Here is a 57,671-nt window from a genome sequence, read left to right as displayed (position 1 = left end):
GCCGACCCGCGGTGTCGACGTCGGCGCCATCGTCGAGATCCACCAGTTCATCAATAGCCTGGCTGACGACGGTCTCGCCGTGGTCGTGATCTCCTCCTACCTGCCCGAGGTCCTGGCACTCTCGGACCGCATCCTGGTCGCAAAGCGGGGCAAGATCGTCGAAGAGATCAAGACAGCCGAGGCAACCGAGCAGCAGATCATGTACGCCGCCGTCCACTAGACGGCCTGCCACAGCATATGCCGGCTGTCCCAACACGATCATGTGGGGCACGACACCCGCGACCGGACATGCAAGAGATGAACGAGGTCACCGTGACGAGGGTCGGAATTATCGGCGTGGGCCTGATGGGCCACGGCATCGCGAAGAACGTCCTGGCGCGGGGCCGCTTCCCCCTGGCGTTTCTCGATCACCCGGGCAACCAGCCCGTCGACGATCTCGTCGGACTCGGTGCCACAGCCTGCAAGACTCCTGCTGACGTAGCGGAAGCATCGGACATCATCATCCTCTGCGTCACCGGTTCGCCCCAGGTCGAGGCGGTTCTCACCGGTGACGCGGGCGTCTTGTCCCGGCTGCGCAAGGGAACCATCATCGTCGATTGTTCGACCGCATTGCCGGAATCGACATTGCGGATGGCCGCGGCCGTCCGCGCCGCCGGCGGGGCCTTCCTCGATGCGCCCATGACCCGCACGGCAAAGCATGCGGAAGATGGGGCGCTGAACCTTCTGGTTGGAGGCGACGAAACAGATTTTCAGAATGCCTGCGCGGTCCTCGCATCCTTCACCGAGCGGGTCGAAAGAGTTGGGCCGGTGAGCTTTGGTCATCGGCTCAAGCTGCTCCACAACTATGTGTCGATCGGGTTCATGGCGCTGCTCAGCGAAGCCGCCGCACAGGCGGCCGATGCGGGCGTCGATCCCGCGGTTTTCGTCGATGTCCTCGCCAAAGGAGGTGGGGCCGGCGCTGCGCTACAGCGTATGACGCCAGCCATCGTGACGGACGACGTCGGCACGGTCCCGTTCTTCATCGGCAATGCGTTGAAAGACATCGATTATTACCGGACCATGGCAAGCGCATCCGGCGCATCCAGGACGATCGCGGACGGCGTTGCCGGCGCGATCGCGGCAGTGGTCGAGAGCGGTCACGGCGAGGCGTACATACCGGAATTGGCGCGCTTCCTGCGGAAGCCGCACCCGGCCGCCTAGAGGCTCTGCCCGAGTCGAAGAATCACCGCTATGAAAGCGCGAAATCAGACAACGGCGAGGCATCCGTCCATCGCCTCTGTTGAGACAGGAGTACTACGATGACGAAAGCTGAGATCCGATTTCCGCTCGACGGCCGAGCCCGAAAGATGTTCGTCGATGGCGCGTGGGTGGAAGCCCGCTCGGGCAAGGTCTTCGAGACGCGCAATCCTGCGACCGGCGAAGTGATCGGTCGTGTACCGCGCGGCGAGGCGGCCGACATCAGCGTGGCGGTCGCTGCGGCCCGACGCGCTTTCGTAGGACCGTGGAGCCGTTTCAAGCCTTTCGAGCGGCAGGCGCTGCTCCTGCGTATCGCCGACCTGTTCGAGAAGAACTGGGAGGAGATCAGCCAATCCGATACGGCCGATATGGGAATGCCGATCGCCCGGACGCGCGCAAACAAGCTTCGCGTGATCGGCATGCTGCGATACTACGCCGGCATGGCGACCGCGCTCCATGGGCAGACGGTAGATAATTCGCTTCCGGGGGACATCGTCTCGTTCACCCGGAAGGAGCCCGTCGGCGTGGTTGGCGCCATCATCCCGTGGAATGCGCCGACGGCCGCATCGGTCTGGAAGATCGGGCCCGCGCTCGCGACCGGCTGCACGATCGTGCTCAAGCCGTCGGAAGAGGCGCCGCTGACGCCGCTGCTGATCGCGGATCTGATGAACGAGGCCGGCGTGCCGCCCGGCGTCGTCAACGTGGTGACCGGAACCGGGGTGGAGGCCGGCGCGCCTCTAGCCGAGCATCCCGATGTCGACAAGATCGTCTTCACCGGCTCCACCGCGACCGGCCAGGCGATCATCCGGGCTTCGGCCGGCAACCTCAAGCGGGTGTCTCTCGAGCTTGGCGGAAAGTCACCGGTCATCGTCTGTGCCGACGCTGATCTCGACAAGGCCGTACCGATCGCCGCGATGGCCGCATTCGCCAATTCGGGCCAGATCTGCATCGCCGGCTCGCGCCTGTTCGTGGAGCGTAAAATCCATGATGAATTGGTCGAGCGGCTCGGGAAGTTCGCCTCGGCCCTGAAGATCGGCGATGGCGCGGATCCGACGACGGAGATCGGACCTCTCGTTTCCCAGCGACAGCTCGACAAGGTCGAGGGCTTCCTGCAAAGCGGGCGCGAGGAGGGCGCGAAGGTGGTGGCCGGCGGCCGGCGCGTGAGGGAGGGGAATCTTGCGAAGGGTAACTTCGTCGAGCCGACCGTGTTCGCCGGCGTCTCCGATGATATGCAGATCGCCCGTGACGAAATCTTCGGCCCGGTCATTTCCGCACTGCCGTTCGACACCCTCGACGAGGCAGTGGAAAGAGCCAATGCGACGCCGTACGGGCTCGCGGCAGGTGTCTTCACGCGCGACGTGAGCAAGGCCCACGTCATCTCTCGCAGCCTCCGCGCAGGGTCGGTGTGGGTGAACACCTATCACGCGCTGGATCCCGCAATGCCATTCGGCGGCTACAAGATGAGCGGATATGGCCGCGAGGGCGGCACCGAGCATCTCGACGAATATCTGCACACGAAGGGTGTCTGGATCAAGCTGGACTGACCTTGAGACGATGCGATCGCATGCGTGCCTGCCGTGCGCAATCTGAGGCAACCACAGATGCAATTCACCGAGCGAGTATCATGAAAGACACTTACACAATTGCTGTCGTGCATGGCGACGGCATCGGCCCTGAAGTGGCGCGTGCGGCGGTCGCGGTGCTGCAGGCCGGCGTCCAGGCCGGCACGCTGCGGTTCGTGGACTATCCCGCGGGCGCCGATCATTTCCTGAAGACGGGGGACTCGTTCCCGGCAGCCTCGTTCGAGGGCTGCAGGACGGCCGACGCCATTCTGCACGGTGCGGCCGGCATTCCCGGCGTGGTCCATCCTGACGGGACCGAAGCCGGGCTCGACTTCACGTTGACGCTCCGCTTCAAGCTCGACCTTTTTGCCAATGTACGGCCGATCAAACTCTACAAGGGCGTTCCGTCGCCCCTGGGGCGGCCGGGTCCGATCGATTACGTCATCGTCAGGGAGAACAGCGAAGGACTCTATGCCGCGCGCGGCGCGGGTGCGCTACTGAGGGAAGAAGTGGCTGTCGATACCCTCGTCCAGACCCGGAAGGGCGTCGAGCGCATCGTACGATTCGCGTTCGAGCTGGCCAGAACGCGCAACGGTTCGCCGAAGGACGGACGGCGCCGCGTGACCTGCTGCGACAAGGCCAATGTGCTGCGGACCTACGCGTTCTTCCGTGCCGTGTTCGACGAGGTGGCGAAGGATTATCCCGACATCGAGGCCGAGCACGTCCTTGTTGACGCGATGACGGTTCATCTCGTCAACAAGCCCTCTCATTTCGACGTCATCGTTACCGAGAACATGTTCGGCGACATCATTTCCGATCTCGGTGCGGCGACGGTCGGCGGCATGGGCATGGCTCCATCGGAAGAGGTCGGTGACGGGATCGGTTTCTTCCAGGCCTCGCACGGCTCGGCGCCCGACATCGCGGGAAAGGGACTCGCCAATCCCTATGGAACCATCCTGGCATCGATCCTGATGCTGAGGCGTCTGGATCAGCGCCATCGCGATAGCCGGCTGAGGCTTGGGGCCGACAGGATCGAAGCTGCGGTGTGCGCCGGGCTGGAGGCCCCCGCATTGAGGACCCGCGACATCGGCGGCGTCGCGCCGACCAATCAGGTCGTGGATGCTCTGCTGAAACGGCTTTGATGCGCCGGGTTCAGCGGAGCTGGGCAAGGCTGGTTCGTATCAAGGTAATCAGCCGTTCGGTGTTGGGGCGGAGGATCGGCCCGCGCGCGGTGATCAGGCCGACCTGACGGAGCCCGACATGGTTGGAGATCGGCACCATGCGAAATTGCTGCACTCCGGCCTGCACCAGCGCGACCCGGGGCACGATTGCAATGCCGAGCCCGGACGCCGCAAGGGCCATTGCCGTCGTGGCCTGCTGGACCTCGAACGGGACATCGAGATGGATTCCGAGTGTCTCCAGCGTGTCATCGATCAATCCCCGGACAGCAGTCGATTTCGACAGCATGATCGTGGGCTTGTCGACGAGGTCGGCAAAGCAGACGCTCGACTGTCCCTCGTCGAAGACGGGCGGCACGCAAGCATAGAGCGGATCCTCGAGGATCGGCTCGAACTCGAAATCCTCCATGCCATGAATCTGCGGACCAACTCCGAATTCGACATCCCGCCGTCGCAGCAGTTCAAGCATGGGCCCGGTCGGCAACTCCATGAGTTGCACCTGGGTGTTCGGATGACGGATCTTGAAAGTCGCCAGGATGTTCGGAAGCCAGCCAGTCGCAAGCGTCGGGACGCAGGCCATCTGAATGTGGCGGCTGCGCGACTGAGCTGCTTCCGTCAGCAAATCGAGCCCTGACTGGACCTCCTGCAGCGCACGCTTGGCCTGTTCGAACAGGATCCGGCCCTCGGGCGTCAGCAGGACCTTCTGCGGCGTTCTGCGAAAGAGCTGGACGCCGATCTGCTCCTCCAGCCCGCGGACCTGCATGCTCACCGCGGACGGAGACCGGTTCGATTCCTGTGCGGCTTTCCGGAAGCTTTCGTGCTCCGCCGCGAGCAGGAAGGTATGGAGAAGCTTGAGATTGATGTTCCACAACGGCTGCTACCTTGTTCGGCGTCTATGCGGCTTATCGCAGGAGGACGAGGGTTCCTCTCTTTGCCCGGAATGGGGCCACCCGCAATATCCAGTGCTGATTGGCAGGCACGCGCACGAAGAAATCTGCAGCCAAGTTGCGGTGCAGCAAGACCCCGGCCGGCCAGGCAAAAGCAGCGTTGTGAACGCGCGGCAGACGCCCATTTTCGGCCGGATAAGCTCCAGTCTGAGGCCGGCAAGCCATTGATTGCTCTCAACCCGTCGCAATCTCTTAATCAGCGGGTCCGAGGTTCGAGCCCTGGTGCGCCCACCAAATCGGCGGCTTAACGGGGGGAACCGTTTGAGCAGCTGATTTCTCGGACGGTCTTTTCCGATATCGGGCCCTGACGATGTGTAAGGCGACCCCGCGCTATAGCTTGAGGTCCTGCATCAAAGTGACTGCGCTGGCGGTGACGTGATCTTACCGCGCGGACGATTTCACCCGCCGGAGAGGGCGATCCGGACCTTGACGGACTGGAGCGAGAGTCCCCGTTTTTCAATCGGTAAGAAGGCAGGTGATCTTCAAGTCCATACCGGAGACGCCATCCATCAATCCGACCGTGGATGGTCGGTTCGCGCATCAATCGCGACCACATAGTCTGCGTGAAGAGTAAGCGGAGCCTTCGATCCGTCGAGAACCACACGGAGACTCTTCGGATAGTATCCAACGCCAATTACGCTCCCGGTCTTTCCAGCCAGGCGAGGGCCAGCCGTGGGCTTTACCTGAATACGCGACCCCGATGGAAATCTGGGGTTGGTTTGGGCCGGTCCTGACATGGTTGGCCTACGGCTTGACGTAGGTCCAGCCCATCTCCTGCAATTCCATCACGCGCACGACGCCCGACTTCACGACCTCCGCCTGCCGAACAATCGGTATGTCCTTGCTCTCGGCCTTCTGCATTTTCTCCTGGGTGTTGCCGCAGGCCTTGAACGAAACCTCGGGCGTGCTCAGGGCCATCTCCTCGATGCGCGTCTTTACCGGCGAGGTGTCTTCACGCAGCATGTGCAGGCCGGGCCCGAACGTGACGACCTCGATCTTCACCTTCTCGCCAGCGTCCTTGTAGTATTGCGCCACATTGGTCGCGTTGTTGAGCGCGAGATTCATCGCTGCGGGGTCGTTGGCATTCACCTGCAGGATCAAATGATGTTCTCTTTTCTTTGCTGCGGCCGAATCCTCCATGCGGGCAAACGCGGATTGCTTCCGCGTCGCCGTCGCCGTCGTCGGCTTCGCCACGTGTTGCCTCGCATGGCCCGCCTTGTGCGGGACGGGTTGCCCGTCCGCCGGCGTCCAGTACTTTCCGCCCTGCTCCGCGGCCGAAAACGATGCGGAAACCAGAACGGCGATCGCTGCCATCACAACCGACTTGGCGATATGTTGAAATCTGATCATTATCCGCCTCCATCGAAGAAAATCATATGCACACCATCAACGATTTGGTGTCGCGATCGCGCGCGGCCATTTGCACGCCGCGGCGATCTTCGCACGCGCCGCATCCAGCCCGGCGAGGGAGAACGTCCCGTCACGGGCAGCGCCGCCCCGTGGTGAGAGCAGGACAATAAGGTCCCCGCTGCCTGGAAGCGACTGCAGTAAGCGAACAACGTCCCCGGTGAACGCGACGCCGGGACCGAATGCCGGGACGGCTGCCGCAACCTGCACCGCCGGATTGTCATTGACGCGATAGGAAATTGCATCGTCACCGCCTCCGCGGGAGATGCCGGGTCCCGCGAGTGCCAGCTCCGTCCGGCCGCCGCGGCAGCGGATCGATAATTGCATCGCGGACTCGCCGGTCCCGCTGCGCGACGATGTCGTAGCGGTCGCGATCGGTGAATAGTCGATGGGGGAGGTTGTCTGGCTGACGATCCAGTCGTCTTCGGGCGTCGGGCGATTCTGAGGCGCGATGGTACGCGTCATCTTATTCAGACACGCCAGGCGCTCCGCGTGGTCCTTCTGAAGGCAGGAACGGAGCTGCGTCATGGGATCCTGGGCCAACGCAATGCCGCCTGTAGCCCCGAGCACAATAAGAAGAAGGACCGCGGCGCGTTTCATTGCGATGCTTGTGTTGCGCGGGGCTGGCGATCCAGCCACAGCTGCGCCGCAGGGACGCGCGTGAGACCCGGAACCGTCGCAGCAAGGTTGATGGACTTCCACTTCGGATCGAAGCCTGGCCCCTGCAATCTGTCGATCCGGGAGAACAGGTGATCGATGAAGCGTGCGACGCGCTCAGAGCGGTTCGACTTGGCCGGCCAATTGAAGGCGACCAGAGCGGTCGGCACGGCGATCGTCGAAACCCGTTCGCCCGGCTTGATCAGATTGGGATAGTCGGTCGCGTCGAGAGAGGCGGGAAGATAGTAATCCTCGAACTTGCTCTCGTACGGAACTGGCAGGAACTTGAAACCTGGCTCCCACCGGCCCTTCACGAAAGCATCCACCGGCTTCGATGTAATGAAGACAACGGCTGCCATTTCGCCTTTGCGCATCTGCTCGAGCGCCACCTGGTGCGGAATGAACGTCTTCTCCACCTCGATATTGAGGCGGCTGAAGATCATCGGCCCTGAATAGGCCGCAGCAGTGCCCTGGTTGTTGAAGTTGACCTTCTTGCCGGCGAGGTCGTTCAAACTCTGAATCTCCGGTCGAACGAAGATCTGCAGCTCGGACGGGAACAGATTCAGGACATATGCAATTCGTCGCTGGATGTCCGGCACCTGACTCTTGTATTCTTCAAGCGCGTCGGAATTGATGATCGCCGCGTCGATGCCGCGCAGATAGAGCAGGGAATTCAGGTTCTCGGTGGCCCCGCGTGTAACGACCGGCAGAACATGCAGATTGTCCCCATCGTCGACCACGCGCGCGATCTCAGCTGCGAGGCGGATCGGCGCGCCCTCGAGGAGACCTCCGGCCAGGCCGACAGTCCAGGCGTTCATGGAAGTCACTTCAGGCCTCGGCTGCGGCGTCTCGGGCCGTGTCAGACGAACCTTGTGAGGCCGACTATCCTGCGGCCGCGCAGCTGCCCAGGGTTGAATGGGCAGGAGCAATGGTGCAAACGCGGCGAGTAAGAGCAGCTGACGCAATCCGATAAGCCTTTTCATCGACCAACTCCTCTACTGCATCCGTGTCGGCGCTTTCGATCCTTGACTGCGCATTGCTGACTTGGAACATCTCCGCACAAGACAGTGCTATCGACGCAGCGCTTCGAATCGTGCCTTCGCCTCCTTGATTCCTCCAGCTTCGGCCCGCGCGTAAAGAGTTCGCGCTTTAGTGAGATCGCCTTGCGTTCCATACGTTCCAAAATTTGGAAGGATCAGCGGATCGTAGGTTTCCGCGAGCGCGAAGCTTGCTTGCGCGCTGCCCATCTCAACGGCGCGCTCCAGCACGATCCGCGCTGCGCTGATGTTTCCCTGTTCAAGCAGTACGCTCGCGCGCGAGATCAATTTCGCCGCTTGCACCCCTTCGTTAGGATTGCCCGGAGCATCGCCCTGGCTGCGCGCCGCTATGGCCTGATCTTGGACCGGCTTGTCTGGGGCACCACGCTGGCTTTGGATTGGCCGTGCCGGCGCTGACAGCGGCTCCTCGCGCGCGGCCTTGCCAGTGGCAGCCAGCCCAGTGGAAGCCAGCGGAGGCGCAGCAGGGGCGATTTTTGCCAGAAGCGCGGCTTTGTCTTGACGTGCTAATGCGAGATCCCTCTCCAGTCCCTCGGCCCGCTCGCGTTCACGCAGCAACAGGCTGCGCAGTTCGGCCGAGTCTCGCTCTCTGGCCTGCTTGACCCGTGCGACTTCCTCGCTTGCCTTGGACGCGCGCTCGGTCTGCGCGTCGAGCTCACGTTTTGCTTTCGCAAGATCGCGTGCCAGCTGCTCAGCCCGCTCGCGATCGCGTTGCTGCGCCTGCCCCAACGAGGCGGTATCGCTCGCCTGCTGTTTGAGCTGTGCCGCTTCTTCGCTGGCTTTGGCCGCTTGAGCTTCGTATGCGTAGATCTTGGTGCGTGCCATCGAGAGATCTTGCGCCAGCGCATCGGCTCTCTCGTGCTCCTTCTGCATCAATCGTTGCTCCGGGGCGTCAGCTTTTGCTGTCTGCGTCAGCCTGGCGACCTCGTCGCTCGCCTTTGCCGCTAGCGCCGTCTGGGCATCGATATCTCGTCGCGCGACCGCAAGCGCCTGCTCCAGCTGACCGGTCCGATCCCGCTCCTGTTGCAGGGATTTCTGCAACTCCGCGACGCTGCCTTTCGCCAAGAGTGCCGTTTGCGCTTGGTATGCATAAATAGCGCTTCGCGTCAGGGAGAGTTCCTGCGCAAGCGTGTCGGCCCTTTCGCGCTCCTTCTGCATCGATTGCCTCAAGTCCGCGGCACTGGCTTCCGCCGCCCGACTTCGCTGCGAAACTTCCTCGTTTGCCTTTGCCGCCATCGCGGCCTGGGTTTCGACATCGCGGCGGGCGGCTGCGAGATCCTGCTCCAGCCGCGCCGACCGCTCGCGCTCCTGCTTCAGCGTCTCCTGCAGCTCCGCGGCGCCACTCTCGCCCGCCTGTTTCAGCCGGGACGTTTCCTCACCTGCTTTCGTCGCCATCGCAGCCTGGGTTTCGACATCGCGTCGGGCGGCTGCGAGATCCTGCTCCAGCCGCGCCGACCGCTCGCGCTCCTGCTTCAGCGTCTCCTGCAGCTCCGCGGCGCCGCTCTCGCCCGCCTGTTTCAGCCGGGACGTTTCCTCACCTGCTTTCGTCGCCATCGCAGTCTGGATTTTGACATCGCGGCGCGCGGCTGCGAGATCCTGCTCCAGCCGTGCCGACCGCTCACGCTCCTCCTGCAGCTCAGCGGCGCCACTCTTGCCCGATTGATTCAGCCGGGAAGCTTCCTTCAGTCGGGAGGCTTCCTCGACGGCCTTCGCTGCCAACCCCTTTTGGGTTTCGATCTCTCGCCGCGCGGCGTCAAGACCCTGCACCAGCCACTCGGCCCGATCGTGTTCCTGCTCGAGATGTTGCAGCAACTCGATGTCTCGCCTTGCAAGGGCGAGTTCGCAGGACAGTGACTCTGCCCAGTCGCGTTGCTGTTCCGGAGGCTGCTGCAGGGCTCCTGTGTCGCGGGTTGTCGTTTGCGCGACCTGTATCGATTTGTCGCTGCCGCCTGGGCGCGGCAGTAACGTCTCGAACTCGTCAGATCCGAGATTGCGGGCAGTCGTCGCCTGTTGCTCGTCTGCGAGGTGCCGCACCTGATCCGGGGAAGCCGCACTTTCCGATGCCCATGTCATGGCGAGCACAGCCGCCGCCAACCACAGTGGCGTGCACCGTCCCTGCGTGGGCAGGCGGCTCATTGCCTGCAGCGCAAACGGTGCCTTGTCCGAATCGTTGACCGACATGCGTACGATGTCGCAGGACTTCACTTCCCCATTGAGCATGACCGTGCGACCCATCTGTAGTCATCACTGTCGCATGGCGACACGACCTGCTTCAGATGTGTCATTATGCCCTCGATCTCTGCGCGAATTCTATTGCTCGTATGGAGGACCCACCCACCCCTTTTGGGTTAGGCTACGAATGAACTGATCGCCTACGGCCTATATGCAGCCGCATCCGTCCTCTCAGCCAGAGACAGTTGGAGAACTCGTGCGGAATGCTCCTGTGTCTGACTTTGCACCCAATTTGTTTCTTGTTTCGCTTCCAGCTCGCGCGGCCGACGAAAAAGTCATCAAGGAATTCTCGGCTTCAATCAACCGTGCTGGAAATATCGCTTTTGCTCCTTGAAGAATGGCAGCAACTTCTCGAAGATCTCATCCCGATGCTGGTCGATCTCCCAGATGAGTGCGTCACTGAAGCCATGCGCATGCGCGTGGATCGTTTCACGATCTGCTGAGACTTTCGTCGGCGTTCCGTCGAGGTCCACCCAGCCGCTCAGGGCGTTGCCGTCCCATTCAATGGTCTGCGAGCGACTATTCGACAAGCTGGCCTCCGAGTAGCGCCTTCCTGGATCGTCAGCGCATTGCCCTCAACCCCGAGGGGAGCAGAAGCTTGCCAAGAAAAGGCGCTTTAGAAAACTGCCATGGATGGGTACTCCCTATGCGGGTCAGCCGATACCAACGCTATGTGAAAATTATGCGTCGAGCGTGCAGTGATGTTTCGCACCTAGTCGGTCGTGTGCCGATCCACGGCAAGCGCGTAAGCCCGTAGCGTCGAGGCGTTGCAGGAGGGCCACATCCGGAGTTTTGCACAGTGTCCGATCCCTTTGGAGTCTCTCGTTTCGTCCATGTACATCAAGCAATCCTGCACGCATGTGTGAAGAGGGGGTGGTAACTTTCACCTCGTGTTTCATCATTAGTCGGGGCCATGAATTTGGTCGAAGGGGTTTCCGCAGCAGGAGATCGGGATTGTTCCAGAGCGACCGGCGCCGCTACCTAGACCAACGCCAGCGCATACGCACACGGCCTACCCAGTCTCGTAAGCTCAGCATGGAATCTGGCGGGCCGATCTGGCTCAAGCTGGAAGCGCTCCAGTCGACTGGATCGTTCAAGGTTCGCGGCCTCGGGCAGCGTACGAAGAGCATTTGCTGAAGGGTTACGAGTATTGATGTTGCCGTTTGCGGGGGGAGGGAACATGCCCTTGAAATCGAGTCTCAGAAATGGGGAGCCCCAGCTGGGGCAACCCATCGAGGCGCTTTAGTGGCTATTACCACTCTTCTTCGGCTCGTTGCGTGGCTCCTCGCTCGCGAACACTTCGCCAAAAGACACCGCGCCTTTCTCCTTCGGCACGATGTCGGTGCGGATACCGCCGGGATTGGATGACGGCGCCGCAGTCCTTCGCGTCCTTCGTCGCCGCCAACTGCGCATCGGCGATGACGTCGCCGAGCGCACTCTCGCCGGTGTCGTTCGGCAGGCGCGACAGCGTCTGCGCTACCGATCCCGCCGGACGGTTGGCGATGGGGGAAGCGAGCTTGTCGTGGGCGTCGATCAGCGCGGTCTGCTCTGTATCATTGGCGAGCGAGGCATTGGCGACGATGACGTTCTCGGCTTTCGCGCTGACGATGTCGCGCGTCGCGGAATCGAGGGTGAGTCGATCTCGGTCACCAGCGTGCCGTACTTGTCGCCGCTGGTGACGAGACGGCGGTCAATTTGGCAAACGTAGGCACGATGAGTGTGGCCGCTCACGACGACGTCCACCGCACGGTCGAACTTCTTGACGATGTCGACGATCGACCCTGAGATGTCCGGGCATTCGTTGTAGTCGCAGGTCGGCTCGCCGCCTTCGTGGATCAGGACGACGATTGCCTCGACGCCGCGCGCCTTCAGTTGCGGCACGAGCGCGTTCAGTCTCGGCCTCGTCGCGGAATTCGAGCCCGATAATGCCCTTTGGCGAGACGATGCCGGCGGTACCCTTGAGCGTCAGCCTGATGAAGGCGACGGGGATGCCGTCGAACTCCCGGATTTAATAGGGCGGCAGGATGCTCTTGCCGGTCGCGGTCTCGATGGTTGAGGCGGTCAGATAGTGGAATTTGGCACCCGTGAAGGCATGCGGCCCCTGGCATCCGTCCTCCGGATGACAGCCGCCATTGAGCCGCTCGGCCTTGCCCTCGTCGAACTCGTGATTGCCGACCGAAGTGATCGCAAGTTCTATCATCGACAGCGATTCGACCGACGGCTCGTCGTGAAACATCGTCGACGAGAACGGGCTCGCCCCGATGAGATCACCGGCCGCGACGAAGATCGTGTTCTTGTGGTTGATCAACGTCGCCATATACTCGGCGCCACCCGCCGCGACTGTCACCTTCCTTGTCCTGTCCTCGGGATCACCGATGCGGATGCTGCCCGGCGGCGGCCTGAGATTTGCCATGGAAGTCGTTGATCGCAAGGATGCGCAATCGCTCGTCGCAGAGCCCTGGCCTAAACGTTCCGCGTAAAGATTTCACGAAGCTTGTTGGTGAAACAGCGCGGCCTCGACTTCTTTCTCTCACAATAAGGGGAGAAGGAGGGAGGCGTGCGCCCTACCGCTTCTTCCTCGCGGCCAAGGCGTTGAAGGCGGCGACAGCTTCATTCGATCGTATGTGCTCGCTGTACTCGACCCCAGACGCATAGATGTCGTTGCGCGCCGATCGAGCCGTCGGCATTGACCATGAATTTTGGAACGAGAAAAGCGAAATGCCCTTCCGGCGGGTGCGTCGAGAAGGCGCGCGAGCACGAAATGCACTATGTTGTCGGTCATGTCGTGCTCGCCATAGGTGATGAAGATCTTCGTCCCCTTGATACGATAGGTGCCGTCGGCCTGCCGCTCGGCGCGGGTGCGTAGCGCGCCGACGTCGGAGCCGGCCTGCGGCTCGGTGAGCTGCATCGTGCCGGTTCACTCGCCGGTGACGAGTTTTTCGAGATAGATCTGCTTCAACTCGTCGCTGCGATGGGCCTCGTGCGCCTCGATCGCGGAGGCCATCAGCAGCGGGCAGAGGCCGAAGGCGACGTTGGAGGCGCTCCATATCTCGGTGCAGACCGCGTTGATTGCGAGCGGCAGGCCCTAGCCGCCGAAGGTTTCCGGTCCCGAGACCGCGTTCCAGCCGCCATCCGTTCAACGCTTATACGCATCGGGCCAGCCGGGCGCGGTCGTCCGCCGATATCGTGCAAGCCGTGCTGAAGGAAGCCGGCAAGTTCGCTTCGGACGTGCTGGCGCCGCTCAACCGCGTCGGCGACGAGGAGGCAGCAGATTTTGATTCCACCATTCCGAGGTTCGATCCCTCCCGACCCAGCCAGGCGTCAAAACGCTGTGTTTCCTGAAGAAGCGACCTTGCTAGGCGCGCGTTCTTGTGCGCATTCGGAAAAATGGATTCCGCCGCCCTGCGGCAATTGGTGGTCAATTGCACCCCAGAAGACTGGGATCAGATTGGCCATGGAATTTGGAAGCGCCTAATCAAAAAGTTGCTAGCCGGCTTCTACAAGCCGCGCGGAGCGACGCCCGCCGGAGGCGAAGGACGTGCGCTTGAACCTGTTGACGGCGCGGATTGCGAAACCGAACCCGATCGGAGTGGTTTGGCGCAAGAAAGCGATTTTCTTCACATAGCCCTCGACACGCCATTTCGCGTGCGCGCCCTTGCGGAAAAAGATCACGTCGCCGACGCCGTAGCGTTTCGGGGGTATGCCCGCGCTCTCGAGCACGATCGATCCTTCGAGGATAACGATGGTCTCCTCGAGGTCGTAGTACCAGTTGAACTTGCCCTCGGTGCAGGACCAGATCATGGTCTTGGCAGTGCCGCACGCGCTGGTCGACAGCACATGCTCGCGCGCTTCCGGATTGCCGTCAATGATCTGTGATGCATCGATCGGCGACGGCTTGAGATCCACGTTGCAATGGCCAACTTCTATCAGTGCAAGCGACATCAATCACCTCACAAAATTGGATAAATCGTGCACGGCATCAAAAGCACCTCCGGTGAGAGGCCTAGTTAAAGCATCCCAGTGAAAGGCCGAGTTGCCACTGTAGGATCATATGGTTGCGCAAGCAATGTGAAGACGCCATTTTGTCGCAATCCAGAATCGAGGCGACAGACCAGCAGGCCCGGTATCATCACGCCTAACTGCTGCGATCTAGCGCGGAAAAGGAGTACTCCTTTTTAGCAATCTTCGAGCCGGGCTCATTTCGTTTCGAGAGAGCTTGGCGAGGTCGGGTTGCTGGACTGGTAAAATGCGGCGGAGGCAGAGCAACGCCAGAATGGCCCCCGGGGCTGCGGCTTTATCGGAGTTGTTGCCCATGGCCCGATCGCCATCGATCGTGCCGCAAAACGCGAACCATGACACGTACCTCGTATTGGTAGAGGTGTTTGGGGGTGGCTAGGTCGTGCCTGGCGCGAGATCGGACGCGGACCGTATACCTATCGCGAGATGATGATCCGCGACCTCTTGGACGGAGTGTACACTGATCCCATGCGCATCGTGGCCTTCAACAACGCCGAAGGATGGTCGCGGGATGTCACGACCGAAATCGCCGCCGAGCTGAAGCAGTGCTCGGTCAAACGGGAAGATATCCCGCCCTCTTTGCAGTATTTGTTAGAGATGACCACCCGGTGTTGATCTCTTGCCGCTTGAGCGCCCCCATGAAGTTCTCGAACGAACGCTGGCAGATCATCCCTCGCGCGGCTTAATATGCGTGCCCCAGAACGCAATCACCAAAAGGGCTGTCGCCCCGAGCGCCGCGCGTGTGTTCAGCGCGCGTCCACGCGTCACGGCGATGCGATCGAAGCGCGTCTGCCAAAGCCTCACATGAGGGTCCTATGACGTAGCCGCCACCGCCAGCGACGATTTTCTCGGAATCGCATAATCGGCCTGCGGTTGGACCCATTCCCGTTGGGTACCGGAAACACTCTCACGCTTTTTGCGGCCTGCAACCTCGATGTTGCGAATGTCGGGTACAGCACCCGAGGGCACCTGTTCTCGCACACGGCGCCGGGCTCATCCCATGATTACGAAACGCCGTAAGGCGCAGCTTTGCCTGACGACCGTCGGCAAGCAGGTCCCATCGGGGCCGGACCGGATCATCCAAGACGCCGGCCGCGCGACACCGGAACCGCCCCGACGGCGCAGCCCGATGCCGCGTGACCTTAGTTGGGTGGTTAGTACAAAGGCCTCGCGAGGAAGTTGGCCTGCTGCTGAGATGATGCCGACAACGCCGTCCCTGCCTGCGCGAAATGCGACTCGCGGCCGAAATCGGCCGCCATCATCTGATTCAGGAGGCGTAGGCCTTTGCGCCGGCGCCTGCGGCGGAATCGGTCGTCGTCATGGTGGGAGTGGACCCGACGTTCGATGCTCCGGTGTCGCTTAGCGTTGTCGCCGCTCGTGCGAAGTCGGGATGATTGTTGAACGACTGAGCAGCGTAGTAGTGCGATTGCCCCCAAGACCTGCCATCCCCTGAGGTCGTCGTCGACGTGCCCGAACTCGTCACCGATATCGTCGTCGACGTGCTCGAGCTCGTGGTGGTCGCCGGTGGATCGACCACCGTGATGGTCTGGGCCGCGCTGGTGATCGGCGTCCCGGTGTTGTCGGTCGCGGTGACCGTCAGCGTCGCAGTCGGGCGACCGTGACCGCGGTAGGAGGAGCTCAGCGAGAGACCGCTGTTGACCTAGGCCGCGGTCAGCGTGACCGAACTTTCGCTGAAGGACTTACCGTCCAGCTTGTCGGTGATGGTCTCGTATTTCGGCAATCCGGAGATGTTGACCGTCACATTGTCGCCCGCATGGGGCACGCTCACCTCCAGACCCAGCGGTGGGATGCTGCCGCCGGGGCTGACATAAAGCGAATTGTTGGCGACTGTGAGCGTCGGCGCGGTCGGGGCCGCATGCGGCGGAGGCGGTGCCGCAACCGTCACGGCGTCGGCTGCCGAGGCGGCGCTGGTGTTGCCAGCGATGTCGGTGGCGGTGGCGGCGAAGCTGTGGCTCCAAGGGCAATCGTGCCGGTGTCGAAGCTCCAGGCCCCGGTGCTGCCGGTGGTGGCCGTCGCGATCTGAGTGTTACCGTCATCGACCTTGATCGTGCTGCCGACATCCGCGGTCCCCATCAGGGTCGGTGAGAGTCGTGCTGCTGCCGACCGCAGAACCTGCCTGCGAATAGGCCGCCAGCGTTGGCGTGGCCGGCGCCTGGGTGTCAACCGTGAAGGCGAGCGGGGCGCTGCTGCACTGGTGCCTGCTGCATCAGTCGCTGTCGCGGTCAAGCTATGGCTACCGTCGGCGAGATGGCCCAGCGCATAGCTGCAGCTGCGTTGCTTGCGGCGGTCGCCGTGCTAAGCTTGGAGACGCTGACCTGCCGCCTGCTTCCGCCGAGCCCGTCAGCTGCTGCGTCGTCGTGTCCTGTGCGGCATTGACATAGCCGTTGATGATCGCCGCATCTGCAAGCCCAGTCGGGGCCGCAGGCGGTGTCGGCGGAGGTGTGGTGCTGCCCGATGATGTCGTGCCGCCCATCTCGATGCCGATCGATTTCCCGGTTGAGTGCATCACTAAAGCCACGTACATGAGTATGGATCGTTTCCCGATCTGCTGGGACTTTCGTCGGCGTTCCGTCTCTACCCAGCCGCTCAGGGCTTTGCCGTCCCATTCGATGTTCTGCGTGTGACTAATCGACAAGTTGGCCTCCGAGTAGAGCCTTCCTGGATCGCCATTGGATTGCCATCAACTCCGAGGAAAGCAGAAGCTATTGTGGCCAAGAAACAGCGCTTTAGAACAACTGCCGTGGATGGGGTACTCCCTATGCGAGGCAGCCAGTACCAACCGCTATTTGAAATTATACGTCGAGCGTCCAGTGATGTTTCGCACCTAATCGGTCGTGTGCCGATCCACAGCAAGCGCGTAAGCCCGCAACGTCGAGGCGCTGCAGGAGGGCCACATCCGGATTTTGGCTCAGTGTACGATCCCTTTGGAGTACTCTTCCTTCGTCCACCCACAACAGGAATTCTGCACGCATTGCTGAAAGGTTACGAGTATTGATTTGCCGTTTGCGGTGGCTGGAGGGAACATGCTCCTGAAATCGAGTCTCAGAAATGAAGAGCCCCAGCTGGGGATGCCAGTCGAGGCGCTTTAGTGATTAATACCGCTCTTCTTCGGCTCGTAGCGTGGCTTCTCGCGGCCGCTGTAACTTTCGTAACGCTCGGACCTCAAGGCGTTCGGCCTCACCCCGTTCTCGGACAGCCAGGCGATCACGCGCTCGCCTTCCTTCTGGTCGGGATTTTCTTCGGCCTTGCCTATCCGCAACGGCGCTGGACTGTTTCAGCAGTCGCCATTGCGCTGATCGGCCTGCTTGAGATTATGCAACTATGGGTGCCGGGACGCCATGCGAGGCTTGAGGATTTTGTGGTCGATGCGCTCTCGGCTTGCGTTGGCTTCGCGCTGTCCGCCGCGGCTGACCGGATGATGGCGCGATCTGGCGAAGATCCCGACCCGTTGACACGCGAACGTCGTTAATGAGCAGGCTGATCTGCTTCGCCCAAGGCTCATGCCCGCGCGGATCGGCACCTTCTCTAAACGGTGAGCCGCAAACGGCGCACGTCAGGCGCCGCGACGGTCAGGCGGTGTTCCGGCGTCCACCGTCAGCACGGGTGCCGGTGATGTTCCTGTCGCCTTCGCCGAGGAGATATTTCACCATGGAAGCGACGTCCTCGGCCTTCCGGCAGGCGGCGCAACGCGCTAAGGCCGGCGATGCGTCGGCGGCCATCGCCGTCCAAGGACTATGAAGCCAGGCGCGATCGCCTTGTGACGCCAAGTCTACCGACTTCGTGGGCCAGGGCGAGTTATCCGCGGGTGGGGCATTGATCATCCAAAAGCAAGGCGTTCGGGCTGCTGCTGGAGCGATTTCTCTCCGCGAATTACCGGTGCGGCTAGGCCTCGACCCACGAAGTCAGCGCAATGGCGTGCAGTCAGGCCGATGCGCATCCGTGGGATCGCGCCGTGTAGTTGATCTATTGCTCTACCGTCGCCGATTCTATCGCCTGCGGCGGCCCCGTCGGCCGCTTGGTCCTGCGGTCTGGGTCGCTCTGCGCCTTGGAAGCGCGAGCCGGCGAGTGGTTCGCAGTCAACCGCATGCAAATTGTGCGGGGCGAACGCGCAACGCTCAATCGAGCTCAGTGCATCGGTGCGCGGGCGCCGCGCCGCCGCTTCGGTCGGTGCTGCGGATCGTCGAATTTGAGCTCGGCGACCAGTCGCCAAAGCTGAACCTCGTGACCGTCCGCTAACCGCCCGGCCCGCTTGGTTGCGGACGCGTCGTCTGGGCAGTGAAGGTTGACCACGCCCCCCAACTCGCCGTGTTCGTCCAGAACGTATGCACGATAGTGTGGCATCGCAAATCCCCACGCGACTGCATCTTACCTGCCAACCTCGCTTTGCGGCGGGTCATTACGAGCTACCTCTTGGGCGGTATGCTTGCCGCTGTGGCGCGCCCCGAACCCGCTCATGCGGTCAGACCCTTCGGTGCTCGTTCGAGCACCTCGGGCCCACACGCTCAGGCATGACGACGGCGATGCCCGGACCGCTCCCGAACCTTCACAGGCTCGCTGCCTTGATAGCCGTCGGGGTTCTGCAATTGCCAACGCCAATGTTCCACGCACATTTGCTCCAAGGACCGCGTCGACGTCCAGCCCAGCGCATCCTTTGCAAAGGTCGGATCGGCATAGCAGACGGCGACATCACCGGTCCGGCGCTCCCTGATTTCATAGGGGATCGATCGCCCGCTCGCCGCTTCAAACGCGCGAACGACGTCCAGAACGCTACTGCCGTTGCCCGTTCCAAGATTGACCGTGATCAGACCGGGCTGTCTGAGCTGGCGCAAGGCACTCAAATGCCCGGATGCGAGATCGACCACATGAATGAAGTCGCGGATTCCGGTACCATCTGGCGTGTCGTAGTCGTCTCCCCAGATCTGCAGCTTCTCCCGCCGTCCAATCGCCACCTGCGCCACAAACGGTAACAAGTTGCTGGGAACGCCCAGCGGGTCTTCTCCGACGAGCCCGGTTTCGTGCGCGCCAACCGGATTGAAGTAGCGCAGATTGCCGATCCGCCAGCCGTCGTCGGACCTGCAGAGATCCTTCAGCATCTCTTCGATAACGAGCTTTGTGCGGCGGTACGGATTGGTCGGGCGAGGGGATGCTTCTCGTCGAGCGGCAGGTATTGAGGTATCCCGTAAACGGTCGCGGACGAGCTGAAGACGAGCGTCTTTACATTCGCTCTCTTCATCGCCGATACGAGCCGCATCGTTCCCAGGACGTTGTTCTCGTAATACGTCATGGGCCGTACGTTGGAATCGCCAACCGCCTTCAGCCCTGCAAGGTGAATGACCGCAGTCACTCCGTAGGCACGAAGCATGTCGTAGATCACGTCTTCATTCCGGATATCGGTATGCCGGAAGACGAGCGAACGTCGCAGATGAACCTCTGATGGACTGCATCGCGGGTGGCGCGACCCGCCGGAGGGGGGCAGGCCCATCGGCGCTCACGATTGTCGCATCATCCATTTCCATGCGTCGCGGATCTGAACCTCCAGGTCAGATCGTTCCGGCTTCCAGCCGAGCAGGGTTCTTGCCTTTTCCAGAGCGCCGATCAGAACTGCGGGATCGCCAGGCCGTCTCGGCACAAGTTCTACGTGGATTGATTTGCCCGTAACGCGTTCAGCTGTCGCCACGACTTCCAGTACCGAGTAGCCTCGCTCGTTGGCTAGGTTGACCGCACACGTGGCCCCGCCGTCGATGAGATACTTGAGTGCCCTCACATGCGCGTCGGCGATATCAAGCACATGGACGTAATCGCGGATGCAAGTTCCGTCAGCCGTGTCGTAGTCATTCCCAAACACCTTGATCGACGTACCGTCACGGGCGGCGGCGAGGACCAATGGGATCAAATGGGTTTCCGGTTCGTGCGCTTCACCGATTTCTGTTTCGGGGTCAGCACCGGCCGCATTGAAATAACGCAGCGAGACCGAACGAAGGCCGTGGGCCGCATCGAGATCCGCAAGCATCCGCTCAACAACCAGCTTCGAGTAACCGTAGGGATTGATCGGCTGTTGTGGATGATCCTCCGAGATCGGAAGCCGATCGGGCACACCATAGGTCGCGCAGCTCGAGGAGAACACCATCGGAGTTGGCGTGAAATCGATCAAGGCCTGAAGCAGCGAGGCGGTTTCGCCGATGTTGTTGCGATAATAAAGCAGGGGGTTTGCGACGGATTCGCCAACGTAGGCATAGGCGGCGAAATGCATCAGAGCTGACGGACGGTATTTCTCCAGTATCGAACGCACTCGGGCTGCGTCTCCGATGTCGCCCAACTCGAACATGCCGAATTTCGCGGCCCAACGGTTGCCGCGTGACAGGTTGTCGTAGACAACCGGCTCGAATCCATGGCGCACCAATACTTTGCAGGTGTGGCTTCCGATACAGCCGGCGCCACCCGTTACCAGAATCTTCACCACGTTCAATATCGCCTCGAATCTAGCTCTGCGAAAAAATGCCCCGGCGAAGGAATGGATCAATTGTTTCCGACGGCAACGAGATATGGCTCCTCCTGCTTGCGCGGTCGGCGCACCTGGTCGCCTCGGATGACCTCTTCATTCCGAACGTCGGCGTGCCGAAAAACGAGTGTCCGCCCGCAGATGGATTGGACCCGTTCGAGGTCTTGTTGCTGTTGGAGAAACCGTCGACGGCGACGACGTCGAGCCCGGCGTCCAGCAACGCGATGCAGACGTGGGACCCGATGTAGCCGGAACCTCCGGTCAACAAGATCATTTCGGACACCTTCCGTGCGCGCAACTATGTGCGGGAAGACGCCGCAGCGTCCCGTTCCGGAATTGCGTCGGCCGTTATCACCTCTGCCCGACGCGCAGCGAATCGCCAGCGGTCGCATCGGTCCGGCCTGCCTCTGATGGAACATTTGAACTGCTTAGCCTTCGAGGAGAGACGGCAGGACCATCCTGGTAGTGTAGGCTGACCTCGACGGCGTCACCCGGCTGCAGCTCGGTATCTTCGCTTGCGACAATCCGCTCCTGCCCCTTATCGCCCTTCCTGATGATGGCAATCTCCGCGTTGTTGCCGGCTCCTCGCACGAGTTGTGATCGAACCATTGTGGTGTACTGAAGCTTCTCGCCGACGCTCTGCAGCTTTTCGCGAATTTGATTGAGCCTTGCGCTGGTATCTTGCAGCTCACGGAGCAGGTCGAGCCTCCGCTGGTCATCCAGCTTTGCCAGCTTCCTGACGAACTCGTCCTGCTGCTTCTTGACCTGCAGGAGTTGCGCAGAGGTCTGCAGCTTCCGGGTTGATGACAGCAGCACCGCGCGACGCGCATCCGTAACGCGAGGGCTGATCAAGGACCCCTTGCCGAAGAGCTCGGTCGTTTTCTGCAGATCTTCGAGATCTGCTTGAAGTCCTTCGTCATCTTTCTTCTGCTGCTCTGACAGCACGCGGACCTCGTCGTCTCCCTGTCGAATGCCGTGCTGGAGGTACGTTTTTTCCTGCTGATAATCGCTCTGCTTGGTTTTCAGATATTCCTTTTCTGCATTAACGATTTCCGAAATCGCCGATCGAGCCAAGGGCGCGTCCATCAGAGCGCCGGGACTGATCTGGGCTCCCTCTCCAAGTTCAGTCTTGATGCGCCACAAACGCGCCTGTTCTTTGGCTAGCTCTGACCAAAGCGAACCATACTCGCTTCTCAGGTCTGCTGACTCGAGATACGGGTTGTTCATTCGGATGCGCATAATGTCGTAGCCGCCTGCCACGGCGAGGACCTGGCGTGCGGTAATAGACGGACGATAAGGGTACTCGCCCGGCTTCGATACATCCCCATTCACGTATATGGGCTTGTACTCCGCGATGGCCGTCGTGACCTCGTCTGCGTCGATCACGACCACCGTCTCGCGGCCATCCAACGTCCTCTGTCGAAATACCTTGCTCGCCAGTGCAGCCCCGATTTTGGCTCGGATCTGCGATAAGGGTAGGCCGGCCACTGGAAGCGTTCCCACCAGTGGCAACGAAACACTCCCGTCCATTTGAACGGCAGCACGATGCCGCAGTTCCGGCACGCCCGCAACTGCAACCTCCAGCACATCTCCGATGTTTACCAGATATTCGGCCTTTGCCTGCGTGACGGAAAGTGCCAGGCCAACAGCCACCAAGGCCAATTTGATGCAACGACTGAGGTCGCTGCCAGAGAAGGCGATATGGAAGCTATTGCGCAGTCTGGAGTTCGGCATGGCGGCAATTCCCTGTACGAACGTGGTCACCGAAGTGAAAGTCCTTTAAATCTGTTCGCGGAAGGCAGCACGTCAACATCGCTACCGTCCGAGTAATCGTCCAGACGGGCGATCTTCAAAACTACGTTCAGTTCTCTCATTGACGCCCGAACCGCTCGTTGCCGTTCCGCCTCGATTGCTGCTCGAATCTAATCCCGCGCTGTCGCGCCTCAATCGACCATCGTAGTTACCCACTTATTGCCCTGTCCCATCCAGTTATTGCCAATTCCATCCAGCGGCCGGGACTGTACTGATTCCGCCAAAGTGATGAGAGACTGGGTGGCTGAGTGCTATGAGTTATGTATCCTTCACCAATTTGCCGGCGTCTACCAAGCGCCCGGCACATTCGGTCGATGGCGGCAGGGCGATCGAAGAAGGCGTTGGAAGAAGCAGATTGACTGCTCTATTGGTATTGGCAGCAGGCACCGAGTTCCTGCTCGTAGCCGGTGCGGCCTATTTCGCAGCTGTCGTCTATCATCGAGCGGTCTTCCTGGGGTCGCCGGATTCCGCCAGGTACATTCCGGAATCCCTTCTGATTTCCACATTGGGGTTGCTGGTTTCCATAGGACTTCGGCAATATTCGCGAATCCTAACGCAGCCCCGCCACGTCTTCCTATGGAGCGGCGCGAGTGGCGTCCTCCTCGTATTCTCCTTCTTCATCTCAACGATATTCGTTCTGAAAATCTCCGAGGATTACTCGCGCGCGACCGTCATCGCTCAGGCTGGGAGTGTCCTCCTCACCGTGCTCTGCACGCGGGCAGTATGGTTTTCTGTGCTACAGCCTGCCATCGCGTCGGGGCTGATCGACGCCAGGCGTGTTATCCTTATAGGAGACCCGGGTCACTGCTTGCAGTTTTCTGCACGAGCTATGGGCACCGGAATTCGGACCATCCGCTCGTTCGACTTTCCGCGGGCTCGCACGGATTTCTCAATTCCGACGCGCCCCGGCGTGGTCCAAGCGCTACCCGATGTCCGCCAACTGGTCGTGGATTGCCGCCCGCTCCGAGCGGATGACGTCGTCATTTTGATTTCGGAATCGGATGTTGGTTCTGCTCTCGCGCTTGCCAGCGCCTTATCAGACCTTCCAGTAGACGTTCACGTCGTCCCTGTTGGAACAATCGATCTCATGGCCGTCTCGCGGATCGCTCAGTTCGGCAACATGGTGACGATGCGGATATTCCAGTCCCCGCTCACTCCTTTCAACCGGGCAATCAAGCGGGGAGTCGACATCGCCGTTGCAATCGCTGGACTTGCTGTGACTAGCCCTCTCTTCGTCATCGTTCCGCTCGCAATCAAGCTCGACTCCCGTGGGCCGGTGTTCTTTCGGCAGACGAGGCACGGCTACAACAACGAGCACATTCGCGTGCTGAAATTCCGATCGATGACAGTGATGGAGGATGGTGACAACTTCAAACCCGTGACCAGACGCGATCCGCGCGTGACCCGTCTTGGACGCCTCTTGCGCCGCACCAATGTCGATGAGATTCCGCAGTTGTTCAATGTCCTGGCCGGCGACATGTCGATCGTCGGGCCACGTCCACATGCAACCTCGCAAAACGAGTCGTTCGGTGAGCTGATTTCGTCATTTTCCCGCCGCCACAACGTCAAGCCTGGTATTACAGGTTGGGCTCAGGTCAACGGGTATCGTGGCGACGTCGATACGCTCGAGAAGATGCGGCGTCGGGTGGAGCATGATCTGTATTATATCGACAACTGGTCACTCATTTTCGATCTTAAGATCATAGTCATGACGTTCTTTTCCAGAAAGGCGTATTGGAATGCTTATTGACGCGACTCGATCTGCAACTCCTTCTGCTGACTGATCGTTTCGTTTGGCTTGGTAAATCGCAGGCCGTATTGGACGTGCACGCCGATACTCCGCGGCGGTCCTGTCCTTCGTTTCCTTCGGCAACGCGATGGCTGCGTCGGCTTCGCGAAGCCGGCTCTGCTGGAGGACGAGGTCCTGCTGAAGGCCGACCGGCTCCTGATATTCGGAGAGATAGACGACCTTGGACGCGAGGAGGGCCCTATCGACAAGGCACTTGCGGATGTGGAGTACCGGGATCGTCGCCTGGAGCTTCGCCACGCGCGACGACGTGGTCGCGCGCGCATCCGAGCTCGAAATCAGCAACCCGACGGTGCCGGCGACGCTCGCGGTCTTCGATATCGGCAACGGTGCGGCATTTCCTCGCCCCACGTGTCCTCGTCGCGCTAGGTGTCGATACTGTGCACTCCGAGCTCGCACGCGCAATGGCTGCACGTGTCAAGCAAGGCGCTGGCAGCGCGTTCGTACCTCGATGTGTCGCGGCTCGGACTCTTTCCTGCCAGGGGGAGCCTCATTCGGAAGAAGTACCCTAAACGGGATAGTAATGCCTCCGGCCGTGATGTGTTTTGCCAAGCTGCTGCTTCTGAAGCGCGCCGGCCTGCCACGCGCCAAGCCAAATGGTCGTAAATCGTTGCGAGAACGATAGGGCCAACTATTGGCCATTCGATGTCTCGAACGAACCTGCTGTCCCGTTCATGAGCGGTGGCGCCTTCGGTGGTTCAGTTTTCATCCGACCATAATTCCAGATTGGCTCGGATAAGGCGAAAGATTGAGCCGGTTAACACGACCATCGCTATGATCGCTGCTGCTGATATAGTTGCAGTGAACATGATCGACCTCCCTTAGAGAGAGGGTGCCCTTCTGCGAGGGCACGGAGAACTGCCCCGAGAAGCGATGCTCCTCGGCAGAGCAATCTGCCGGCACCGTCGCAACGGACGGACGAAACAGCAGCTTGCTCGCGGTGCAATCAGACGACTAATCCAATAAGCTCGCAATTGAGAAACTGGCTTACCTCCTCGGTGTGCCGTTCTCCTCCGCGAGTGTTGGAATCCAAAGGGGCCATGCGCCGCTCATGCCGGAGCGAAGCTCATCCGAACGGTTCGCGCAGCCGACGCGTCAAGCCGACCGGTCGAGCGATGCCAACGATGCCGTTGCCTTGCCAAGGGGTAGTGCGGCAGCGAACACCTGAGCTTTGTTGTCAATCAGCTAACTGCAGCGGGCCGTTCCACGCGAAACTGGGCTTTATGCTTGAGGTGTGGCGGCGCCGCACCGCGCGATCGAGCGGCGCTTGATAGATCCGATCCGTTGCTAGAACCTGCAGATCAGTGGGGAAGGACGGCGCTGACCTGCAGGTTCGCGCGCGCCGGGAGAGCCGGTTTGTGGATGATAAAGATGATGTCGTTGTAATCGGAGCTCAGGCGGCCGAGGGACAGGACCTGAAGCGTCTTCTTGTAAGCTTGCAGCAGCTTCGTCTTGAGGCTGTATTTGTTCAGGCCGCTGGCGCCAGACAGTCCGTATTCTGCGGCAAGGACCAGTCCGTTCTCTCCGCAAAAGGCCCGAATGCCTTCGCGAGAGACCACCTTGTCGTAGGTGACCGGGTAGGGACCATAGCCTGGCTTGCCGGCGTTCTTGTATCCGAGAATCAGGCGATAGAAGAGCACGTGAATCCAGTGCGGCGTCATCCTGGCGGTGAAGCCGTGCGCGGAGAAGGGGTCGGGGATCATTATAATGATCAGCCCGCCCGGCTTCACCCATTTGTTGAAGTTCTCCAGGACCTGTTGCGCGCCCGGTACATGCTCCAGCACGTAGGAGTTGAAGATGACGTCGAAGGTCCGCTGACCGAAATCAGCCGTGCGCAGATCCCCGACGATTCCTTCGTGTAGGTCTTTCGTTTCGTCGCGGCGGATGCGAAGGGCTTCGGCGTCGAGGTCGATGCCGGTGAGCACATAGCCGCCATCGCCGATGTCAAGGCACCACCTCCGGCCGCAGCCAGCTTCTAGGATCTCAAGAACCCCGCCAGGATTCTTGATTGAGCGAATCTCGCAGGAGATCGCCTCCATCGCGTGATCCCAATCGGTCGTCAGCGGAATCTGGGTTCGTGCTTTCATCGACTTGGCTCCGGCCGGTCTCTCCGATGCGGCGCACTCGACAGTGGCGTTCAGCTCCGGCGACCTGGGCAGCGGGTGTGCGGAGAGTCCAGGGTAACGTGCTCATTCGCTCGTCTTCTACCGTCAAATTCGCGTCAATTGCCGGCCCTTTCGGATTACCCCGTGGGCTTCCCTTGGACTTTCGCGTTAAAGGCGAGGCTCATCATGCAGGCCGTCGCGGGAAGGACCGACTGGCGTTCGTGGACATTGATGGCCCAAACGACGCCGGTCTCCAGCGGTTGGATCAGCTTGGTCCTGCCGCTGGGGATGATCTTGCCGGTGGCCGTGGCGACGATGTCGACCCTGCCGAAGGTAGCCCATGCAATCGCGACGCAGAAGATCCGCTTCGTCTACCGCTCCCGCAGCGCCTCCTGCTTGTATCTCGCCAGCGGTGAGAGAAGGTAGCTGATGATCCTGCGCGCGCCGGTCTTGATCTCGACCGTCACCGCCATGCCGGGGCCGAGCTTGACGAGCTTGTCCTCCACCTGCATGTGCGTGCGGTCAAGTGAAATCCGCGCCGCATATTCCAGCTCCTGGCCTTTCGGCTCGCTGCTGCCTTGCGCCGTACCCGACGCGCGGTCGTTCGGTCCGCCCGGCCTGTCCCGCGTGATGGCGTCGGTCGACACGCTGAGCACGTCCCCATGCAGGAGCCCATAGCGCGTGAAATTGAACGTATCGATCTTGATCTCCGCCTTCTGTCCGGGATGGACGAAGCCGATGTCGCGGTTGGAGAGCATGGCCTCGATCTCGAGCTGACTCTCACTTGGAACCACGATGGCCAGCGCCTGCGCCGGCGTCACCACGCCTCCCACCGTGTGAACGGCGAGTTGTTGCACGACGCCGTCGACCGGCGCAGTCAAATGCTGAAGCTTCGTGCGCCGCTCCGCCTTGACCACTTCCTGCGCGGCGCTCGCCGCCTTCTGCTCGGCTTTCGCGAGTGCGTCATAGGTGGTGCGCCGATACTCCGCGGCAGTCCTTTCTTTCGTTTCCTTCAGCAAGGCGATGGCAGCGTCGGCTTCGCCGAGCCGGCTCTGCTGGAGGACCAGATCCTGCTGAAGGCCGACCAGCTCCTGATACTCGGAGAGATAGACAACCTTCGAAGCCAGGGCCTTGTCGACGAGGCCCTTGCGAATGTCGACCCGCTCCTGCAGCACCGGGATCGTCGCCTGGAGCTTCGCCACGCTCGCCGATGTGGTCGCGCGCTCCGCTTCCTTCTGGCCTTGCTGGCGTTCGATCTCCGCGAGCTTGGCACTCTGCTCGGCGCGCTGGCTGATCAGAAACTGGCGATGCATCTCGATCTCCGCGGCACTTGCGCCCTGCGGTGATCGGAAGGCGGCAAGCGGATCGCTGGTGAGCGCGGCTCGCAGCCGTGCGACGTCGAGCTCGGCCGCAACGAGATCGCTTCTCTGGCGCTCCTGATCGGCTTCCGTCATCGTCGGGTCGAGTTCGATCAGAACGTCGCCGGCCTTGACGCTCTGTCCGTCACGCACGTGAATGGCGCGGACGACGCCTGTCTCGAACGGCTGGATCAGCTTGGTACGTCCGCCAGGCACGATCTTGCCCGTCGCGGTGGCGACGATGTCGACGCTGCCCAATGATGCCCACAACAGCGCGACGCAAAAGACCGCGATGATGCTCGCCCCGATCGCGCGGCCGATCGGCGACGGCGGCGATTCGGTGATCTCGAGCGCCGCGGGCAGAAATGCAATTTCCTGCTCACGCCGTCGAACCTCGGCTCTCGGAAACGGAACGATATTCCGGCTAGCGGACGTCATGGATACCGGCCTGCAGATAGTGGAGGTTTGCGTAGCGCCCATTCGAGCGAATGAGTTCATCATGGCTGCCGTCCTCGACGATGCGGCCATGCTCGAGAGTGATGATCCGGTTCGCATTGCGCACGGTAGAGAGCCGATGAGCGATGACGAATACAGTCCGGCCGGCGGAAATCCGCTTCATGTTCTGCTGGATGGCGCGCTCGCTTTCGTAATCGAGCGCGCTGGTCGCCTCGTCGAGGATAAGGATGCGCGGGTTGGTAATGAGTGCGCGAGCGATCGCGACACGCTGGCGCTGCCCGCCGGATAAACTGCTGCCGCGCTCGCCCACGATGGTGTCATAGCCCTCGGGCAGCTCCAAGATGAAGTCGTGCGCGCCGGCGAGTGACGCCGCCTCGATGACGCGCTCCATGGGCATGGCCGGGTCGGCGAGTGCAATGTTCTCGCGAATCGAGCGATTGAAGAGCACGTTCTCCTGCAAAACCACGCCGATTTGGCGCCGCAGCCAGGTCAGGTCGACCGTCGCGAGGTCAACGCCGTCGACCAGCACGCGTCCGCTCTCCGGCACGTAGAGACGCTGGATCAGCTTGCCGATGGTGCTCTTGCCTGAGCCCGAAGAGCCAACGATACCGACGACCTGGCCGGGCTCGACGCCGAAGGACACATCGTGCAGCACCTCGGGGCCGTCGACGCGGTAGCGGAAGGTCGCGTGCTCGAATACGACCTTGCCGCGGATCGCCGGCAGCGCGGCGCGGGCCGAGCTGAAGCTTGGCTCCGGAATGGTGTTGAGAATGTCGCCGAGACGATCGACTGACAGCCGGGCCTGATGGAAATCCTGCCACATCTGCGCGAGCCGAAGCACCGGCATGCTTACCCGCCCCGCCAGCATGTTGAACGCGACCAGCTCTCCGACGGTCAGGTCGCCGCCGATCACGAACCTGGCGCCGAAGTAGAGCGTTGCGGCCGTGACCAGCTTGTTGATCATCTGGACCGCTTGGCTCGCCGTGTTGTTCAGGCTGAGGACGCGGAAACTCGCGCCCACATAGCCGGCGAGTTGTTCCTCCCAGCGGCGTTGCATCTGGGGCTCAACCGCCATCGCCTTCAGCGTCTCGACGCCCGTGACGCTTTCGACCAGGAAGGCCTGGTTCTCCGAGCCGCGATTGAACTTCTCGTCGAGCCGCCGGCGAAACAGCGGCGCGGCGCCGGCGGAAATTCCGATGTAGAACGGGAACGACGCCAGAACGATCCACGTCAACGCCGTCGAGTAGTAGAACATGACCGCAAGGAAGACGACCGTGAACAGAAGATCGACGACAAGGGTGAGCGCCGAGCTCGTCAGGAACTGGCGAATGTTCTCAAGCTCGCGAACGCGTGCGACCGAATCGCCGACGCGACGTGTCTGGAAATAAGCGATCGGCAGCGCCATCAGGTGACGAAACAGCCGGGCGCCGAGCTCGACGTCGATGCGGTTCGTCGTGTGTGCGAACAGATGGACGCGCAACGTGCCGAGAACGGTCTCGAACAAGGTCAACGCGACGAGACCCGCGATCAGGACGTCGAGCGTGCTGATGCTTCGATGCACGAGTACCTTGTCGATGACGACCTGGAAGAACAGCGGGGCGACGAGGGCAAAGACCTGAAGGAAGAACGACGCGATCAGCACTTCGCCGAGAAGACGGCGATACTTGTGGACCGCACCGAGAAACCAGCCGATATCGAATCGCCTGGAGAGATCCGTCAGGGCCGCACGCCGGGTCATCAGGATGATGTCGCCGTCCCAGATGGCCTCGAGTTCGGCCTGCGTCATGGATTCGGGTCGGGAAGCCAATGGACGCTGAACGAGAAGCCTGTCGTCGACGACCTTGCCCAGGATCAGGAAGCTGCCGTCGCGCAGCGCGGCTATTGCCGGCAACGGCGTGACGGCAAGCCTGTTCCAGCTCGACCGCTGTGCCCGGGCCTTAAGGCCGAATTCCCTGCTACAGCGCAGGATTTCGGTCACACCGACCCGCGAGGTGGCCATGCGATGGCGAATTTGCTCCGGGTCGGCCGCAATGCCATGGCAACGCAGCAATATCGCCATCGCAATGAGCCCCGACTCATCGCCATCCGTGGGCTCAGGACCCGGCTCCTGGACCGGCATATCGCGACGTTCGGCGGAACGTGCAGACGCCAGAGCATCGCCGGCGAGCGCGACCAGGTCACGTCCGCGCGCAATCAGACCGGCAAAAGCATGCTGCGCCCGATCGGCGAGGCTTTGAGATCCGGCCAGGAGCAAGCGGCCGTCCCAGATTTCTTCAAATTCCGCACGCGGCATCAACTTCGGATGTGACGAGGTCGGATGCAGCACAAGCGCGGCGTCGTCCTCGACCTTCCCGAGCAGCAGAAAGCCGCCATCACGCAGCGCTGCGATTCCGGGCAGGCCGATGCCTGCGAGCTGTTTCCAATGTGTCGTGCGCGAACCGACCTTCAGTCCGAAATCGCGGGCGCAGCGAAGCATCGCACGGATGCCGATTGCGCTTTCCCCGCAGCGGTCGCGGAGCTGGTCGGGCTCGGCGTTCACGCCATGAAGGCGCAGGAACAGAGCCAGGGATCGAAGCCCGAGATCTGCGGTATGGGCATTTCCATTCTGGATCGCCATTTAATACTCAACCCTTCGCGGCTACCGGCCGCGTATGATGTTCCTTCTCATGCATTCCCAATGATTGACGGGGCCGCACCCAGGCGCTGAGCCTGGGTGCGGCTCGGCCTTAGTGTTGCGGTCGGGCCAGCAGCGAGTCGTGACCCCAACCGGTCGCCTGCGACAGCGCCGCCACGATCTGACCGGGATCCACCTGGCCGGTGTGAGCGGCCAAGTACTGGTTCAGCAGCGCAAAGCTCTGGCTTGCGAACGACGCCATCGTGGTGCCGGTCGCAGCCGGATGATCTGCCGGCATGGTCGGATGGGCAGCGGTCGTTGCCAGGGTGCTGGCAGCCGGGTCAAAATGCTGCTGGAGCAGCGCAAAGCCCCGGCTTGCCAAGAACCCCGTGTTTGCAGCGGCCGTCTGCTGATGATCCGTAGGCTCGATCGTCTGCGAGGTCGTCGGGGCCGGGGCCGTCGTGGCGGCAGCAGGCTGATGATCCGTCGCGGTGTGATGGTCGTGCGACGACGTTGTCGTGGTCGTGACCGTCGTAGGTCGAGGATCCACCACGGTGATGCTCTGCGGCGAGGCCGTCGCAACGGCACCGGTGGTCGGATCCTTTGCGCTTGCGGTCAGCGTGAGCGTTGCGGTCGGGTGGCCCCCGCCGCGATAGTACGAGTGCAGTTCGAGTCCGCTGTCGACCTGCGCTGCCGTCAAGGTGATGTTATTCCCCCGGAACGTCTGACCATCGAGCTTGTCGGTGATCGTCTCGTACTTGGGCAACCCCGTGATGTTCACGGTCACGACGTCGTTGGAGTCGGTCGTTGTCACCTTCGCCCCGAGATCGACGGTACCGCCTCTCCCGGCCACCCAGAGCGAGTTATCCGCGATCGTGAGGACAGGCGTGGCCACGGATGGGGTCGTTGGGGTCGTTGGAGTCGTTGGCGCTGTTGGCGTCGTTGACGTCGGGTCGATCTGCAGACCGGAGAACGTCTTCACGGCGCCAGCGAGATTGGCAGCGACACCGCTCGCGTCCTTGATGGCCGCACCGCTCGGAACATTGACACCGGTGATGGCGAGCGCCGAGGTGCTGGTGTTGGTCGACGCGACGGTTGTCTTGAAGGTGAGCGTACCCGTGCCAGAACCACCGACATAGGTGGCCGTGCCGCCGTCGTTGAGCGACAGCGTGGGCGTGCCCGTCACCGTCACGGCCTCGTTGAAGGCAAGCGACAGGGTGATGGTATCGCCGGCATGCTCGATTCCTGTCGCCGGAGAGGCAGTGGCCTGCGTCACCGCCGGCGTGACCGTTGGGGTGGTGGATGAGGAGGTGCTGCCCGACGATGTGCCGGTGGACGTGGTGGTGCCCGACGACGATGTCGTGCCGTCCACACCCTTCCAGCCGATTGCCGTCGACCCGGTCACCATCGTGAAATTGCGAAAGTCGTCGGTCACGGTCTGGGTAGGACCTGCGTTGCGGTAGAGCCCATCCATCCAGTAGGTGCCGGCTCCATAGCCGAGCGGGCCGGAATAATTCACCACCTGTTTGCCGTCGATCGAGACATCGAGATAACCGCCCGCGCCGGTGTTCGAGAGCTTGGACTGGATATTGATGTCGTAATAGCGGCCGGGCACAATTGGGTTCGGGTCGGTCCAGAGTACCATGTTGACCATATTGGACCCTGCCCCGTTGCCGGGATTGCCGCCGGGCGGACAATAGCGAGCGACAACTTGCAGATGATTGCCGGCGAGCTGGATTGCGAACGGCGGTGACGTCGCCACACCACTCACGGAGTCGTCGTTGTGCATTTCCCCAGTCACAAACCATGACGCCGTGTTGGTGAACGTGTTGTTGGGCCCGTTCGGCTGCACCATGAACTGGTAGTCGATGCCGATGGGAGTCCCGACGGGAATGTCCTGAACACCGCCTGGCCCGGCGTTCGCCGCACAAATCTCGGAGCGATCGACTGATCCAGAAGTATCGTAGGGGCCCGCGTCGCCCGGTTGAATTGTAAATTGCAGAGTTTGCGAGTCAGGATTGGTCAGGCTGTAGCTCTTGCCCGCAGTGTGCACTCCGTAGATGTCGCCGCCGATGGTTACACCGCGGGTCTTCGGAATGGGCGAAAATGACGTGATCGTGCCAGTAGTATCCAATTCAGGACTCCATCGAGTTACAGAGTTGCTTCTCTTTGAGGTTGACAAGCGAATTTTGCTGCCGCGCACCGTGAGGGCGCGCGACCTATTGCATGCTCGCAGCACCGCGAACACATTCATGTGCCGCGCCTCGCGAAGGCGCGAGACACAGCGCATGCCCGCAGCGTGAAGCACCGCGAACCGATCTCAAAGCAGTGGGAATTTTGGAAGCTGGCCCCCCCTACTGCTGGGCCGGATGGTTAATTAGGAAGTGTGGCGAAAAAAATAGGCGAGCATGGCGATAATTAGAATCGCACGGCGCACCTGTGGCACCTACGGCATCTGCCTGCCGTGCTGCTGAATTCAGTGACGCGCCTTTGGGGAAGCGAAAATGATGTCCATCGATGGTATCAAGGTATGTGCTCGCCATGGTGAATGATCTCCCGCTTTCGAACCGAAAGGGCACTTGCTTGTGGACACAAGTACTCGCCCGCAGACCCATTAGTAGCCTGGTTCGGCAGCTCAGCTGTGACGCCTGATCGATGGGCGGATTGCGATCGCTTAGCTTCCGCAGCGATTGGGATATGGTCGGGCTCGTTCGCGTTCCGGGCTTACTGAGCAGTGATAATGGCTTGATGAGAGATTCCCATCTCGCCGAGCCCAATGAGAGCCGCTTTGATCATCATCTAGGCTTTCGGTTAGTGACGGCTGCCTAGTTCGACAATCAGCGAATACAGCTGGCTGTAAGCAACTTTGCCCTTGTGGAGCAATTCCAAGTTCGGACCGCGCTCAGCGGCGTTATCGAGGATCTTCAGCGCTGTTTCCGCGTCAAGGTCCGGCCGATGCTGCATACACCCAGTGCGCAGTAAGTAACGATCAACATCGAGCAGCTCCGATCGGTAGATCGAGACTGTTGGGATACCGAGCACTGCCATCTCCCGGGTCATCGTCCCACCGGCGCCAATAAATAAATCGCAATCCGGAGCTATGTCTGCCAGGTCGAGTGCGGTATCGATCACGCGTATGCCTTTGAATTTTTCGGCTCTGTAGTGTGCCCCCTGCGCGCGCCCTCTTGGTAGGACGGTCAAAGCGACATGATCGCGAAGCCCAAGCAAGAGACTATCCAAGAAATTGACTTCGCTCTTGTAGTACTGAGCGGTCCACGGCTCCGGCCTCACGTAGACCGCTCTGCGCTGATCCTGCGTTGTCCTATCAGTACGTCGCGACATGAATTGATCGGCAAAATACCATAGATACATGCCTTCTTTTATTCCAGGAAAGTGGCGCACCTTGGCGGCGCGAGCCCCCTGCCAGCGCACTTTGCCGATGTCAAGGAACTCTGGCAGCATGATCACATCGGCGAACAGAAAAGCTGGCACATTTCCAAGAGCGTGCTCGTTGTCGTTCAAATAAATTGATCGGGCACCCAGAAGTCGCGCGACGACCGGTGAATAGAAGGAGCTTTGCGAAACTGCGAGGTCAACTGAACGGTCCTTGAGAAAACGGTACAAGTCGCGCACTCGCACCGGATACCCTAGAAGCTTTCTGCCGACGTTGGCCCCGTAGTGCTTACCGACGACTTCGTAATTGAGCCGATGCAGATTCAGGAGATCGACCGTGTTCGCGAGCGCTCGAGCCGTTATGATTACTTCATGCTCCCCTTGAAGCTCGCTTATAAGCCGTCGAAACATGTTAATGTGGGGCGAGTTATGTAGATCAAACCAAATATTCATCATCAGTCCAAACTTGCTTGCCGGCCCAGACCACGAAACCGAACTGCGCGTCCTCCAATTCGGTCCTCAGTCTTGGAATACTGGGAGTTCTGCACATGTTTGGAAAGAGATCCCGAAGACGTCAACGCGTGGCATCCGAACTCACACACACAAGCATAGTCTTTTGAACCGGTCCGCAGTTCTACCCTTTTGGATTACCGATTCTCGACCTCCAGAAGAAGCCGAGACCAGCCGATCGGGGAATGGACGGCCTTACCGTCATTTCGTACGGTACGGTTCCCCGTTGGAAATGACGGGCTTAAACCTGACGTCCTGGAAGGTGTCGTTTAGGTCGTTTTGAGTACCAAGATTCGGTTGTCGCGAGAGTGACAAGCGTATTGACATCAACCATGTGAGGCGTTTTTGAAATCCGTTTTAGGCCGAGCCGCCTGGTACCGTGACCGCCTGGCGGCTATGAGTGCGGCGGAGATTGTTCACCGCCTGGTCGAAACTGCCAATAAGCAAACTGCGCGGTGGCATAGTGGCGGCTGGGAAGGGGTTGAGTCATTTGGTCCGCTGACTACCATACCTGGTATTCGTTCCCGGGTTATCGCCTCTTCATCGGATCTATCCGCTCTCATAAGCTGCGAAGCCGACAACGTCCGTGCGGGCCGTTTTTGTTTGCTCGGTGCACGCTGGCCGAAGCCTTCTTTGATACCACCGGATCCGTGGTTCTGGAGTATCGATCCTGCGGACGGCGAGCCATTTCCGCAATGGGACGCCTATGCCTTCGATATTTCATTCCGGCACGGCATAAACACGCGAGATATGAAGCCCATTGTGGAGCTCAATCGACTGCAATTTCTGGTTCCTCTCGCCGCCGATGCGTTGGTCGAGAAACATGACGAATTCGTGCTTTTGCCCGGTATGATTAAGTCATGGATGGCGGGCAACCCACCCTTTCGTGGGCCAAGCTGGATTTACGGTATCGACGTCGCACTTCGTGTCATCTCGGTCGCGGTGACGCTCTCGATCCTCGGGGCCGATCGCCTTGACGGCGTTACACGTAGTGCGGCGCTTCGCTTCTTCTTTGCACATCTCGACTGGATCAAGCGATTTCCGTCACTGCATTCCTCCGCTAACAATCATCGGATCGCCGAGCTTGCCGGACTGGTTGTCGGTTCGATCATGGCTCCGGGATTCCCCGATGCAGTGGCATTGCGCGAGAACAGTTGGCACGCGTTGCTCGCGGAGATTGATCAGCAAATTCATCCGGATGGCGTGGGGGCTGAACAATCTCCCAGCTATGCTGCGTTCTCGATTGAGCTGTTTCTTGTTGCGGCCACCGCCCTTGGACGCGAAGGCAGCCTGCCAGCAACTACCGTGGATCGGCTTTCCGCGTGGTGTGAGCATTCCCTTTGGTTGATGGACGCCGATGCAAAGGTGCCCGCGATCGGAGATTGCGACGATTGCCGAGTTATTGCGACAACACAGGCGCCTGAGCCAAGATATGTCGCGTCCGTTGTCGCAGCCGTTTCGGGCTGCGTTGGCCGCCCAGATCTTGCTCCACCGGCCAAAGATCCAAGCATTCGCGATGTAATCCTGGGATCCGCCGCGGTAGCACAGGCACAACGTGTTGGAATGCGCTCATTTACGAGCGGGGGCTACTCGGTCATCCGAAGCAGGCATAAGGATCCTGTCGTTCTGACATTTGATCACGGACCAATTGGTTATCTGTCAATTGCTGCTCATGGCCATGCAGACGCGCTTTCCATCTGGCTGTCTGTAGGCAGCCAACCTGTTATCGTAGACGCCGGAACGTACCTATATAATCCGAATAGGGAGCTGCGGGACCAGTTCAGGGACACCGCCATTCACAACACTTTGAGTCTTTCCGGGATTGGATCAAGTCGTCCGTCTGGGCCGTTTAATTGGGCGAGCAAGGCGAATGCGCGCCTCGTATCATCCGAAACTACTCCAATTACGCGGGTTGTGGCAGAGCATGACGGTTATGTCGGGCAATATGGCGCAAGGCACCGGCGTACAGTGGAGTTTGATGACGTTTCGCGGTTTACGATTATCGACGAACTCGTCGGAGTTCCCACAGATAGAAGCGTTACAGTATCGTTTCTCATCGACCCGAGTTGCCAGTCAACAGTCAAGCCGGATCGGAGCGGGGTGCTGATCTCACGCTGCAATCTTCAACTCGTTCGAATATCAAGCGCCGGCCCATTGAAAGCTAGAGTAGTTCGGGGCGACAAAGCGACAGGACTTGGTTGGTTGTCGCCATCCTATTGCGTGCGCGTCCCTACCGATCAGATCCTTTTTGAGGGGCATCTCCGCGATAGAAGGTCGACTATCACGATTGACCTCCTCTAACCTCTAACTAAAGCGGAATGAGTTTAGTTTGTCGTCCGTGAAGAAGGACTAAGCCACTGATCGGGAATCTCGATTTGGGCTAAGGGGCATTTCCAGATTGCAAGGTTTTGATGCTTTGGGCGTCAGAACCTTGCGATTTGGTTTTCGTGGATTCCCTCGAAGCGGGAAGCATGATTCCTTGTCTGCATCGGAGGGAACGATGCGGCCGAAGAAGCACAAGACGACGGGATCGAACGATCTGTTCCGGGCTCGGCTCGACCAGATCATCAATATGAAGCACGAGCTGGTTCTGCTCGCCGGCAAGGTCGATTGGGACTGGATCGACGGCGAGATCGCGCCGCTCTACAGCGAGAACGGCAGGCCCGGGATCGAGACGCGCTTCATGATCGGTCTGCTGTTGCTCAAGCACATTTACGGGCTGTCCGATGAGGAGGTGTGCGAGCGCTGGGTCCATGACCCATACTTCCAGTTCTTCACCGGGGAAGAGTTCTTTCAGCACACGTTCCCGCACGAGCGCTCGGACCTGAGCCATTGGCGCAAGCGGCTTGGCGACAAGCTGGAGTTGCTGCTGGCCGAGAGCTTGCGGGTAGCGCACGAGGCCGGTGCATTACGCAGCCAGGACCTCAAGCGGGTTACGGTCGACACCACGGTGCAGCCGAAGGCCATCACCTTTCCGACCGATGCCAAGCTGCTGCATGCGGCCATCAAGGGGCTCAACCGCCTGGCGATCAGGCACGGCGTCAGGCTGCGGCAATCCTATGCTCGCATCGCCAAGGCCGCCGCGATGATGGCCGGCCGCTACGCCCATGCCAAACAGTTCAGGCGGCATCAGCGGCAGTTGCGTATCCTGCGTAGCCGGCTGGGCCGGATCATCCGCGACATCCGCCGCAAGATCGAAGGCCAGCCAGCACTGGAGCAGGCGTTCGCCCTCCCGCTCGGCCGGGCCACGCAGATCCGCTCGCAGCAGCAGCGCCAGCGCGGCTGGAAGCTCTATTCCTTCCATGCCCCGGAAGTGGAGTGCATCGGCAAGGGCAAGGCCAGCGCGCCTTACGAGTTCGGCGTGAAGGCCTCCATCGTCACCAACAACCGCCGGGCTCCCGGTGGCCTGTTCGTGCTGCACGCCAGCGCACTGCCCGACAACCCCTACGACGGTCACACCTTGCGGGACGTCATTGACCGCACCGAGACACTCACCGGCTGTCCGATCGAGCGGGCCTATGTCGACAAGGGATACCGCGGCCACGACGCACAAAATCCCCGTCGCGTCTTCATCTCCGGCCAGAAGCGCGGCGTTTTCGGTGTCATCAAGCGCGAGCTGCGCCGCCGCTCCGCCATCGAGCCCATCATCGGACACCTGAAGGCGGAAGGCCACCTCGGGCGCTGCTACCTCAAAGGCCGCGCCGGCGATGCCGCCAACGTCGTCCTCTCAGCCGTCGGACACAACTTCCGCCGCATCCTCGCCTGGCTGAGATATCTCTTGTGCCTGTTCCTGGCCCAGCTATGGCGCACGCTCGCCCGGCCAGCCTCGATCAATCCGGCTTCTTAACGGACGACTAGTTTGAATCGATCTGGGTTCCGAAATCAGTGTGTTTTCTTGAATCTCCAGGTATTTCAGCGACGAATGAGGCCGCCGGAGCCGCTGAGGTAAAAGTTGTTCATGCGGATCGATGCCGGGCAGGGACTCGAGTGTCTTCTCAACTTGGTGAGGTGAGGGACAATGTTCAGGTCGAGTTGGCCGGCGGTGCGGCCGCCGGTGGCGCGTTGCCTTCGAGCCGCTCCAAGAAGCCGCGCAGATACCCGATTCCACTCGTCCAATGGTAGTAGTCCCTGCCGTGCGAAACACGCGCGAGGAAGTAGTCGACCATGGGCGTGACGTCGACGAGGACGAAAGGGATATATCCCCGCAGATAGACACGTTTTACGATGCCTAGGCGTTCCATCTCCGGATAGCAGTGGCGTGGGTCGATCTGTGCGCCGAACACCGGGTTGTGTAAGAACACGCTGACGCGGCGCTGCTGACCGCGCCAGTCTACGACGCGCATGTCGGCAGGCCGTTCGAGATAGGCCTTGACCGGGAATTGGTCGCGCAGAATGCCTTCGACTATGTGAATTTCGGTCAGGTGCGAGCCGTCCAGCTCCATGAACAGCACTTTCCCGCCGTTGCGATAGAGGCGGCCGTAGGGGCCCTTGAGGTGGAACGGCACGGGATCCTCCTCGTGCCCGGCGGCCCACTCCTCGGCATCGCTCCCCCACAACGCCACCGGATGAGTGGGGTGCACGCTGCGCGTCGTGCCGCGGCTGCGTCGGAATACCTCGTTGATCAATCCCATCTGCGAAGGCGTGCGGCGCACGTCAAAGATAGGATCCGTCGCTGCGTACTCCGACATTGAGCCGCAGAACGGCGACGTGGTCATCCAGAGCAGCCCCCTGGGCGTCACTCGTTCCTTGAGGTGCTCGAGCAGCGCAGGTATGCCTCCCTGGATTTGGGCGAGCACCATGCTATGCGAGTGGATGCTCAAGCGATCGCCGCTGCCGACCCTGAGTTGATCGAGCACCGCTTCGACCTCTTCCAGCTTGAGCGGGTGACCCGCTGCCAACTCGCGCCGGAAGCGTCCTACGTGTCTGTTTCGATAGAAGCGACGCGCCCGAGTCAACAGCGGTGACATCAGATGTCGATTCACATTGTTGCGCCACGTGGCCGCCTCGACTCGCGGGAAGGCCTCCTTGAGGAAGCGGCAGACCGGCTCCTGGTCGTCCGGACCCCAACCAGTCTGCTGCGCCGCCATTGCCTCAGCGCCGATAGACAGTACCGTGGCCAAGCCTTCGACCGAAGGCGCCGACAGAAAGGCCAAAAGGGGCATGGGACGCCCAGCATAGCCCTCGATCTCGAGCAGCAGGTTCACCACTGCCAGCGAGTCCGCGCCGAGGCCAAGAAGATTATCGGACCAGCCGATGGGCGAGACGCCCAGCACGTGCTCGCAGATCGCCTGCAGCTCCTGCCGCAGCCGGTCACCATCCGGGATCGCCCGACGGTCCGGCGCCGGCGCTCGCGATACCCTGACGGCTGCAGGCGCCAGGACAGCCGGATGCTTGGCAATCGTTTCGAGGCATTCCGGGTTCTGCAGGGCATCACGGTTCCGCACAGGGCGGCTATTCACCGCATCCCGCGCCGCCGCCTCGGACCGCTTGCCGCTAAAGGTGACGGGAAGCGCATCGACCTGTGCGATGCGCGCCGGCACGAAGGCGGGAGAGCCGCAGCGCGCAAGCTCCGAGCGGATGTGCTTCGCCAGCATGTTGTCGAGCACCAGGCCTTCGCGCAGCACGACCAGCAGAACCATGCGCGAGCCGCCCGCCTCCTCCTCGGCCTGCTGCTCGACCGCCATTGCCTCGCGGATCTCCTCGATGTCAGCGAGAATGCGGTAGATTTCCGCGGTGCCGATGCGGATGCCGCGCACATTGAGGACCCCGTCGGAACGGCCATGCAGCCGCCAACCGCCATAGGGTGTGGCCTCGATCAAATCGCCATGCGTCCAGAAGCCGGGGTTCTGGGCGAAATAGGCGGCATGGAAGCGCGTGCCGTCCGCGTCACCGCTAAAGCCAAGGGGGCGCGAGGGGAACGGATTGGCGCATACCAGTTCGCCGATCCGACCCTCCGGATCGTCAGGCGGCGGCAGCGAGCGGACATCAAGACCGAGGCTGCGGCACTGCGCCTCGCCGCGATGAACGGGCAGGTCCGGATTGCCCAGAACAAAGCAGCCGATGATGTCGGTGCCGCCCGAGATCGACTGCAGCGGCATCGCGGCCTTCACCTCATCGCGGACCCAGTCGTACTGGCGGGGATACAGGATGGAGCCGGTGGAGAGCATAGCTCGCAGGGCAGAAAGAGCGAACACTCGGCCCGGGGATAAGCCCGCCTTCTCGCAAAAGTCTAGATAGGCAGGGTTGGTGCCGAACACGGTCACGCGCTCGTCGGCGACGATCCGCCAGAAAGTATCCGGTCCTTCGAGCGGTCCATCGTAGAGGACGAGCTCAACCCCGGAGGCGAGCGCGGAAAGCTGCCAGTTCCACATCATCCAGCCGCAGGAGGTTTGGAAGAACAGCTTGTCGCCGGGGGCGAGATCGCAGTGCAACCGGTGCTCCTTCACATGCTCCAGCAAGGTGCCGCCGGCGCCGTGCTGGATGCATTTCGGCGGGCCCGTGGTGCCGGACGAGAACATCGTGAACAGGGGCTGGTTGAACGGGTGGCGCAGCCAGCCCGGCCGGTCCTCGCCACCAACCGCATCGCGCAGCAGATCGGCGAGCCTGTGCAGGGGCACCGTCCTCTCGCCGGCGGGAAGCGAGCCGTTGTCCAGCGAGATGATCGCGGCGAGGCCCGGCAGGCCGGCTGCCGCTCCGGCGACGCGCTCGGCGACGGCGACGCCCAGATCCCATGGCTCTGCCCGCAGACAACCGAGCAGCACCACGGGCTCGAGAGGGGCGAAGCGCGCGAGGATAGCGGGAACGCCCATGTCCGCCGCGCAGCTGGCGAAGGTCGCGCCAAGGGCAGCGGTGGCCAAGGCGGCAATGACCGCCTCGGCATTGTTGCGTGCGATCGCCACGACGTGGTCGCCACAGCGCACACCCAGCTGCTGCAGCGACGTCGCCAGCCGGGCGACCGCGACGCGCAGTGCGCCACGCGTGAACCGGTCGCGGCTTCCGCCGGCGTGGCAAGCCGTCAGGACCGGCTGGTCGGGAGCGCCAGCGAGGAGGCACTCGGCGTAGTTGAGACGGAGATCCGGGAAAAAGCGGGCGGTCTCGCAGATATCGCCGACACAGACCGGCTCGACCGCGCCGTTCCTAGGTAGCTCGCACCACTCCAGGAAGAGGCGCCAAAAGCTGCGGAACTCCTTCACCGAGAAACGGTCCATCGCAGCATGATCGGGCAGGTTCTGCCCCGTCCGAGCCTCGCACCATTGCCTGAAGGTGGTCAGTTGCGATTGCCCGACAGCCTGGTCATCGGGATGAAGCACCACTTCTTCCGCCAGAAGAACAACCATGGCGCAAAATCTCGGTCAGCGGATCGGTAAAAGTACCTGGCTGGGTGAGTTGGAAACGTTAGTGTCGGTCACTGCGTATCACTCCTTTGGAGAAGTGTGAGTCTTCGAACACCCCACGATACGCGCCGCCTTATCCCTTCATGACGTAACCAACTTTCGCCCATAGCTCGCCGAAAATCAGGCCTCTAGCTCACGCTCGCTGCGGGTCGAATGCAATAGCCCCGAAGGACTACTCCCCCCGGTCTCGTCGCTTCAGTATGGCCAATCGTCAAGGATAGCTCTCGAATCAAATGCTCGATTCTGGATTTGCGAGGTCGGCACTGTCGCCATGGTGAGGGCTCAGCGCGCTCGCAACTTCTCTCGTGTTATTGATTATTGACTGAGTTGTTGTCGTATACGCATTTCGAAACATGTCGCGCCAACGGATATTTCTTCATTGTAGCACCTGTTGGCGCAGTTGGCTTCTTGGTCAATGCCATTGCTGTGACTGCAGCATCGTGTGTCGTTGACCTTTACACGACGGAGGCAATTGGCTGGCTAGTCGCGGTGACCGTAACTCGATGTCTAAATCGAAACTGGACTTTCCGACCAGCGCAGAAATGAGGAGCAGGTACTGAATGGGTTAAATTTGTGTGTGCAAATGCCACTAGCGTGTCCAGATCCGCGCTCAGGTAGTCGGCCGCCTTCTCGTATTTTGGCGTGTAGCTCTCGATGAAGGCGTCGAACGCTAGCTCGGCGGCGGCCTTGGTTTCGGCCATCCAGATCTCCTGCAGCCCGCGTTTAGCCTTCGGCCGCTGGCTCTTCGGGAACTTGGCGAGCACGTTCGTCCCCCAGCAGCGCTGCTCGCGCGTTTTCGGCCAGACCTCACCGGCGGTTTTCCAGAACCCGAGCGCACATCGGCGATGGTGAGCCGCAGCGGCGCGTCGCGCCCGCGCCGCTTCAGGTCGAGCAGCAGATTGCGTCAATCCTGCGCGCTCTCGCGGGCGCGATCGGATGAAGCCGACCAGTTCCTTGCGGCCTTCCGGAGTCGCGCCGATCAGCACCAGGATGCACTGCTTTTCGTCTTCGAGGCGTGCCTGGAGACGGATGCCATCGGCTCAGATGTAGACGTAGCGCTTCGCCGACAGATCGCGCCTGTGACACGCGGTGCGTTCGTTAAGCCAACCGTCCTTCAGGCGGCCGATGGCGGATGCCGACAACCCGGCAGGATCCTTACCGAGCAGCGCCGCCAGAGCTTCGGAGAAGTCGCCGGTGAAGATCCCCTTCAGGTAAAGGATCAGCAGCAGGGTCTCGATCGGCAAGCATTGCGTTGCAAGGGATCTCGGTGCCATGGTCGAACGCGATCATTGCTCCTCGGGTATCGCTCGATGATTTCCGCCAGTTCGCGCGTCACGCGCCGCCCCGAGATCGACGTCTTCGGAACAGCCCGCAGGCATCGTTGACGTCATCGACGATGTTGAGGATGCAGAAGCGCCGGCCGTTAGCGAACCTGGTCGTGGACGAAGTTCAGCGACCAGCGCGTTGGGCCTCGCCTCGATTAGGATCGGGCACACGTCCCCGCCGCTTGCCGGCGGCGATCCCTTCCTCGCGATAACGCCGGTAGATCCGGTTGATCCCCGATGGCTTTCCCTCCCGCCGCAGCAGGACGAACAACCGGCGGTAGTCGGAACGCCGCCGCTCGTTACCGAGATCGCGTAACCGGCCGCGCCGAGCCACGTCCGCAGGGCGGCTGGAGCGAGAAACGGGCCCGATGCTGCCCTCGTATCGGCTGCAGTATTCGTGTCGGAGGCAGAAAGCCTTTGAGTACCGCCGGGCAGGCCATTGTACCGACCCTGGTTTGGGATCTCGAAGATGGCTAACCTTATCCGATTTCTCTACCATCACGCTTTGGCGCTCAGTTTGTTAGTGGTTCTGAGGGCACGGACGCAGGCTCGCGTCTGCCAAAGGCGGCACGACTGCGGACCGCACTGTAGAGCTTGGGCAGGAACGGGAGCCAGCGCGACGGCTCAATGGACCATTGTAGCTACCCCCCATACGCTACCCATTTATATCAATGTCCCCTCCGCCTTATGCGATGCAGAAGCGCCTCGTTGGTGTTCTGATCGGATGCGTGTTTTTGGGGCATTGAGAGCCGTGGCCCCTGTTTGGGAGACCGCTATGGTCAATGTTGGTTTGATCGGGCTTGGCAAGATGGGACTCTCGCATCTTGCGATTGTCAACGCGCATCCCGAGGCTAAGCTGATCGGCATTTGCGACACCGCGAGCTATATGTGCAGCATCCTGCACAAATATACAGGCATCGAAGTGTTTTCCAATTATCGGGAGATGCTTGATCGGAAGTCGCTCGACGCGGTTATCATAGCGACGCCTTCGCGATTTCATGGCGAAATGGTCCGCGAGGCTCTCCTGAGAGGCCTGCACGTGTTCTGCGAAAAGCCATTTTGCCTGGATCCGGGCGAGGGGACTTCCTTGGCCGAGTTGGCGGACCAGAAAGGCGTCGTCAATCAGGTCGGATATCATTATCGGTTCGTTGGGGCGTTCAACGAAGCCAAGCGTCTGGTCGATGCGCAGGCGCTTGGCCGAATTCATCACCTCAGGGTTGAAGCCTATGGCCCGGTGGTGTTGCGGCCCAAGGGCGGGACTTGGCGGGCGAAGAGCAGCGAGGGCGGCGGTTGCCTCCATGATTACGCGTGCCATGCAATCGACATTGTGAACTATCTCGTTGGCAGGCCCGATGCCGTGAGCGGGACAGTGCTCAACAAGATCTTTTCCCGCGACGTGGACGACGAGGTCTACGCGACGCTGCATTTTGCAGATGGCATGACGGGTATGATTGCCGCTAATTGGAGCGACGACAGTTTGCGCAGAATGTCGACGCAGGTCACGCTCTGGGGCACGAATGGCCGTATGGTCGTCGATCGCCAGGAAGTGAAGACATATGTTCGAGGTGCGGCGGGGTGCACTGGCGCGGCAAAAGAGGGGTGGGACATTCGTCACACAACCGATTTTCACAGTGACGTGTGGTATTACCTGCGGGGCGAGGAATATTCGGCGCAACTCGACTACTTCATCCGATGCATCGCGGAAGGTCGCCGGGAGAACATCTCGTCTTTCGCGTCTGCGGTGCAGACAGATTGTGTCGTGTCCGCGATGTTGCAGGACGCCGGAGGCGCGTGGCGACGAGTAGATGCCGGAGCCAGGACCCCAGCTCAAAGCCGAACGGGTGAGGGGGGCTTGCTGTCCCTCGTCACGGGCGCACTGAGGTAGAACTCCGATAGGGAAGGGCAGGAAGACCGATGGATCGGATATTATTCGGCGATAACCAGTTCTTCGGCATCAATCACATGTCCGAGGAAAAGGCGCGGGCGCAGGCTATCCGCTTTGCAGATATCCAGGAAATTATCAACCTGTTGGATGTCGCCTATGACAGCGGAATCCATGTCTTCATGTGCACGACGCATGATCGAATCGCCGAGCTCTGCGCGCACGTCCGTGCGCACCCGGAGCGATATTCGGAGTTGGAATTTTTTCCCTGCATGCCGTACGCCCACAAGTACGCAAATGCCGTGACCGAGCACGGAATGCTTGAGGCATTGAAGCGTTTTTTGCCCGCACAGAACGCCCTTTCTGCGCTGGTGAGGGGTGGTTTATCGGTAGCGACGCGGGATGTGGAGGGAATGGCGCGGCTACTGATCGACGCCGAGATGAAAATGTTCGGCGGACTGAGGACCCCTGTTATCTTTCTTCAGAACGTGGTCACCGACCTGTTGCTTGGGATGGGAATTAAAGACGCATTCCGCATTTTTGCCGATCACGTGCGGGACCGCTACAACGCCGAGCCGGGCTTTATAACAATGAATTTGCCGCGTCTGCTCGATGTGCTGGACGAAGTTGGCATAGAGAATCCGATCGTATGCGCGAATATAAATAAACTGGGCTTTCGGATGTGCGGCGGTATCGATCTCTATGAGAAGGTGATTGCGTCGCGCAAGTTCAGACCCGTGGCAATGTCCGTCTTGGCTTCCGGAGCGATCGACCCGCGCGAGGCCATCGAATACGTCTGCAGTCAGAAGAAAATAGAATCGATCGTATTCGGCGCATCCAGCAAGGGCAACATTCTGAACACGAAACGGCTCATCGACGAGTGTAGCGTTGCGTAGGCTCCGCATGTCTCGGTCTGCCGGTCAAGTCGCGCGCGTGACCGGCGTCGATCTGCTCACCGAGGTTCTTGCGCTCTGTGCAGGGGAGAGCTTCCTGTCGCGGTTATCATCTGATTGTCGTCGAGGTTAAGGCATCTAGCATGTGTGGGATCTTTGGATGGGCTCTTGGGGCCGCGAAGCGCCAGGATCGCAAGACACTTATCGACCTTACGGATCGGATGTTTCATCGGGGGCCGGACGGCTCGGGCTACTGGCTTCAGGAGACCTCTGATGAGCGATTTCAAATCGGCTTCGGCCACCGCCGGCTTTCGATTATCGATATCGGTGGCGGCGGCCAACCAATGTCGAGTGAGGATGGTCGCTTCACCTTAATCTTCAACGGCGAAATCTATAATTACCTTGAACTGCGACAGGAACTCGTTGCCCTCGGCCATCGTTTTCGCACGAACTCAGATACCGAAGTGCTTATCGAAGCATTTCGCGCGTGGCACTTCGACGCAGTGGGTAGATTTCGCGGCATGTTCGGCTTTGCTCTATGGGATGAAGCAGAGCAGCGCCTAGTACTGGCTCGCGATGCCTTCGGCAAAAAGCCGCTGTTTCTCGCCGAACTGCAGGGCGGTCTTCTCTTCGGCTCGGAGATTGAGCCACTCGTCCGGTTTCCGGGCTTCAGCCGAGCATTCGATTCCGAAGCATTGGGCCACTATCTTCTTAATCGCTATGTTCCGGGGCCTCTCACGTTCTTTCGTGCAGTGAGGAAGCTGCAGCCTGGACATTACGCCGTATGGCAGAACGGAACGCTGAAAACGACACGCTATTTTACGCCACCAGTTGCGACGACGGTGCCGGACGTCAAGTCATTCGGTGATGCAGTTCGTTTGTTCGAAGGCACATTCGATGAGGCCGTCCGAATTCGCATGCGTAGCGACGCGCCTTTCGGAGCCTATCTTTCGGGTGGTGTCGACTCGTCGGCGGTCGTTGCGACCATGGTTAAGCATAGTACGGGGCCCGTACGAACATTCTCAGTAGGCTTTCGGGAAGTCGAGTATTCGGAGCTCGATCACGCACGTGCCGTTGCAGGTCAGTTTGGTACATTTCACAATGAGCTATTCGTCGAACCCGATGCCTTCATGGAGCATTGGTCAACTGCCGTCTTACGCCGTGGTGCGCCGGTCAGCGAGACATCTGACGTTCCGATTTTTATGCTTTCGGAAATGGCCTCTAGTAGCGTGAAGATGGTACTCACCGGAGAAGGCGCGGATGAGTTGATGGGGGGATATGCGAAACATCGGGCTGAGCGGTGGATAGGTCTGTATCAATGGCTGATGCCACACTTGCTTCACGAGCGGGTAATCCATCCACTGGTGCGTTCATTGCCGTATGGGATGCGGCGCGTAAAGATTCTTGCATTGGCTGCGGGCGAACGCGACCTTGTGAACCGCATGCGGGTCTGGTTTGGCGGCACTTCAGTTGCTGAAGCTGAGGCGATGCTCGGCCGCCGCCTCTCGGCAGCGCCGCCGGACGTCTATCCATACTCGTCTGGGCTCGAATCTAGTCTGCGGCGTGCATTATTCTTTGATCAAACTTCCTGGCTTCCTGATGATCTGTTGGAACGCGGCGATCGAATGATGATGGCGGGGTCGATCGAGGGGCGGATGCCATTCATGGATACGATGCTGGCTGGCGTCGTAGCGCGCTTTCCAGACGAGTTTCTGACCGGAGGCAAGGGCGGCAAGACCGTGCTGCGGGCAGCAATGGACAAGATCCTGCCACAGTCAATCCTGCGGCGGAAAAAGGTCGGATTCCGTGTGCCCGTCGGAGAATGGTTTAGAGGCCCTTACCAGGATTTCGTACAGGACATGCTTGTGAGCGAAAGCTCCAGTGTGGCGCGAATGATAAGCGGCTCCAAGCTTCGTCGCCTTGTCGCAGAGCACCTTAGCGGTCGACAGAACCACGAAAAGGTTCTTTGGTCGATGATAAATCTCGAGATGTTCTTGCGTACATTCAAGATATCAACATGAAAAGAGCCGACTCCTGCCTCTTGTATCCGTCTGCGGAGCTTGACCAATCGAGTTGTTATTTCGACGCCAACCTCCAAATCACGTCGGAGTACCGACTTGGAATGATTTTGGATCTGAGCAGACATAGGTCGAAATTGGCGCTTGAGCCCCGGGCATGAGAGTTCGAGCATGAGTTCGTTGGTTCGCTGCCGGGCACAGGCAGACAAAGCTGGCGTTAGCGAAACGAGACCCATTGAGAAAGTGGCTGGTCCGCTTCAAGTGGTCATCTTTACTCCCGCCAGCACAGGTGGCCAGGGAGGCATAGTTCGTATGATGGACGAGCTGCGCTGCGCACTTCAGGTGAATCGCTTCGCAAACATAAAGGTCTGTTTTGTCACAACTCGAGGTCCTGGCTCGATACTATGGTCGCCCTTATATCTTGCGCAGGCAATTGTACGTGTAATGCTGCTTCGGCTGTTCGGACGAGCCGATGTTGTTCATATAAATCTGTCGGCGTTCGGTAGCACGTATCGCAAGCTCATCTTGGCCCGCATCTCAAGAATTTGCCGATTGCCATATGTGCTCCATCTACATAGCGATCAGTTTGACCAGTTTTGGGACTCTCGGGGCAGTATTCTGAAGAAAGAAGTGGATCTGATGTTTCTCAGGAGCCAAAAGATTATTGTGCTTGGCAATTACTGGAAGCAGGTCGTTTCTGACAGAGTGCCGGACTGCTCTGCAAAGATTGTCATTGTTCCAAATGCGACACGAACAGCTGACTTCAAAGATCAAGACATCATGAAGCAGGCAGCCAACATTCTGTTTTTGGGACGACTTGGGCCCAGAAAAGGTGTGCCAGAACTTGTGAGGGCGTTGGCGAGGCTGGGTGCAAAGTCCGGCTGGAGGGCCACGCTCGCAGGTGACGGGGCGGTGAGCGATACGAGAGCCGCAGTTGAGCGAGCGGGACTTGGCGATCGTATATCGGTGCCAGGTTGGGTCGGTGCGGCGCAGGTTGAGGCACTTTTGTGCGCGGCCAATATTGTGGTGCTCCCATCCTTTAGCGAAAATCTTCCGATGTCGGTGATTGAGGCCTTGGCTCACGGCGTGGCCGTCGTTTGTACCCCAGTAGGGGCACTTCCAGATCTCATTGAACACGAGAGGACTGGACTTATCGTCGAGCCCGGTGATGTCGAGGGACTTGCTTCTGCATTGGGGCGCCTCATTGACGATCCCGAATTGAGACAGCGCTTGGGAGAAAACGGGAGGACTCTACATAGAACTCGGTTGGCCATCGAAAGTTGCGCTGAACGCCTCGTTGCGCTTTGGACTGAATCAGTCCACCCGGGAGAGCGCTGACATGCGTATATTGCACCTTACTGAGTCTCTGCGCCGGGCAGGAAAAGAACGACAAATCGTCGAACTGTTGAGGGGGCTTTCCCTTCACCGTGACATAGAGACATTCGTCGCGGTTACGGACGAGGACGAGGTTCGTTACGAAATTGACCGTGAAAACGCGCAAATTATTCAGCTCGTTCGGAGAGGCAAGAGAGATTTGCGGCTTTTCAAGAGTTTGTACGACCTGGTCTCCAATTTGAAGATAGATATCGTTCATTCCTGGAGCCCGATGTGTTCCGTCTATGCCGCTCCGGTTGCGAAACTGTGCGGTGTAGCCTTCGTCAATGGCTTTGTGCGAGACGCGCCGCCGCATGTGACGCGGTGGAATAAAAACTATTTGATGGGCAAGCTGACTATCCCATTTTCAGACGTCGTCGTCGCCAATTCGCGCGCGGGCCTAGCTGCCTACCTTGTTCCCGAGCGAAAAGGTCTATCGATCTACAATGGATTTAATCCTGCGAGAATCCTTGACTTGACGGACGAGGCAGAACTGCGCAGCAAGTTGGGCATCACGACCCCCCACATTGTCGGGATGGTTGCCAACTTCACGCCGAGAAAAGATTACGCAACCTTTGTCGAAATGGCATGCCGTATTTGCCATCTTAGGGATGATGTTACTTTTATCGCTGTCGGCGACGGCGAAACGCTGCGGCAGGTGCGCGATAGCGTTCGGCCAGAACATTCGCTGCGCATACAGTTTCTGGGGCAGCGGAGAGATATAGAAAGTGTCGCTAATCTCTTCACTGTGGGAGTTCTCGCTAGCAACAGTCGTCTACACGGGGAGGGTATTTCCAACGCAATAACCGAATGCATGGCGTTGGGTAAGCCAATTGTAGCAACAAACGATGGGGGCACTCCTGAATTGGTCCTGGAAGGGCAGACGGGATTTCTTGTGCCAAGCCACGACGCTGCAGCGTTGACGGATCGTGTGCTCAAACTCCTCAATAATGCTGAGCTTGCCCATGATTTCGGTATAAAGGGGCGTCGGCGTATTGAAACAGCGTTCTCGCTCGATACGATGACTAATGCGTATCTCTGCCTTTATCGCGGGTTGGCGGATAAGAGGGCACGCGCGCCACGTGACCCGAGCCCCGCAAAGGTGATGAGGTAAAGTGTAGCAACGTCAAGTGCCGCGAAACACGTCAGCGATATGATTGCCGCGAAAGCTCCAGGTTTGCGGCAGTTGGGACGCGCCTGGTCGTCGGGCGTCCCTAGTCGCAACGCACTGCGTGCCCTCAGCCACGCCTTGGCAGCGGATGGTTTGCGCTACCAACGGCGACTTTCGGCCGATCTGATGGGTCAATAGCTCCACTTCGGAGGTACCACATTTGGAAGCGCGGGCCTTCCAACATCCACTTCTGCGCCGCCGACTTCGTGAGTGCTGTCGGCTAGATTGCCAATCGAACCCGAGACGGAACATCTCAAGCAGTCGCGTCCTCAAAGTGCAGGAAGTCCAGTTTCGCAACTTCGCTCCGGCCACCAGGAAGGATGAAAGGAATTGAGCCTCAAGAAGGAAGCCTTTTATCTACTGCGCCGGGCGACCTCCATATCGATGCGTCAGTATCTCAAGTCGCGCCTATGGCGGCTACGCTTAAAATGCGCTCCCCTGATCCAAGCGTGGAACGGGACCTTCTCGACCGCGGAGCTTGAGTACGAGATTCGCCGGCATTTGCCCGATGATTTCGACATTCTTATGGTGCATTGCTCTTACAATAACCTGACCCCAATGTATCGCGACGATCCCGGCAAACTGCTCAAGACCTTCCTGCGCATCACAGGGCCCGATCGAACGTTGGCCATGCCAGCATTCTTTTTCGGAACTGCAGAGAAGTACTATCTCGATTATTATCGTGCCAATCCGCAGTTCAGCGTGCGGCGCACGCCGTCCCAGATGGGAATTGTGAGCGAGCTATTTCGTCACTTAAAGGTCGTCTTGCGTAGCCTCCACCCGACCCACAGCGTCTGCGCGTTGGGACCTCTTGCCGAAGAACTGACCCGCAGCCATCACCTGAGTTCCGCAGAGTGTGGGCCACTGTCACCGTTCGGGGTGATGGCGCGATACAAGACAGTGATTCTTGGCGTCGGCACCGAGTATTATCGTAGCCTCACGCAGGTTCACGCCATCGAGGATCACATGGGGCCCGACTTCCCTATCCCGCGGGAGTGCGAGGAGCCCATCCGCGTTACCCTGATCGACGGTGTCGGCCAGCATATTCCGTACGTGATGTCGGCGCCTCTCTCGCACAAGTTCGTGCTCAGGATTGAGCGACTGTCCGCATTCCTTCGCCCGGGCGTGCTAACGGTGTGGAAGTACAGGGGCGTTCCGCTCTACTGCGTTGAGGCCTCGGAGATTAACCGCGCACTCGGAGCCGCCGCCGCGTCCGGTAAAACGCTATATATCGCGGCCTAGGCGGCCTTGCGACAAAACGCGCCGTATCTGTATTGCGAGCAAGGACAACCGATAGTGATGCTGACTCATTTTGCCGCCGAGAGCGTTCGCGACTTCTTCCGCATTAAGTTCCCCGGTCAAACGTCAGAACGGCTGACGGATGATCGACGTCACCTTGAGGCGGCGGTCGCCTTCATCACGCGATCCATAGAGCAGGGGAAAGGGTGCGCGTCATCGAAGGGGTATAAGGTTGGCAAAGGGTGGCTGCCTCCGTATCGAGAGACCACCGGGTACATTATACCGACGCTCCTCGATTTGGCTGATTACCTCAAACGACCTGATTTGGCCCTGACCGCGGAGCGCCTGGGCAAATGGCTCTCAGAACTGCAAGAACCGAGTGGCGGCTTTGTCGAGCGCGATCTCTGGCCAGACTCCAAGCCGGTCGTCTTCAACACCGGCCAAATCCTTCACGGATTCAACGCGCTGATTTTACGTCGTGGACGGCAAGATCTCATCCCCTACGCACGCCGGGCGGGTGACTTCATCGTCTCATCTGCTGACGAAACGGGATCCTTCGTGCGCAACGAGCACTGCGACATGGTGCACTCGTACAACGTCAGAAGCGCCTGGGCGCTGCTGACGTTAGGTAGGCTGCTCGGAGAAACGAAGTATGAAAATGTTGCGCTCGCCAATGCCGACTGGACGGTAGCGCAACAGGTCGACAACGGGTTCTTCCTCAACAACGTCTTCCAGCCAGGTTGGAACGCCAGCACACATGGCATCGCTTACGTGCTGCAAGGGCTAATCGAAATCCACTGCATTTCGGGGCGCGCGTCCTACCTCTCTGCCGTTCGCCGAGCAGCCGAGCGCATAGTGTCGGTCTATGACACCAAGCATTGCATGGCTTCCGAGATCGGCGAAAACTGGGAGTTTCTCGCGGGGCATTTGTGCCTCACGGGGTGCGCGCAATTGGCGATCGTGTTCTTCAGGCTTTATGGCCTGGAAGGTGACAAGCGATTTCTCAACGTAGGACTCAATCTGCTCGACGACGTTGCTGCGACGCAGAATGTGATGTCGCCGGCGAAACCCTACTATGGCGGAATCAAAGGCTCCTTCCCCATCTACGGCCGCTATGCCCCTCTGCAATATCCGAACTGGGCAACCAAATTCTTTATTGATGCATTACTCGCGAAGCAAAGAGCGCTAGATGGTCCCACTGGTCGGCAGCCCCAACTGTCAGCTAGTTAGCTCGCTGGAAACAGCACCCGATCGCATGCACTGATCCTTCAGATGTTGGCGGTCCGATTACACAAGTTACGGCCGCACTCGCAGCTCGGATCGAAGACGCCGTCTGCACCGTTTGTCCGGCGGTGCCAGTCGACGCGGCTCTGCTCGGCCAAAGTGAGGATGGCGGTGCCAGGCATTACATGGCGCCGTTGCATTCTCCGCCGGGAGGAAAGGGCCGCTCGTTTAGAGCCGCATAACGGCGCGATCGATCGTTCCTTGCCAGCTTCTCAAGACATTCATCGATGCTGACGATTGACCATCTCTCCCGCCGGAGCCAATTGAGCGCATATTCGTTGGTTCAAAATCATGGGACGGCGTTGATCATTTGGTCGAACGAAAGCAGCGGGGAGTCAAACTTCTTCGACGAGTAAACTTTGTGACCAGAAAGGATAATCAACACGTCCGCCCAACCGTCCACTTTTTCGATGGGGAAGAGTTCGAAATCCCAATCTTTCACCAGGGGATCGTGACAGCGGATTTCGTATTGTTTTGAAAGAATCTTTGCAATTTCCAAAACCGGCGTCTCGCGAGCATCGTCGACGTCTGGCTTGTAACTCACTCCCAAAATGCCGATTTTCTTAACAGACGGGTCGATCTTGTCTTGAATTCGCGCGACAGTATGCTTCGGCATCTCGTCGTTCAGTTCTCGGGCGGCTCTAATAACATTCAGGTCATTGACGTCTTCGGTTAGAAACCAAGGATCGATGGCGATACAGTGACCGCCGACGCCGATTCCTGGCTGCAAAATACCGACGCGCGGATGTTTGTTTGCAAGCTTAATCGCAGTCGAAACGTTGAATCTGAACTTGTCGGCAATCAGGGAAAACTCATTCGCCAAAGCGATATTGACGTCGCGGAAAGTGTTTTCCATGAGCTTTACGCACTCAGCGGTCACCAGATTCGTCCGATGAATCGTCCCCTTTGTGAAGGTCGAATAGAGGCGCGCCGCTCTTTCCGCCGCTTCCGGCGATTTGGCGCCGATGATTCGATCGTTGTGAACGATTTCATGCAAAGTATTACCGGGAATGGCGCGCTCGGGGCAGTGCGCGACGTCGACCTTGAGATGTTTCGATCGGAGGATCGGAAGTACGATGTCTTCACATGTTTTGGGTTTGATCGTTGATTCGATGATGAGCAGATTACCGTCTTTCATGACAGGAAGGAGACTGTTCACGGCCGAAAGAACGAAGGACAAATCGCATTTCTTGTTGTCGTGTGGAGTCGGCACGGCCACAACGAAAACGTCCGCCGCCACTGGTCGCGTCTGAGCTCTGAAGTTTTCCGTCTTCAAAGCCGTCGTCAATAATTCCGGAATACCCTTTTCATCGAACGGGCAGTGACCTCGGTTGATCTCATTCACTTTCTTTTCGCTGAGATCAAAGCCGGTGACCTTCACGCCCGAGTTCGCCAGAAGGAGCGAAGTCGGAAGTCCCATGTAACCAAGGCCTGCAACGCAAACGGTATCCTGCGTTTGCGGAGCCAGCCGCGAATGTTGACCCATGACGATGTCGAGTATTCTCTCGGCGGTACGGCCATCTCCAAAAGGATTCGTCCAAGGTGTAATCGGACGATTGAGGGCGGCGACCATCGCCTCGGCGTTTCGGTGTACCAAAACGTTCGCGCCGACGTCGACGGTTTCAGGCCGTTCCGTGCGATCGCGAATGGTCACGCAAGGTACGCCGAGGATACAGGCTTCCTCCTGCACGCCGCCGGAATCCGTAATGACGGCCGTGCAGTTCGAAAGCAGGTTCAAGAAATCCGAATATCCGACGGGCTCGGTCCAGGCTAGGTTGGTCGGTAAATCAACCTTGTTTTCCTTGAGGACTTTCTGGGTTCGATAGTGTATCGGCCAGCACACTTTACCGGGGATTTTCGTGATCAGTTGGACGATTTCCTTCAAGGCGTCCGGATCATCGACGTTTGCGGCCCGGTGGGACGTAAGAAGGTAATAGCCACTCTTCTGCAATTTTAGTTCAGAGAGAATCCGACTGTTCTTCTCCGCCTCAACCCGATGAGAAAGTAAGGCGTCGACGATCGTGTTGCCGACCTGGAAGATCTTCGAGTCTGGCAGCCCTTCGTGTTTGAGGTGACCGACCTGCAAATCGGTGACGGCAAACAAGTAGTCCGAAATATGATCGGTGATGATTCGGTTGCTTTCCTCAGGCATCGTTTGGTCGAACGAGCGTAATCCGGCTTCGATGTGCCCGACCTTGATGTGAAGTTTGTGCGCCGCGAGTGCGCCGGCCACCACGGTGTTCGTATCTCCCTGAACGAGGAGCACATCGGGCTGTTCCGACATTAAGACCGGCTCAAGCTCAATCAGAATGCGACCAGTTTGGTTCGCGTGACCTCCGGAGCCGATATTCAAATTGTATTTTGGCGAGGGAAGAGCGAGCTCCGAGAAGAAGATCCCGTCGAGTTTCTCCGAGTAATGTTGCTTCGAGTGGATAATGAAGTAGTCGAGCTTTCGCTTCCGGCATTCGCGAATGACCGGTGCCATTTTGATGATTTCTGGACGGGTTCCCACGAGAATTGCGATTTTCATATATCTTCCTTGAGCGGCTGGAGCACGACCAGGGTCGTCGGCGCATCAACGGCTATGGATGTGATCAGCTCGATGTCTCTCGAAAAACGCTAGCCTGCCGCTCCAAGCGCTGTCGTTGGCGTTACGCGCATCTACGCGCGCACCAGCATAGTCTGTGATCCGGTCCGCGGCGCGGCCCTTTGGGATTACCAATTTGGATGACAGGAGGAGGCTCAGCGTTCGTGCACGCCATCATGCGATAGCTTCCGGTCCTAATAGGACGGCCTTGGAGTATTCCGAGTAAGCGCAAGCAGAAGGATTATTGTCAGCGCCAGAGTGGCTATCCCAATTGCGAGGCTCCCGGCATGAACCTGTTCCGGGATTCGACGCTGCAGAAGGCAAGCGCGATCGCTTATTGATCCGGCGTGACAGCAGCGTTTGACGAAGGGTTTGGGCGGACCAGAAAACGATATCCGAAATCAGCCCCGTGTGCGCGAGCCCTGTCGTCCAAAACTCACGCCCGCGCGGACCCTTTTGGATTACCCCTATCGCCTTTCACCCTTCCTTGTGGACGGGCGCGCGCCCGTTGCCGGCGCAGTCACGATCGTCTCGGCAAAGTCGCGGCCCTCTCGACCGGCGGTGCCACGGCGGCGATCGCGGTGGCGGAGCTGGGGCACGATACCGGGAAAGGTCATCAGTCTGCGCGATACTTCGTCCTCGCCAGCACGCCGCGCGATCTCCTTGTCAGATCGGCACACCTGCAGCCACAAGACATTGGTCCATGACCGTTGCTTTCTTGAGCGATCATGTCAGCGGTGGCACAGGCAACGGGCTGAAGATGCGCGACGCAAACGGCTGTGTGCCCGAGATATCGAACTCAAGGTTGGCGTACCAGACGGCGGTCGGCCCAGCGCCGGTCACACCCTGGTAAAGACCGGTGATATTCCACCAGAACGGTGCACCTGTGGAAGCGCCAAATTGAATGCCCGTCGCATTCAGAACCTGCACGCCATCGAACCAAGCCTGACAGAACCCGTTCGGACTATTGTCGAGTCTGTAGGTTGTCCTGACATGATGCCATACTCCTTTCGCGCATGCAGCACTGGTTACGACTGGATAGATGTTGTAGTGAATCCCGTTGACAAAGTACCACACGAGGAAATTCCCGGTGGCGGGATCAATCGCATGAGTCGGTCCGCAGTTCACGCCTCTTGTCTGGTCGTGCAGGTTGGCTAGATCACAGAAGCCGGTATCAAAAACTGTCCCGTTCTCGATAAAGAACGAGAACGCAAAGTCGCAGGTCGTCTGCCATGGGATCGCAACAAGATTCGCCGTATTTATTTGCACCCGCGTGATGGTGGTGCGATCGAATGACGGGCGATCCCCGGCGTGGGCCTCCAGTCTGATGATGGAATTATAGTTGGGATCGTTAACCTTGATCATGGCGTAGGGATAAGCGCCGGCTCGTCCCTGAAAGCTGCCAGCAGGAGCGGGGAGTGAGGGCGAAATCGGATAATCAGTCCCTGAAAAAGTGGCACAGTGCTTGTAGGGGGCGACGTTGGTCGGGCCAGTATTCAACCCCGGGGTACCCGCCATCGGTCGCACACCGATCGCCGTCAGGAAAGTATAGAGTGCCTTGCTCAGCGCCAGCTGTTGCGGAGCGGTCAGCTTCGAACCGTAATGCACAAAGGCGACCTGCCGCGTCGTAAATGAGCC

General features: G+C 59.9%; 37 protein-coding genes and 6 pseudogenes (2 of these 43 running past the window's edge). 18 read left to right on the top strand and 25 right to left on the bottom strand.

Going from position 1 to position 57,671, the window contains the following annotated elements; genetic code table 11:
• The 4 genes from AAFG50_RS31615 to AAFG50_RS31600 all read left to right on the top strand — a co-directional run.
• Positions 1-220, top strand: the 3' end of a protein-coding gene (locus AAFG50_RS31615; protein ID WP_028176107.1) for a sugar ABC transporter ATP-binding protein. 1,274 nt of this gene lie to the left of the window's left edge; 220 of the gene's 1,494 nt are visible here — the last part of the coding sequence; its start codon lies off the left edge, out of view; its stop codon occupies positions 218-220.
• Between the two features lie 77 nt (positions 221-297).
• The gene (locus tag AAFG50_RS31610) at positions 298-1,200 is read left to right on the top strand and encodes an NAD(P)-dependent oxidoreductase (protein ID WP_028176106.1); all 903 of its coding nucleotides are present in this window, start codon (positions 298-300) and stop codon (positions 1,198-1,200) included.
• A 98-nt stretch (positions 1,201-1,298) separates the two neighbouring features.
• Entirely contained in the window at positions 1,299-2,780 is a 1,482-nt protein-coding gene (locus AAFG50_RS31605; RefSeq protein WP_028176105.1) for an aldehyde dehydrogenase family protein, read from the top strand.
• 80 nt (positions 2,781-2,860) lie between these two features.
• On the top strand, positions 2,861-3,940 hold the full coding sequence (locus tag AAFG50_RS31600; RefSeq protein WP_028176104.1) for an isocitrate/isopropylmalate dehydrogenase family protein: 1,080 nt from the start codon (positions 2,861-2,863) through the stop codon (positions 3,938-3,940).
• A gap of 10 nt (positions 3,941-3,950) precedes the next feature.
• On the opposite strand, the gene AAFG50_RS31595 is transcribed toward AAFG50_RS31600, so the two are convergent.
• The 8 genes and pseudogenes from AAFG50_RS31595 to AAFG50_RS31560 all read right to left on the bottom strand — a co-directional run.
• Complete coding sequence (locus AAFG50_RS31595) at positions 3,951-4,847, bottom strand: LysR family transcriptional regulator (RefSeq protein ID WP_028176103.1); 897 nt, start codon at positions 4,845-4,847, stop codon at positions 3,951-3,953.
• Between the two features lie 820 nt (positions 4,848-5,667).
• Entirely contained in the window at positions 5,668-6,273 is a 606-nt protein-coding gene (locus AAFG50_RS31590) for a DsrE family protein (protein WP_028176102.1), read from the bottom strand.
• A 36-nt stretch (positions 6,274-6,309) separates the two neighbouring features.
• Positions 6,310-6,930 carry a hypothetical protein gene (locus AAFG50_RS31585; protein WP_028176101.1) on the bottom strand — a complete coding sequence of 207 codons (621 nt, stop codon included), beginning with the start codon at positions 6,928-6,930 and terminating at the stop codon, positions 6,310-6,312.
• A complete protein-coding gene (locus AAFG50_RS31580; RefSeq protein ID WP_028176100.1) occupies positions 6,927-7,970 on the bottom strand; it encodes a TAXI family TRAP transporter solute-binding subunit in 1,044 nt (347 codons plus the stop codon). The genes AAFG50_RS31585 and AAFG50_RS31580 overlap by 4 nt, the downstream gene beginning before the upstream one ends.
• Before the next feature lie 87 nt (positions 7,971-8,057).
• On the bottom strand, positions 8,058-10,277 hold the full coding sequence (locus tag AAFG50_RS31575; protein ID WP_053815103.1) for a hypothetical protein: 2,220 nt from the start codon (positions 10,275-10,277) through the stop codon (positions 8,058-8,060).
• A 296-nt stretch (positions 10,278-10,573) separates the two neighbouring features.
• Positions 10,574-10,804 carry a hypothetical protein gene (locus AAFG50_RS31570; RefSeq protein ID WP_028176099.1) on the bottom strand — a complete coding sequence of 77 codons (231 nt, stop codon included), beginning with the start codon at positions 10,802-10,804 and terminating at the stop codon, positions 10,574-10,576.
• 742 nt (positions 10,805-11,546) lie between these two features.
• A pseudogene (locus AAFG50_RS31565) lies at positions 11,547-12,715 on the bottom strand (metallophosphoesterase); the annotation flags it as partial.
• A 192-nt stretch (positions 12,716-12,907) separates the two neighbouring features.
• Positions 12,908-13,449 (bottom strand): annotated as a pseudogene (locus AAFG50_RS31560) (acyl-CoA dehydrogenase family protein); the annotation flags it as partial.
• A 20-nt stretch (positions 13,450-13,469) separates the two neighbouring features.
• On the opposite strand from AAFG50_RS31560, the gene AAFG50_RS31555 reads away from it, so the two are divergent.
• Positions 13,470-13,616 (top strand): hypothetical protein, encoded by a 147-nt coding sequence (locus AAFG50_RS31555; RefSeq protein WP_162185869.1) that lies wholly within the window; start codon positions 13,470-13,472, stop codon positions 13,614-13,616.
• 144 nt (positions 13,617-13,760) lie between these two features.
• Here AAFG50_RS31555 and AAFG50_RS31550 read toward each other — a convergent pair whose 3' ends face one another.
• Entirely contained in the window at positions 13,761-14,216 is a 456-nt protein-coding gene (locus AAFG50_RS31550) for a cupin domain-containing protein (RefSeq protein WP_028176094.1), read from the bottom strand.
• Positions 14,217-14,759: 543 nt separating this feature from the next.
• Here AAFG50_RS31550 and AAFG50_RS31545 point away from each other — a divergent pair.
• Positions 14,760-14,906 (top strand): hypothetical protein, encoded by a 147-nt coding sequence (locus AAFG50_RS31545; RefSeq protein ID WP_231166558.1) that lies wholly within the window; start codon positions 14,760-14,762, stop codon positions 14,904-14,906.
• Between the two features lie 851 nt (positions 14,907-15,757).
• A complete protein-coding gene (locus AAFG50_RS31540; protein ID WP_156149854.1) occupies positions 15,758-15,913 on the top strand; it encodes a hypothetical protein in 156 nt (51 codons plus the stop codon).
• 38 nt (positions 15,914-15,951) lie between these two features.
• On the opposite strand, the gene AAFG50_RS31535 is transcribed toward AAFG50_RS31540, so the two are convergent.
• A complete protein-coding gene (locus AAFG50_RS31535; RefSeq protein ID WP_028176093.1) occupies positions 15,952-16,197 on the bottom strand; it encodes a hypothetical protein in 246 nt (81 codons plus the stop codon).
• A gap of 1,203 nt (positions 16,198-17,400) precedes the next feature.
• Between AAFG50_RS31535 and AAFG50_RS31530 the strand changes: the two genes are divergently transcribed.
• On the top strand, positions 17,401-17,781 hold the full coding sequence (locus tag AAFG50_RS31530) for a VanZ family protein (RefSeq protein ID WP_053815104.1): 381 nt from the start codon (positions 17,401-17,403) through the stop codon (positions 17,779-17,781).
• A 1,033-nt stretch (positions 17,782-18,814) separates the two neighbouring features.
• Here the strand turns inward: AAFG50_RS31530 and galE (AAFG50_RS31525) are convergent.
• The 4 genes and pseudogenes from galE (AAFG50_RS31525) to AAFG50_RS31510 form a co-directional block, all read right to left on the bottom strand.
• Positions 18,815-19,756 (bottom strand): annotated as a pseudogene (gene galE / locus AAFG50_RS31525) (UDP-glucose 4-epimerase GalE).
• A 44-nt stretch (positions 19,757-19,800) separates the two neighbouring features.
• Positions 19,801-20,772, bottom strand: a complete 972-nt coding sequence (gene galE / locus AAFG50_RS31520; RefSeq protein ID WP_028176091.1) for a UDP-glucose 4-epimerase GalE — start codon at positions 20,770-20,772, stop codon at positions 19,801-19,803.
• A gap of 125 nt (positions 20,773-20,897) precedes the next feature.
• Positions 20,898-21,085, bottom strand: a pseudogene (locus AAFG50_RS31515) (NAD-dependent epimerase/dehydratase family protein); the annotation flags it as partial.
• Between the two features lie 77 nt (positions 21,086-21,162).
• A complete protein-coding gene (locus AAFG50_RS31510; protein ID WP_231166557.1) occupies positions 21,163-22,575 on the bottom strand; it encodes a polysaccharide biosynthesis/export family protein in 1,413 nt (470 codons plus the stop codon).
• Between the two features lie 301 nt (positions 22,576-22,876).
• Between AAFG50_RS31510 and AAFG50_RS31505 the strand changes: the two genes are divergently transcribed.
• Positions 22,877-24,373 carry an undecaprenyl-phosphate glucose phosphotransferase gene (locus AAFG50_RS31505; protein WP_028176088.1) on the top strand — a complete coding sequence of 499 codons (1,497 nt, stop codon included), beginning with the start codon at positions 22,877-22,879 and terminating at the stop codon, positions 24,371-24,373.
• Here AAFG50_RS31505 and AAFG50_RS31500 read toward each other — a convergent pair.
• The 6 genes from AAFG50_RS31500 to AAFG50_RS31475 all read right to left on the bottom strand — a co-directional run bounded on the left by AAFG50_RS31500 (position 24,302) and on the right by AAFG50_RS31475 (position 34,809).
• Positions 24,302-24,757 (bottom strand): hypothetical protein, encoded by a 456-nt coding sequence (locus AAFG50_RS31500; protein WP_231166556.1) that lies wholly within the window; start codon positions 24,755-24,757, stop codon positions 24,302-24,304. The genes AAFG50_RS31505 and AAFG50_RS31500 overlap by 72 nt on opposite strands.
• A gap of 974 nt (positions 24,758-25,731) precedes the next feature.
• Entirely contained in the window at positions 25,732-26,517 is a 786-nt protein-coding gene (locus AAFG50_RS31495) for a class I SAM-dependent methyltransferase (RefSeq protein ID WP_028176087.1), read from the bottom strand.
• 389 nt (positions 26,518-26,906) lie between these two features.
• Positions 26,907-28,331, bottom strand: a complete 1,425-nt coding sequence (locus AAFG50_RS31490) for an HlyD family type I secretion periplasmic adaptor subunit (protein ID WP_028176086.1) — start codon at positions 28,329-28,331, stop codon at positions 26,907-26,909.
• Positions 28,318-30,966 carry a type I secretion system permease/ATPase gene (locus tag AAFG50_RS31485; RefSeq protein WP_074076705.1) on the bottom strand — a complete coding sequence of 883 codons (2,649 nt, stop codon included), beginning with the start codon at positions 30,964-30,966 and terminating at the stop codon, positions 28,318-28,320. Before AAFG50_RS31485 ends, AAFG50_RS31490 begins: the two co-directional genes overlap by 14 nt.
• Before the next feature lie 109 nt (positions 30,967-31,075).
• Positions 31,076-33,097, bottom strand: a complete 2,022-nt coding sequence (locus tag AAFG50_RS31480; RefSeq protein ID WP_074076706.1) for a heparin lyase I family protein — start codon at positions 33,095-33,097, stop codon at positions 31,076-31,078.
• Between the two features lie 677 nt (positions 33,098-33,774).
• On the bottom strand, positions 33,775-34,809 hold the full coding sequence (locus AAFG50_RS31475; protein ID WP_028176084.1) for a DUF354 domain-containing protein: 1,035 nt from the start codon (positions 34,807-34,809) through the stop codon (positions 33,775-33,777).
• A gap of 402 nt (positions 34,810-35,211) precedes the next feature.
• Here AAFG50_RS31475 and AAFG50_RS31470 point away from each other — a divergent pair, with 402 nt between their 5' ends.
• Together AAFG50_RS31470 and AAFG50_RS31465 are read left to right on the top strand one after the other, a co-directional pair.
• Entirely contained in the window at positions 35,212-37,167 is a 1,956-nt protein-coding gene (locus AAFG50_RS31470) for an alginate lyase family protein (RefSeq protein ID WP_162185876.1), read from the top strand.
• Between the two features lie 199 nt (positions 37,168-37,366).
• On the top strand, positions 37,367-38,713 hold the full coding sequence (locus AAFG50_RS31465) for an IS5-like element ISBj5_B family transposase (RefSeq protein WP_011084757.1): 1,347 nt from the start codon (positions 37,367-37,369) through the stop codon (positions 38,711-38,713).
• 175 nt (positions 38,714-38,888) lie between these two features.
• Here AAFG50_RS31465 and AAFG50_RS31460 read toward each other — a convergent pair whose 3' ends face one another.
• From AAFG50_RS31460 to AAFG50_RS31450, 3 genes and pseudogenes are all read right to left on the bottom strand, one after another.
• On the bottom strand, positions 38,889-42,203 hold the full coding sequence (locus tag AAFG50_RS31460) for an acetoacetate--CoA ligase (RefSeq protein WP_049832591.1): 3,315 nt from the start codon (positions 42,201-42,203) through the stop codon (positions 38,889-38,891).
• 638 nt (positions 42,204-42,841) lie between these two features.
• Positions 42,842-43,498: pseudogene (locus AAFG50_RS31455) on the bottom strand (transposase); the annotation flags it as partial.
• 1 nt (position 43,499) lies between these two features.
• Positions 43,500-43,940 (bottom strand): annotated as a pseudogene (locus AAFG50_RS31450) (IS3 family transposase); the annotation flags it as partial.
• A gap of 420 nt (positions 43,941-44,360) precedes the next feature.
• Here AAFG50_RS31450 and AAFG50_RS31445 point away from each other — a divergent pair.
• From AAFG50_RS31445 to AAFG50_RS31415, 7 genes are all read left to right on the top strand, one after another.
• On the top strand, positions 44,361-45,470 hold the full coding sequence (locus AAFG50_RS31445; RefSeq protein ID WP_049832590.1) for a Gfo/Idh/MocA family oxidoreductase: 1,110 nt from the start codon (positions 44,361-44,363) through the stop codon (positions 45,468-45,470).
• Between the two features lie 29 nt (positions 45,471-45,499).
• Positions 45,500-46,363: a hypothetical protein gene (locus AAFG50_RS31440; RefSeq protein WP_028175736.1), complete on the top strand. Its 864-nt coding sequence runs from the start codon at positions 45,500-45,502 to the stop codon at positions 46,361-46,363.
• 140 nt (positions 46,364-46,503) lie between these two features.
• Positions 46,504-48,381: an asparagine synthase (glutamine-hydrolyzing) gene (asnB, locus tag AAFG50_RS31435; protein ID WP_028175735.1), complete on the top strand. Its 1,878-nt coding sequence runs from the start codon at positions 46,504-46,506 to the stop codon at positions 48,379-48,381.
• Positions 48,382-48,690: 309 nt separating this feature from the next.
• Complete coding sequence (locus AAFG50_RS31430) at positions 48,691-49,716, top strand: glycosyltransferase family 4 protein (RefSeq protein ID WP_231166555.1); 1,026 nt, start codon at positions 48,691-48,693, stop codon at positions 49,714-49,716.
• Between the two features lies 1 nt (position 49,717).
• On the top strand, positions 49,718-50,866 hold the full coding sequence (locus AAFG50_RS31425; protein WP_028175734.1) for a glycosyltransferase: 1,149 nt from the start codon (positions 49,718-49,720) through the stop codon (positions 50,864-50,866).
• Between the two features lie 387 nt (positions 50,867-51,253).
• Complete coding sequence (locus tag AAFG50_RS31420; protein ID WP_028175733.1) at positions 51,254-52,165, top strand: AAC(3) family N-acetyltransferase; 912 nt, start codon at positions 51,254-51,256, stop codon at positions 52,163-52,165.
• Positions 52,166-52,222: 57 nt separating this feature from the next.
• Positions 52,223-53,392, top strand: coding sequence for a hypothetical protein (locus AAFG50_RS31415; RefSeq protein ID WP_028175732.1), 1,170 nt, complete (start codon positions 52,223-52,225; stop codon positions 53,390-53,392).
• 343 nt (positions 53,393-53,735) lie between these two features.
• Here AAFG50_RS31415 and wecB read toward each other — a convergent pair whose 3' ends face one another.
• On the bottom strand, positions 53,736-55,976 hold the full coding sequence (gene wecB / locus AAFG50_RS31410; protein WP_039185738.1) for a UDP-N-acetylglucosamine 2-epimerase (non-hydrolyzing): 2,241 nt from the start codon (positions 55,974-55,976) through the stop codon (positions 53,736-53,738).
• A gap of 783 nt (positions 55,977-56,759) precedes the next feature.
• Positions 56,760-57,671 carry the 3' portion of a heparin lyase I family protein gene (locus tag AAFG50_RS31405; protein ID WP_131234239.1) on the bottom strand. 711 nt of this gene lie beyond the right edge of the window, so only the last 912 of its 1,623 coding nucleotides appear in the window; its start codon lies beyond the right edge, outside the window — the gene reads right to left on this strand; it ends in the stop codon at positions 56,760-56,762.

The sequence above is a fragment of the Bradyrhizobium sp. B039 genome, assembly GCF_038965675.1.
Classification (GTDB): Bacteria; Pseudomonadota; Alphaproteobacteria; order Rhizobiales; family Xanthobacteraceae; genus Bradyrhizobium; species Bradyrhizobium diazoefficiens.
The sequence above is the reverse complement of the archived record's forward strand: the minus strand, read 5'-3'. Positions and strand labels throughout refer to the sequence as shown.

Excerpts from the sequence above, each read along its gene's own strand:
- AAFG50_RS31430 (WP_231166555.1), top strand. The coding sequence starts at position 48,691 with ATGATGGACGAGCTGCGCTGCGCACTTCAGGTGAATCGCTTCGCAAAC.
- wecB (WP_039185738.1), bottom strand. The coding sequence starts at position 55,976 with ATGAAAATCGCAATTCTCGTGGGAACCCGTCCAGAAATCATCAAAATG.
- AAFG50_RS31505 (WP_028176088.1), top strand. The coding sequence starts at position 22,877 with ATGAGTTATGTATCCTTCACCAATTTGCCGGCGTCTACCAAGCGCCCG.
- AAFG50_RS31465 (WP_011084757.1), top strand. The coding sequence starts at position 37,367 with ATGCGGCCGAAGAAGCACAAGACGACGGGATCGAACGATCTGTTCCGG.
- AAFG50_RS31600 (WP_028176104.1), top strand. The coding sequence starts at position 2,861 with ATGAAAGACACTTACACAATTGCTGTCGTGCATGGCGACGGCATCGGC.
- AAFG50_RS31490 (WP_028176086.1), bottom strand. The coding sequence starts at position 28,331 with ATGACGTCCGCTAGCCGGAATATCGTTCCGTTTCCGAGAGCCGAGGTT.
- asnB (WP_028175735.1), top strand. The coding sequence starts at position 46,504 with ATGTGTGGGATCTTTGGATGGGCTCTTGGGGCCGCGAAGCGCCAGGAT.
- AAFG50_RS31460 (WP_049832591.1), bottom strand. The coding sequence starts at position 42,203 with ATGGTTGTTCTTCTGGCGGAAGAAGTGGTGCTTCATCCCGATGACCAG.
- AAFG50_RS31485 (WP_074076705.1), bottom strand. The coding sequence starts at position 30,966 with ATGGCGATCCAGAATGGAAATGCCCATACCGCAGATCTCGGGCTTCGA.
- AAFG50_RS31610 (WP_028176106.1), top strand. The coding sequence starts at position 298 with ATGAACGAGGTCACCGTGACGAGGGTCGGAATTATCGGCGTGGGCCTG.
- AAFG50_RS31575 (WP_053815103.1), bottom strand. The coding sequence starts at position 10,277 with ATGGGTCGCACGGTCATGCTCAATGGGGAAGTGAAGTCCTGCGACATC.
- AAFG50_RS31495 (WP_028176087.1), bottom strand. The coding sequence starts at position 26,517 with ATGAAAGCACGAACCCAGATTCCGCTGACGACCGATTGGGATCACGCG.
- AAFG50_RS31580 (WP_028176100.1), bottom strand. The coding sequence starts at position 7,970 with ATGAAAAGGCTTATCGGATTGCGTCAGCTGCTCTTACTCGCCGCGTTT.
- AAFG50_RS31545 (WP_231166558.1), top strand. The coding sequence starts at position 14,760 with ATGCGCATCGTGGCCTTCAACAACGCCGAAGGATGGTCGCGGGATGTC.
- AAFG50_RS31440 (WP_028175736.1), top strand. The coding sequence starts at position 45,500 with ATGGATCGGATATTATTCGGCGATAACCAGTTCTTCGGCATCAATCAC.
- AAFG50_RS31585 (WP_028176101.1), bottom strand. The coding sequence starts at position 6,930 with ATGAAACGCGCCGCGGTCCTTCTTCTTATTGTGCTCGGGGCTACAGGC.
- AAFG50_RS31605 (WP_028176105.1), top strand. The coding sequence starts at position 1,299 with ATGACGAAAGCTGAGATCCGATTTCCGCTCGACGGCCGAGCCCGAAAG.
- AAFG50_RS31425 (WP_028175734.1), top strand. The coding sequence starts at position 49,718 with ATGCGTATATTGCACCTTACTGAGTCTCTGCGCCGGGCAGGAAAAGAA.
- AAFG50_RS31445 (WP_049832590.1), top strand. The coding sequence starts at position 44,361 with ATGGTCAATGTTGGTTTGATCGGGCTTGGCAAGATGGGACTCTCGCAT.
- AAFG50_RS31590 (WP_028176102.1), bottom strand. The coding sequence starts at position 6,273 with ATGATCAGATTTCAACATATCGCCAAGTCGGTTGTGATGGCAGCGATC.
- AAFG50_RS31415 (WP_028175732.1), top strand. The coding sequence starts at position 52,223 with ATGCTGACTCATTTTGCCGCCGAGAGCGTTCGCGACTTCTTCCGCATT.
- AAFG50_RS31475 (WP_028176084.1), bottom strand. The coding sequence starts at position 34,809 with ATGAATATTTGGTTTGATCTACATAACTCGCCCCACATTAACATGTTT.
- AAFG50_RS31550 (WP_028176094.1), bottom strand. The coding sequence starts at position 14,216 with ATGTCGCTTGCACTGATAGAAGTTGGCCATTGCAACGTGGATCTCAAG.